The sequence below is a fragment of the Kitasatospora sp. NBC_01539 genome (genome assembly GCF_045040525.1).
Lineage (GTDB): Bacteria > Actinomycetota > Actinomycetes > Streptomycetales > Streptomycetaceae > Kitasatospora.
Genome location: NZ_CP109390.1, coordinates 2,401,749 through 2,457,144, shown reverse-complemented (window position 1 = coordinate 2,457,144; position 55,396 = coordinate 2,401,749). Strand labels below are relative to the sequence as shown.

58 protein-coding genes (2 of these 58 only partly in view) are annotated in these 55,396 nt (G+C 75.2%); 24 read left to right on the top strand and 34 right to left on the bottom strand.

The window, feature by feature from the left end; translation table 11 throughout:
• Positions 1-52: the 3' end of a hypothetical protein gene (locus OG335_RS10560; RefSeq protein WP_405010809.1), read on the top strand. The gene continues 554 nt to the left of window position 1, outside the view; the window shows 52 of its 606 coding nt (coding positions 555-606); its start codon lies beyond the left edge, outside the window; the stop codon is at positions 50-52.
• A 46-nt stretch (positions 53-98) separates the two neighbouring features.
• On the opposite strand, the gene fahA is transcribed toward OG335_RS10560, so the two are convergent.
• The 7 genes from fahA to OG335_RS10525 form a co-directional block, all read right to left on the bottom strand.
• On the bottom strand, positions 99-1,307 hold the full coding sequence (gene fahA / locus OG335_RS10555; RefSeq protein ID WP_405010808.1) for a fumarylacetoacetase: 1,209 nt from the start codon (positions 1,305-1,307) through the stop codon (positions 99-101).
• Entirely contained in the window at positions 1,304-2,113 is an 810-nt protein-coding gene (locus tag OG335_RS10550) for a hypothetical protein (protein WP_405010807.1), read from the bottom strand. Before OG335_RS10550 ends, fahA begins: the two co-directional genes overlap by 4 nt.
• On the bottom strand, positions 2,110-3,309 hold the full coding sequence (locus OG335_RS10545) for a homogentisate 1,2-dioxygenase (RefSeq protein WP_405010806.1): 1,200 nt from the start codon (positions 3,307-3,309) through the stop codon (positions 2,110-2,112). Before OG335_RS10545 ends, OG335_RS10550 begins: the two co-directional genes overlap by 4 nt.
• A gap of 33 nt (positions 3,310-3,342) precedes the next feature.
• Positions 3,343-4,551 (bottom strand): 4-hydroxyphenylpyruvate dioxygenase, encoded by a 1,209-nt coding sequence (gene hppD, locus OG335_RS10540; RefSeq protein ID WP_405010805.1) that lies wholly within the window; start codon positions 4,549-4,551, stop codon positions 3,343-3,345.
• A 152-nt stretch (positions 4,552-4,703) separates the two neighbouring features.
• On the bottom strand, positions 4,704-6,002 hold the full coding sequence (locus OG335_RS10535) for a phosphoribosyltransferase family protein (protein ID WP_405010804.1): 1,299 nt from the start codon (positions 6,000-6,002) through the stop codon (positions 4,704-4,706).
• Between the two features lie 62 nt (positions 6,003-6,064).
• Positions 6,065-6,364, bottom strand: a complete 300-nt coding sequence (locus OG335_RS10530; protein WP_405010803.1) for a putative quinol monooxygenase — start codon at positions 6,362-6,364, stop codon at positions 6,065-6,067.
• Positions 6,365-6,405: 41 nt separating this feature from the next.
• Complete coding sequence (locus OG335_RS10525) at positions 6,406-7,305, bottom strand: hypothetical protein (RefSeq protein ID WP_405010802.1); 900 nt, start codon at positions 7,303-7,305, stop codon at positions 6,406-6,408.
• A 276-nt stretch (positions 7,306-7,581) separates the two neighbouring features.
• Between OG335_RS10525 and OG335_RS10520 the strand changes: the two genes are divergently transcribed.
• A complete protein-coding gene (locus tag OG335_RS10520; protein ID WP_405010801.1) occupies positions 7,582-8,925 on the top strand; it encodes a M28 family peptidase in 1,344 nt (447 codons plus the stop codon).
• 59 nt (positions 8,926-8,984) lie between these two features.
• Here the strand turns inward: OG335_RS10520 and OG335_RS10515 are convergent, their stop codons facing one another.
• Positions 8,985-10,703 carry an acyl-CoA dehydrogenase family protein gene (locus OG335_RS10515; protein WP_405010800.1) on the bottom strand — a complete coding sequence of 573 codons (1,719 nt, stop codon included), beginning with the start codon at positions 10,701-10,703 and terminating at the stop codon, positions 8,985-8,987.
• Positions 10,703-11,275 (bottom strand): PadR family transcriptional regulator, encoded by a 573-nt coding sequence (locus OG335_RS10510; RefSeq protein WP_405010799.1) that lies wholly within the window; start codon positions 11,273-11,275, stop codon positions 10,703-10,705. Before OG335_RS10510 ends, OG335_RS10515 begins: the two co-directional genes overlap by 1 nt.
• A 96-nt stretch (positions 11,276-11,371) precedes the next feature.
• Between OG335_RS10510 and OG335_RS10505 the strand changes: the two genes are divergently transcribed.
• Positions 11,372-12,439 carry a DNA glycosylase AlkZ-like family protein gene (locus OG335_RS10505; protein ID WP_405010798.1) on the top strand — a complete coding sequence of 356 codons (1,068 nt, stop codon included), beginning with the start codon at positions 11,372-11,374 and terminating at the stop codon, positions 12,437-12,439.
• A gap of 115 nt (positions 12,440-12,554) precedes the next feature.
• A complete protein-coding gene (locus OG335_RS10500) occupies positions 12,555-13,001 on the top strand; it encodes an SPW repeat protein (protein ID WP_405010797.1) in 447 nt (148 codons plus the stop codon).
• A gap of 73 nt (positions 13,002-13,074) precedes the next feature.
• Here OG335_RS10500 and OG335_RS10495 read toward each other — a convergent pair whose 3' ends face one another.
• Both OG335_RS10495 and OG335_RS10490 read right to left on the bottom strand, forming a co-directional pair.
• Positions 13,075-14,469, bottom strand: coding sequence for a class II fumarate hydratase (locus tag OG335_RS10495; RefSeq protein WP_405010796.1), 1,395 nt, complete (start codon positions 14,467-14,469; stop codon positions 13,075-13,077).
• Positions 14,470-14,573: 104 nt separating this feature from the next.
• Positions 14,574-15,431: a carbon-nitrogen hydrolase family protein gene (locus OG335_RS10490; protein ID WP_405010795.1), complete on the bottom strand. Its 858-nt coding sequence runs from the start codon at positions 15,429-15,431 to the stop codon at positions 14,574-14,576.
• Between the two features lie 109 nt (positions 15,432-15,540).
• On the opposite strand from OG335_RS10490, the gene OG335_RS10485 reads away from it, so the two are divergent.
• From OG335_RS10485 to OG335_RS10470, 4 genes are all read left to right on the top strand, one after another.
• Complete coding sequence (locus OG335_RS10485) at positions 15,541-15,909, top strand: hypothetical protein (protein WP_405010794.1); 369 nt, start codon at positions 15,541-15,543, stop codon at positions 15,907-15,909.
• A gap of 85 nt (positions 15,910-15,994) precedes the next feature.
• Positions 15,995-17,173, top strand: a complete 1,179-nt coding sequence (locus OG335_RS10480) for an acyl-CoA dehydrogenase family protein (RefSeq protein WP_405010793.1) — start codon at positions 15,995-15,997, stop codon at positions 17,171-17,173.
• Between the two features lie 87 nt (positions 17,174-17,260).
• Complete coding sequence (locus OG335_RS10475; RefSeq protein ID WP_405010792.1) at positions 17,261-17,629, top strand: hypothetical protein; 369 nt, start codon at positions 17,261-17,263, stop codon at positions 17,627-17,629.
• Positions 17,630-17,659: 30 nt separating this feature from the next.
• Entirely contained in the window at positions 17,660-18,937 is a 1,278-nt protein-coding gene (locus OG335_RS10470; RefSeq protein ID WP_405010791.1) for a multidrug effflux MFS transporter, read from the top strand.
• A gap of 97 nt (positions 18,938-19,034) precedes the next feature.
• On the opposite strand, the gene OG335_RS10465 is transcribed toward OG335_RS10470, so the two are convergent.
• The 12 genes from OG335_RS10465 to OG335_RS10410 all read right to left on the bottom strand — a co-directional run bounded on the left by OG335_RS10465 (position 19,035) and on the right by OG335_RS10410 (position 29,647).
• Positions 19,035-20,783, bottom strand: a complete 1,749-nt coding sequence (locus tag OG335_RS10465; RefSeq protein WP_405010790.1) for a glycosyl hydrolase family 18 protein — start codon at positions 20,781-20,783, stop codon at positions 19,035-19,037.
• Between the two features lie 274 nt (positions 20,784-21,057).
• The gene (locus OG335_RS10460; RefSeq protein WP_405010789.1) at positions 21,058-21,987 is read right to left on the bottom strand and encodes an ABC transporter substrate-binding protein; all 930 of its coding nucleotides are present in this window, start codon (positions 21,985-21,987) and stop codon (positions 21,058-21,060) included.
• Positions 21,984-22,679, bottom strand: a complete 696-nt coding sequence (locus tag OG335_RS10455; RefSeq protein WP_405010788.1) for an ABC transporter permease — start codon at positions 22,677-22,679, stop codon at positions 21,984-21,986. Before OG335_RS10455 ends, OG335_RS10460 begins: the two co-directional genes overlap by 4 nt.
• Positions 22,676-23,335, bottom strand: coding sequence for an ABC transporter permease (locus OG335_RS10450; protein ID WP_405010787.1), 660 nt, complete (start codon positions 23,333-23,335; stop codon positions 22,676-22,678). The genes OG335_RS10455 and OG335_RS10450 overlap by 4 nt, the downstream gene beginning before the upstream one ends.
• Positions 23,325-24,392, bottom strand: a complete 1,068-nt coding sequence (locus OG335_RS10445) for an ABC transporter ATP-binding protein (protein ID WP_405010786.1) — start codon at positions 24,390-24,392, stop codon at positions 23,325-23,327. Before OG335_RS10445 ends, OG335_RS10450 begins: the two co-directional genes overlap by 11 nt.
• Positions 24,393-24,483: 91 nt before the next feature.
• Positions 24,484-24,885, bottom strand: a complete 402-nt coding sequence (locus tag OG335_RS10440) for a rhodanese-like domain-containing protein (protein WP_405010785.1) — start codon at positions 24,883-24,885, stop codon at positions 24,484-24,486.
• Complete coding sequence (locus OG335_RS10435) at positions 24,879-25,409, bottom strand: cysteine dioxygenase (protein WP_405010784.1); 531 nt, start codon at positions 25,407-25,409, stop codon at positions 24,879-24,881. Before OG335_RS10435 ends, OG335_RS10440 begins: the two co-directional genes overlap by 7 nt.
• Before the next feature lie 381 nt (positions 25,410-25,790).
• Positions 25,791-26,015, bottom strand: a complete 225-nt coding sequence (locus OG335_RS10430) for a hypothetical protein (protein WP_405010783.1) — start codon at positions 26,013-26,015, stop codon at positions 25,791-25,793.
• Positions 26,012-26,404, bottom strand: coding sequence for a hypothetical protein (locus OG335_RS10425; protein ID WP_405010782.1), 393 nt, complete (start codon positions 26,402-26,404; stop codon positions 26,012-26,014). The genes OG335_RS10430 and OG335_RS10425 overlap by 4 nt, the downstream gene beginning before the upstream one ends.
• A gap of 178 nt (positions 26,405-26,582) precedes the next feature.
• Positions 26,583-28,025, bottom strand: coding sequence for a sensor histidine kinase (locus tag OG335_RS10420; RefSeq protein ID WP_405010781.1), 1,443 nt, complete (start codon positions 28,023-28,025; stop codon positions 26,583-26,585).
• Positions 28,022-28,738, bottom strand: coding sequence for a response regulator transcription factor (locus tag OG335_RS10415; RefSeq protein WP_405010780.1), 717 nt, complete (start codon positions 28,736-28,738; stop codon positions 28,022-28,024). Before OG335_RS10415 ends, OG335_RS10420 begins: the two co-directional genes overlap by 4 nt.
• Positions 28,739-28,831: 93 nt before the next feature.
• Positions 28,832-29,647: an SAM-dependent methyltransferase gene (locus OG335_RS10410; protein ID WP_405015351.1), complete on the bottom strand. Its 816-nt coding sequence runs from the start codon at positions 29,645-29,647 to the stop codon at positions 28,832-28,834.
• Between the two features lie 311 nt (positions 29,648-29,958).
• On the opposite strand from OG335_RS10410, the gene OG335_RS10405 reads away from it, so the two are divergent.
• Both OG335_RS10405 and OG335_RS10400 read left to right on the top strand, forming a co-directional pair.
• Positions 29,959-30,225, top strand: a complete 267-nt coding sequence (locus tag OG335_RS10405; RefSeq protein WP_405010779.1) for a GlsB/YeaQ/YmgE family stress response membrane protein — start codon at positions 29,959-29,961, stop codon at positions 30,223-30,225.
• Positions 30,226-30,493: 268 nt separating this feature from the next.
• The gene (locus OG335_RS10400) at positions 30,494-31,990 is read left to right on the top strand and encodes a glycoside hydrolase family 6 protein (protein ID WP_405010778.1); all 1,497 of its coding nucleotides are present in this window, start codon (positions 30,494-30,496) and stop codon (positions 31,988-31,990) included.
• 122 nt (positions 31,991-32,112) lie between these two features.
• Here OG335_RS10400 and OG335_RS10395 read toward each other — a convergent pair whose 3' ends face one another.
• The 3 genes from OG335_RS10395 to OG335_RS10385 all read right to left on the bottom strand — a co-directional run bounded on the left by OG335_RS10395 (position 32,113) and on the right by OG335_RS10385 (position 34,028).
• Complete coding sequence (locus tag OG335_RS10395; protein WP_405010777.1) at positions 32,113-32,238, bottom strand: hypothetical protein; 126 nt, start codon at positions 32,236-32,238, stop codon at positions 32,113-32,115.
• 157 nt (positions 32,239-32,395) lie between these two features.
• Positions 32,396-32,983, bottom strand: coding sequence for a TetR family transcriptional regulator (locus OG335_RS10390; RefSeq protein ID WP_405010776.1), 588 nt, complete (start codon positions 32,981-32,983; stop codon positions 32,396-32,398).
• A 37-nt stretch (positions 32,984-33,020) separates the two neighbouring features.
• Positions 33,021-34,028 (bottom strand): aldo/keto reductase, encoded by a 1,008-nt coding sequence (locus tag OG335_RS10385; protein ID WP_405010775.1) that lies wholly within the window; start codon positions 34,026-34,028, stop codon positions 33,021-33,023.
• Positions 34,029-34,675: 647 nt separating this feature from the next.
• On the opposite strand from OG335_RS10385, the gene OG335_RS10380 reads away from it, so the two are divergent.
• The 6 genes from OG335_RS10380 to paaE all read left to right on the top strand — a co-directional run bounded on the left by OG335_RS10380 (position 34,676) and on the right by paaE (position 39,910).
• A complete protein-coding gene (locus OG335_RS10380) occupies positions 34,676-36,085 on the top strand; it encodes a M20 family metallopeptidase (RefSeq protein ID WP_405010774.1) in 1,410 nt (469 codons plus the stop codon).
• Positions 36,086-36,227: 142 nt separating this feature from the next.
• A complete protein-coding gene (paaA, locus tag OG335_RS10375) occupies positions 36,228-37,175 on the top strand; it encodes a 1,2-phenylacetyl-CoA epoxidase subunit PaaA (RefSeq protein ID WP_405010773.1) in 948 nt (315 codons plus the stop codon).
• A complete protein-coding gene (gene paaB, locus OG335_RS10370; protein WP_405010772.1) occupies positions 37,172-37,465 on the top strand; it encodes a 1,2-phenylacetyl-CoA epoxidase subunit PaaB in 294 nt (97 codons plus the stop codon). The genes paaA and paaB overlap by 4 nt, the downstream gene beginning before the upstream one ends.
• Positions 37,466-37,484: 19 nt before the next feature.
• A complete protein-coding gene (gene paaC / locus OG335_RS10365) occupies positions 37,485-38,366 on the top strand; it encodes a 1,2-phenylacetyl-CoA epoxidase subunit PaaC (protein ID WP_405010771.1) in 882 nt (293 codons plus the stop codon).
• On the top strand, positions 38,360-38,842 hold the full coding sequence (gene paaD / locus OG335_RS10360; RefSeq protein ID WP_405010770.1) for a 1,2-phenylacetyl-CoA epoxidase subunit PaaD: 483 nt from the start codon (positions 38,360-38,362) through the stop codon (positions 38,840-38,842). The genes paaC and paaD overlap by 7 nt, the downstream gene beginning before the upstream one ends.
• The gene (gene paaE, locus OG335_RS10355) at positions 38,843-39,910 is read left to right on the top strand and encodes a 1,2-phenylacetyl-CoA epoxidase subunit PaaE (RefSeq protein ID WP_405010769.1); all 1,068 of its coding nucleotides are present in this window, start codon (positions 38,843-38,845) and stop codon (positions 39,908-39,910) included.
• Here the strand turns inward: paaE and OG335_RS10350 are convergent.
• Together OG335_RS10350 and OG335_RS10345 are read right to left on the bottom strand one after the other, a co-directional pair.
• Positions 39,898-40,989 (bottom strand): FAD-dependent oxidoreductase, encoded by a 1,092-nt coding sequence (locus tag OG335_RS10350; RefSeq protein WP_405010768.1) that lies wholly within the window; start codon positions 40,987-40,989, stop codon positions 39,898-39,900. The genes paaE and OG335_RS10350 overlap by 13 nt on opposite strands.
• A gap of 42 nt (positions 40,990-41,031) precedes the next feature.
• Positions 41,032-41,403, bottom strand: coding sequence for a YbjQ family protein (locus OG335_RS10345; protein ID WP_405010767.1), 372 nt, complete (start codon positions 41,401-41,403; stop codon positions 41,032-41,034).
• Positions 41,404-41,647: 244 nt separating this feature from the next.
• Between OG335_RS10345 and OG335_RS10340 the strand changes: the two genes are divergently transcribed.
• Both OG335_RS10340 and OG335_RS10335 read left to right on the top strand, forming a co-directional pair.
• Positions 41,648-42,568 carry a hypothetical protein gene (locus OG335_RS10340; RefSeq protein WP_405010766.1) on the top strand — a complete coding sequence of 307 codons (921 nt, stop codon included), beginning with the start codon at positions 41,648-41,650 and terminating at the stop codon, positions 42,566-42,568.
• 30 nt (positions 42,569-42,598) lie between these two features.
• The gene (locus OG335_RS10335) at positions 42,599-43,309 is read left to right on the top strand and encodes an aminoacyl-tRNA hydrolase (RefSeq protein ID WP_405010765.1); all 711 of its coding nucleotides are present in this window, start codon (positions 42,599-42,601) and stop codon (positions 43,307-43,309) included.
• 42 nt (positions 43,310-43,351) lie between these two features.
• On the opposite strand, the gene OG335_RS10330 is transcribed toward OG335_RS10335, so the two are convergent.
• The 3 genes from OG335_RS10330 to OG335_RS10320 all read right to left on the bottom strand — a co-directional run bounded on the left by OG335_RS10330 (position 43,352) and on the right by OG335_RS10320 (position 46,135).
• Positions 43,352-44,293, bottom strand: coding sequence for a DMT family transporter (locus OG335_RS10330; RefSeq protein WP_405010764.1), 942 nt, complete (start codon positions 44,291-44,293; stop codon positions 43,352-43,354).
• 193 nt (positions 44,294-44,486) lie between these two features.
• On the bottom strand, positions 44,487-45,224 hold the full coding sequence (locus tag OG335_RS10325) for an ABC transporter permease (RefSeq protein WP_405010763.1): 738 nt from the start codon (positions 45,222-45,224) through the stop codon (positions 44,487-44,489).
• Complete coding sequence (locus tag OG335_RS10320; RefSeq protein ID WP_405010762.1) at positions 45,221-46,135, bottom strand: ABC transporter ATP-binding protein; 915 nt, start codon at positions 46,133-46,135, stop codon at positions 45,221-45,223. The genes OG335_RS10325 and OG335_RS10320 overlap by 4 nt, the downstream gene beginning before the upstream one ends.
• 129 nt (positions 46,136-46,264) lie before the next feature.
• On the opposite strand from OG335_RS10320, the gene OG335_RS10315 reads away from it, so the two are divergent.
• From OG335_RS10315 to OG335_RS10305, 3 genes are all read left to right on the top strand, one after another.
• Complete coding sequence (locus OG335_RS10315) at positions 46,265-47,425, top strand: sensor histidine kinase (protein WP_405010761.1); 1,161 nt, start codon at positions 46,265-46,267, stop codon at positions 47,423-47,425.
• Positions 47,422-48,069, top strand: a complete 648-nt coding sequence (locus tag OG335_RS10310; protein ID WP_405010760.1) for a response regulator — start codon at positions 47,422-47,424, stop codon at positions 48,067-48,069. The genes OG335_RS10315 and OG335_RS10310 overlap by 4 nt, the downstream gene beginning before the upstream one ends.
• Positions 48,070-48,227: 158 nt before the next feature.
• Positions 48,228-49,046, top strand: a complete 819-nt coding sequence (locus OG335_RS10305) for a hypothetical protein (RefSeq protein WP_405010759.1) — start codon at positions 48,228-48,230, stop codon at positions 49,044-49,046.
• A gap of 42 nt (positions 49,047-49,088) precedes the next feature.
• On the opposite strand, the gene OG335_RS10300 is transcribed toward OG335_RS10305, so the two are convergent.
• Genes OG335_RS10300 through modA form a run of 3 tightly spaced genes read right to left on the bottom strand, consistent with a single transcriptional unit; the run spans position 49,089 to position 51,837 of the window.
• Positions 49,089-50,168 (bottom strand): ABC transporter ATP-binding protein, encoded by a 1,080-nt coding sequence (locus tag OG335_RS10300; protein WP_405010758.1) that lies wholly within the window; start codon positions 50,166-50,168, stop codon positions 49,089-49,091.
• Positions 50,165-51,022: an ABC transporter permease gene (locus tag OG335_RS10295; protein WP_405010757.1), complete on the bottom strand. Its 858-nt coding sequence runs from the start codon at positions 51,020-51,022 to the stop codon at positions 50,165-50,167. The genes OG335_RS10300 and OG335_RS10295 overlap by 4 nt, the downstream gene beginning before the upstream one ends.
• Positions 51,019-51,837, bottom strand: coding sequence for a molybdate ABC transporter substrate-binding protein (gene modA / locus OG335_RS10290; RefSeq protein WP_405010756.1), 819 nt, complete (start codon positions 51,835-51,837; stop codon positions 51,019-51,021). The genes OG335_RS10295 and modA overlap by 4 nt, the downstream gene beginning before the upstream one ends.
• A 231-nt stretch (positions 51,838-52,068) precedes the next feature.
• On the opposite strand from modA, the gene OG335_RS10285 reads away from it, so the two are divergent.
• From OG335_RS10285 to OG335_RS10275, 3 genes are all read left to right on the top strand, one after another.
• Positions 52,069-53,136, top strand: coding sequence for an RNA ligase (ATP) (locus OG335_RS10285; protein ID WP_405010755.1), 1,068 nt, complete (start codon positions 52,069-52,071; stop codon positions 53,134-53,136).
• An 85-nt stretch (positions 53,137-53,221) separates the two neighbouring features.
• Positions 53,222-54,583, top strand: a complete 1,362-nt coding sequence (locus tag OG335_RS10280) for a cytochrome P450 (RefSeq protein ID WP_405010754.1) — start codon at positions 53,222-53,224, stop codon at positions 54,581-54,583.
• Between the two features lie 155 nt (positions 54,584-54,738).
• Positions 54,739-55,396, top strand: partial view of a hypothetical protein gene (locus tag OG335_RS10275; protein ID WP_405010753.1) — the 5' portion only. It continues 344 nt past the right edge of the window; only the first 658 of its 1,002 coding nucleotides appear in the window; it begins with the start codon at positions 54,739-54,741; its stop codon lies off the right edge, out of view.

Genomic DNA, 55,396 nt, shown 5'->3' with positions numbered 1-55,396 from the left:
GCAGGGCTCGCCGAAGCCGTTCCGCACGGCGGGCTGCCCGGTCCACGGCTGAACCGGGCGGCCCACCGGCGGGGAAGGGGCACGGGCCGTGGCGCGGGTCAGGGCAGGATCCGCCCGGTGACCTCGCCGAAGCCGATCCGGGTGCCGTCGGGACCGGGGGCGGTGGCGGTGATGGTGACCTCGTCGCCGTTCTCCAGGAAGGTGCGGGTGGTGCCGTCGGCGAGCTTGACGGGGTGCTCGCCGTTCCAGGTGAGCTCGATGAGGGCGCCGCGGCCCTCCGGCTCGGGGCCGCTGACGGTGCCGGAGGCGTAGAGGTCGCCGGTGCGCAGGGAGGCGCCGTTGGCGGTGAGGTGGGCGAGCTGCTGCGCGGCCGTCCAGTACATCGCGGCGAACGGCGGCCGGCTGACGACGTGGCCGTTGAGGGCGACCTCCAGGGCGATGTCGAGGCCCCACGGCTCGCCCTCGCGGTCGTCGAGGTAGTCGAGCGGGTCGACGTCGCGGTGGGGCGGGACGACGCGGGCCTGCTCCAGGGCGTCCAGCGGCACCACCCACGGCGAGACGGAGGTGGCGAACGACTTGCCGAGGAACGGGCCGAGCGGCACGTACTCCCACGCCTGGATGTCGCGCGCGGACCAGTCGTTGAGCAGGCACACGCCGAAGACGTGCTCGCGGAAGCCGCTGAGCGGCACCCGGCTGCCGAGCTCGCTGGGCGTGCCGACGACGAAGCCGATCTCGGCCTCGATGTCGAGGCGGCGGGTCGGCCCGAACGACGGCAGCGGGTCGGCGGGGGCCTTCCGCTGGCCGTGCGGCCGGACGATCGGCGTGCCGGAGACGACCACCGTGCCCGCGCGGCCGTGGTAACCGATCGGCAGGTGCTTCCAGTTGGCGGTCAGCGCGTCCTGGCCGGGGCGGAAGATCCGGCCCAGGTTGGTGGCGTGGTGCTCGGAGGCGTAGAAGTCGACGTAGTCCGCGACCTCGAACGGCAGGTGCAGGTCCACGGCGTGCAGCGGCAGCAGGCACGGGGCGACGGCCGGCCGGTGCGCCTCGTCGGTCAGCCACGCGGTCAGCGCCCCGCGGACCTCCCGCCAGGTGCGGTGCCCGGCCGCCATCAGCGGGTTGAGCGAGTCGGCGTCGAGCAGGACGGACGGCGCGCCGACCGCGCGCGCGGCGGCGCCCGCGTCCAGCACGCGGTCGCCGATGCGGACGCCGATCCGGCGGCTGCCGGGCCGGTCGTCGGCGGTGAAGACGCCGTACGGCAGGGCGTGCACGCCGTACAGGGAGTCCTGCGGGATGGCGAGCCAGGTCAACGGTCCTCCAGCGGTGGTGGGCGGAGCAGGCCGAGGTCGGCCAGGTCGGCGAGCGGTTCGTCGATGCTGCAGGTGCCGAACGACGTGAACGCGCCGCGCACGGAGCGCACCTGCGTGTCCGTCAGCTCGGTGGCCGCCTTCGCGAGGAGGGGTCCGGAGCGCTCGGCGAGCGCCTCCGCCGCGGCCGCCCGGTCGTCTCCGGCGGCCGCGGCGAGCAGCACGTTGAGGAAGCCGTGATGGACGGAGCCGGTCACCGGGTCGGTGTGCCGCACCGCGTGGTGCAGGCCGGCCGTGCACTTGAAGGGGAGGCCGCGCTCGGCGCATCCCGCCAGGAACCCGGCCAGCTCCGCGACGGAGGGGAAGGCGTCGGCGGTGAGCCCGCCGGTGCGGTACTTCGCCCGGTACGGCGTGCCGGTGAGGGCGTCGAGCGAGGCCTCGGTCCGTCCGTCGCGGGGGAGTTCGACGGCGGCGCCGATGCCGGGCGGCAGTTCGGCGCCGAGCTGCGCCACGGTGGCGGCCACGTCGGTGGTGGCGATCTCCAGGCCCGTCACGTCGAGCCCGGCGGCCTCCGCGAGTGCCGCGGCCGGGCCCGTACTGCCCCCCGGCAGTACCAGCCCGACCGGCAGCCCGCGGCCCGACCGCACCAGGGCGGGCAGCAGGGCGGGCCCGCAGAGCAGGGGGCCGACCGTGTCCGCGTACCAGGCGGTGCGGTGCCGCCGGTGGGCGGGCACGGCCTCGTCGAGGGGCAGGTCGCCGGGCGGGAAGACCGCGGCGTCGTCGAAGAGTCCGCGGAAGAGGGGGGTCACCGGCCCGGCCCCCGCCCGCCGGACCACGACCAGGGGTAGCCCGGGTCCTCGGTCGCGGTGCCGCCCTCGCCGAGCTCCAGCGGGCGGAACGTGTCGACCATGACGGCGAGTTCGTCGAAGAACTCGGCGCCGATGGATCGCTCGTAGGCGCCCGGCTGCGGGCCGTGGGTGTGCCCGCCGGGGTGCAGCGAGATCGAGCCCTGGCCGATGCCGGAGCCCTTGCGGGCCTCGTAGTCTCCGCCGCAGTAGAACATCACCTCGTCGCTGTCGACGTTGGCGTGGTAGTACGGCACCGGGATCGACAGCGGGTGGTAGTCGACCTTGCGCGGCACGAAGTTGCAGATCACGAAGTTGGTGCCCTCGAAGACCTGGTGGGCCGGCGGCGGCTGGTGGATCCGCCCGGTGATCGGTTCGAAGTCGGCGATGTTGAAGGCGTACGGATAGAGGCAGCCGTCCCAGCCGACCACGTCGAAGGGGTGGTGCGGCACGGTGTAGCGGGTGCCGACGACGCCGTGCGGCCCGCGGTGCTTGACCAGCACGTCGACGTCCGCGCCGTCCACCAGCAGCGGCCCGGCCGGCCCGCGCAGGTCGCGCTCGCAGTAGGGCGCGTGCTCCAGCAGCTGCCCGAACCGCGAGAGGTAGCGCTTGGGCGGGGTGATGTGGCTGTTGGCCTCGATGCAGTACGCGCGCAGCGGGCCGTCGCCGGTGGGCACCCAGCGGTGCGTGGTGGCCCGCGGGATGATCACGTAGTCGCCCGGGCCCACCTCCAGGATGCCGAAGACGGTCTCCACGGAGGCGCTGCCGGACTCCACGTACACGCACTCGTCGCCGAGCCCGTTGCGGTAGAGCTCGCTCGGGGCGCCGGCGACGGCGTACGAGATGCGCACGTCGGCGTTGCCGAGCACGAGGCGGCGGCCGGCCACCACGTCGGTGCCCTTCCACTCCTCGCCGAAGAGCCGGTGCAGCTTCAGGTGGCGGGGGAGCAGGGGGTGGTTCGGCGTGGTGGCCTGGTCCGGCAGCTCCCACGGGCGGGCGTCGACGACCGCCGAGGGGATGCCCCGGTGGTAGAGCAGGGAGGAGTCCGAGGTGAAACCCTCCTCGCCCATCAACTCCTCGTAGTACAGCCCGCCTTCGGGTGTGCGGTGCTGGGTGTGCCGCTTGCGCGGGATGTCGCCGAGCTGCCGGTAGTGCGCCATCGTGGGATCTCCTCGGGGCTCAGGGGTCGTGGCTCAGAGGTTGCCGCGCTTGTCCTGCTCGCGCTCGATCGCCTCGAAGAGCGCCTTGAAGTTGCCCTTGCCGAAGCCGAGCGAGCCGTGCCGTTCGATGAACTCGTAGAAGACGGTGGGCCGGTCGCCGATCGGCTTGGTGAAGATCTGCAGCAGGTAGCCGTCCTCGTCGCGGTCGACGAGGATGCCGCGGCTCTTCAGCTCCCCGATCGGCACGCGGACCTTGCCGATCCGCTCCCGCAGCTCCGGGTCGTCGTAGTACGAGTCCGGGGTGTTGAGGAACTCGACGCCGCGCGAGCGCAGCACGTCGACGGTGGTGAGGATGTCGTTGGTGGCGAGGGCCATGTGCTGGCAGCCGGCGCCGGTGTAGAACTCCAGGTACTCGTCGATCTGCGACTTCTTCTTCGCGATCGCGGGCTCGTTCAGCGGGAACTTCACCCGGTGGTTGCCGCTCGCGACGACCTTCGACATGAGGGCGGAGTAGTCGGTGGCGATGTCGTCGCCGACGAACTCGGCCATGTTCACGAAGCCCATCACCCGGTTGTAGAACGAGACCCACTCGTTCATCCGGCCGAGCTCCACGTTGCCGACCGCGTGGTCGAGCGCCTGGAAGAGCCGCCGCGGCGCGCCCTCCGGCCGCTGCACCCGGGACTCGGCGACGACGTAGCCGGGCAGGTACGGCCCCCGGTAGCGGGAGCGGTCGATCAGGGTGTGCCGGGTCTCGCCGTAGGTGGCGACGGCGGCGCGGCGCACGGTGCCGTTGGCGTCGGAGACGTCGTTCGGCTCCTCCAGGATCACGGCGCCCTGGGCGCGGGCGTGCGCGATGCACTTGTCGACGTCCGGCACCTCCAGCGCGAGGTCGACGACGCCGTCGCCGTGGCGGCGGTGGTGGTCGAGCAGCGGACTGTCGGGGGAGACCCCGCCCTTGATCACGAAACGGCAGGAGCCGGAGCGCAGCACGAACGCCTTGCGGTCGCGGCGGCCGGTCTCGGGGCCGGAGTAGGCGACCAGCTCCATGCCGAACACGGCCTGGTAGAACTGCGCCGTCTGGGTGGCGTTGCCGACGACGAACACCACCGCGTCCTGCGCGGTGACCGGGAAGGGATCGCCCGCGGGGTCGTGCTCGACCAGCCCGACGAGGGTGCGCAGCTGCTCGGCGTCGAGCCCGGCCTCCAGCTCCTCGGGGGTGAGTTCCACGGCGTTGGCGGTCATCGGTGCTCCTCCACGTTGAGGTTCTCCGCACCGCGGGGGGTGGGGCGGTTGCGGTTGCGCTGAGAATGCCCGCGGTCGGGGGGTTGGGCAACAGCGGCGGTCCGCACTGATCAATGTGTACAGAATGAGCAGGTCGCCGGGGTCAGGGCTGGTCAGGTTGTCCAGTCGGTGACGGCCGTGGCGAGACACCTGTCGAACCACTGTGCGGCCAGCCCGGAGACGGCCGCCAGCGCACCCGGCTCCTCGAAGAGGTGCGTGGCCCCCGGGACGACGGCCAGCTCGTGCTCGCACCGCAGCGCGTCCGCGGCCCGCCGGTTGAGCTCCAGCACGGCGGTGTCCGCGCCGCCGACGATCAGCAGGGTGGCGGCGGTGACCTCGGGCAGCCGGTCGCCCGCGAGGTCGGGCCGCCCGCCGCGGGAGACCACCGCGGCCACCGGCAGGCCGGGTTCGGCGGCCGCCCACAGGGCCGCCGCCGCGCCGGTGCTGGCCCCGAAGTAGCCGACGGGCAGCCCGGTGCAGTCCGGCCGTGCGGTGACCAGCCGGGTCACGGCGGCGAGCCGGCCGCCGAGCAGGACGGGGTCGAAGACCTTCGCCCGGTCGGGCTCCTCCTCCGGTGTCAGCAGGTCGAGCAGCAGGGTGCCGAGACCGGCCCGGCGGAGCTCGCCGGCCACGTGGCGGTTGCGCGGACTGTGCCGGCCGCTGCCGCTGCCGTGCGCGAACAGCACCAGCCCGACGGCGTCCGGGGGCACCGCGAGGGTGCCGCGCAGGTCGGCGCCGCCGGCGTCCAGGGTGATCTCCGTGCCGTCGGCCGGACGGGCGGTCGCGGCCTCGTGCAGCAGCCGTTCCACCTCGGCGTCGGAGGTCTGGGTGAAGTCCCGGTAGAACTCGCCGATCGCCCGGAACCGGGCGGGCGTGTGGGGGCACACCAGCGCGTCGGCGTCGGGGCCGAGCCGCCGCGCCCAGTCCGCGGGGGCGACCGGTACGGCCAGCACCACGCGGGCCGCCCCGCGGGCCCGGACGATCCGGCAGGCCGCGAGCGCCGTCGAGCCGGTCGCCACGCCGTCGTCGACGACGATGACGGTGCGCCCGCGTACGGCGACCGGGGCCCGGCCGCGGCGGTAGCGGGTGGCCCGGCGCTCCAGCTCGGCGCGCTCGCGGCGCTCGACCTCGGCGAACTGCCCGGCGGTCACCCGGGCGCCGTGCACCACCGCCTCGTTGACGACCCGGGTGCCGCCCTCGCCGATGGCGCCCATGCCCAGCTCCGGCTGGGCGGGCACCCCGAGTTTGCGGATCACGCAGATGTCGAGCGGCGCGCCCAGCGCCCGGGCCACCGGCGCGGCGACGGGCACGCCGCCGCGCGGCAGGGCCACCACGACCGGGTCGGCGTCACGCCAGCGCTCCACTTCGGCCGCCAGTCGACGGCCCGCTTCCTCGCGGTCGGTGTAGTACATGGCTGACCTCTCCATGTCCACCGTACGTCCGGGGGCGGGCCCGGCGGCCGGCTCCGCCGCGCCTACGGCAGGGCGGCGGCCAGCAGGTCGAGCCGGCGGATGTCGGGCGGTGCGGCGAGCAGCCGCGGGGCGGCCTCCATGAGCGCCGCGGCGATCGGGCCCTGCAGGTGCGCCTGCCGGCCCTGCTCGTCGTCGAAGGTGTCAAAGATGCCGAACACCGTCGTGCTCTCCCGGAACGCGTACCAGGTGCGGGTCTCCACCTCCTGCTGGGCGAGCGGCAGCGCGCCGAGCAGCAGCTCGGCGACGGCCTCGGCGTGTTCGGGCTTCGCCTCGATGCGGGCGAGCAGGGCGACGGGGGGCATGGCGGACCTCCTGGAGGGTGGACGGGTGCTGTCGGGGGTGCTCAGGCGTGCCGGGCGAAGTCCGTCAGCGACACGGTGTACTCGCCGGTGTCCCGGGCGTGGCGCACGCAGTAGGCCTGCGGGTACCAGCCGGGCACCTGCCAGGCCTGCGGCTGCTTGACCGGGCGGCAGGCGGTGTCCGGGTCGGCGTCCTCGGCGGCCCGGAGGTCGGCGAGGGCGATCATCGGCTCCAGGAAGGTGATCCGGGCGTCGTAGGCGCCGTAGACGAACGTCCGGGTGAAGCCGTGCCCGTGCCACTCCTCGCCGGTGGGGTCGGTGAGGTGGTTGCCCATGGCGACCTGGGCGAGGCCCTTGTCGGCGTAGTCGCGCGGGAGGTACTCCGGGGCGAGCGGCCGGGTGGCGGTGGCGTAGTCGGCGCAGTCGACGAGGATGCCGCAGGGGCCGGGACGGATGGCCTGCCGTTCGCCGTCGGGCCGCAGGTAGAAGTGCACGTCGAGGTGGGGGTGGTCGTAGACGTGCGGGGGGCCGTGGCCGGCCGGGTCCCAGTCGAGCAGGGCGAAGGTGAGCGGCATGCCGGGCAGGCCGCGCAGGGCCCGGGGCAGGTCGAGGGGGTACTCGTGGCCGCCGGCGCACTCCTTCGCCGGGTCGGTGCGGCCGTCGCCGTCCCGGTCGAAGCAGTGCCGGCCGTCGTTGGGTGCGGTGGGCAGCCCGTCGAGGGCGTCGCGGGTGAGGGCGACGCCGATCTCGACGGGGGTGTCGCCGCGCAGCCGGGCGTAGGTGTGCGCGGCGCCGTGGCCGAAGGGCACGGGGCGCCCGTAGGCGGTGCGCAGGCGGGGTGCGGCGGCGGCCGGGGCGGCGGGGAGCAGGGCCGCGGCGAGGAGCGCGGCGGCGAGCAGTCGGCGGAGCGGGCGGGTCGGGCGGCGGTGCGGGTGCGGCGGCATGCCGGAGGCCTTTCGTGCGGGGGCACTGTTCGCCACTGTGCCGGGCGCGGCCCGGGGCGGCCCGGGGTGCTGCTCCGTCCGGGGGCGTGGCGGTGACGGCGCGTCAGTCCGTGGCGGGTTCCGGCCGTTGGCGGGAGCCCGTCCGGGCGGACGTCTTGACGGTCCCTTGACCTGGGCCAGATCATCATGACCGCGTCAATGTGTGCCGTCCGCCCACCCCACATGGGCGGCATGCCGTCAGGTCCCGTTCTGCCCCACCGGAATCCGGAGTCCTACGTGTCCGAGCATGCCCACCGGCGTGCGCAGCGGCGATCCCGCCTGCGCAGTTCCGCCGCGATCCTCGCCGCTGCCGCCGCCGCGGCCGCAACCCTCCTCGCGCCGAGCGCCTCGGCGCGCCCGGCCCCCGCGCCGGCCGCCCTCGCCGCCGCGCCCGACATCCCCGTCGCCAACGTCAAGGCGCACCTGGCCCAGCTGCAGTCCATAGCCACCGCCAACGGCGGCAACCGGGCGCACGGGAAGACCGGTTACAAGGCGTCGATCGACTACGTGAAGGCCAAGCTGGACGCGGCGGGCTACACCACGACGCTCCAGACCTTCACCTACAACAGCGCGACCGGCTACAACCTGATCGCCGACTGGCCCGGCGGTGACACCTCGCACGTCGTCATGGCCGGTGCCCACCTGGACTCCGTCACCGGCGGGCCGGGCATCAACGACAACGGCTCCGGCTCCGCCGGCATCCTGGAGACCGCCCTGGCCGTCTCGCGGGCCGGCCTGGCGCCCACCAAGCACCTGCGGTTCGGCTGGTGGGGCGCCGAGGAGTACGGCATGATCGGCTCCACGAAGTACGTCAACGGCCTTGCCGCGGCCGACCGTTCGAAGATCGAGGCGTACCTCAACTTCGACATGATCGGCTCGCCGAACCCGGGCTACTTCGTCTACGACGACAACACCAAGCTCGACACCCTCTTCAAGACCTACTTCTCCGGGCTCGGTGTCGCCACCGAGCCCGAGACGGAGGGCGACGGGCGGTCCGACCACGCGCCGTTCAAGAACGCGGGCATCGCGGTCGGCGGTCTCTTCAGCGGTGCGGACTACATCAAGACCAGTGCCCAGGCGACCAAGTGGGGCGGCACCTCGGGTGTGGCGTTCGACCGCTGCTACCACTCCTCCTGCGACACCTCGGCGAACATCAACGACACCGCGCTCGACCGGATGACCGACGCCGTCGCGTACGCGATCTGGACGCTCGGCACCGAGACCGCCCCGCCGCCCGGCACGGTCTTCGAGAACACCACCGACGTGGCCATCCCGGACGCGGGCGCCGCCGTGACCTCCTCGGTCACCGTCAGCGGGATCACCGGCAACGCGCCCGCCGCGCTCCCGGTCGGCGTCGTCATCAAGCACCCGTACCGCGGCGACCTGGTGATCGACCTGGTGGCCCCGGACGGCAGCACCTACCGGCTGAAGAGCTCCAGCAGCGACTCCGGCGACGACGTCAACACCACCTACACCGTCAACGCCTCCTCGGAGGTCGCCAACGGCGTCTGGAAGCTGAAGGTGCAGGACGTCGGCGCGCAGGACGTCGGCAACATCGACAGCTGGAAGCTGACCTTCTGACGGAGCGCCGGCCGAAGGGGGAGGGGGCGCCGGGATCCGGCACCCCCTCCCGCCGCGTGCTACGGCCGCATCTCGTAGGCGCCCGACAGCGTCTCGACCTGCGCCCACATCCGCTCGGCGCGGTCGGCGTCCGCGACCGGGCGGCGCACGTGCGCCAGCGCCCAGGCGGCCTGCTCCTCCGTGGTGGAGGCCTTGCCGTGCAGCTCGGTGGCGTGCGCGGAGAAGTCCCGCACCAGGGCGTCGAAGATCTGGTCCAGCACGTCCCGGCCGTCGACGGACGCGGTCAGGCCGGTCAGCTCGGCCTGCTCCAGCACCAGCTGGCCGTAGACGACGAGCGCGAAGAGCTGGCCGATCTCCAGCAGGAAGTCGAGGTCCTGCTGCTGGTCGGCGCTCGGGGCGTGGGTGAGCAGCAGGGTGCACAGGCCGTCGGCCTGCTCGCGGAACCGGGCGACGTTCGGCACGGAGGCGTGCGCGTCGTAGGCGGTGCGCCAGTCGTGGAAGCGGATCGCGCCCAGGCCGCGTGCCGGGCCCTGCGCGAAGAGGAAGGTGTCGTCCGCGGCGTCGACCCGGGTCGGCACCGGCGCGAACTCCGCCGGGGCGAAGAGGTAGTTGCCCATGAACTTGAGGATCAGCGCGAGGTTGACGTGGACGGTGCCCTCCAGCTTCGGCAGGCCGCGGATGTCCTTGGCGGCCTTGTCGAAGTAGGTGTCCGCCTCGAAGCCCTTGGCCGCGATGACGTCCCACATCAGGTCGATGACCTTCTCGCCCTCCGTGGTGACCTTCATCTTGGTCATCGGGTTGAAGAGCAGGTAGCGGCGGTCGTCCGCCGTCGCGGTGCGGAAGTAGTCCACGGCCCGCGCGCTGAACATCTTCATCGCCGCCAGGCGGGCGTACGCGTCGGTCAACTCCCGCTTGACGTGCGGGAAGGCGGTGACCGGCCGGCCGTACAGCACCCGGTTGTGCGCGTGCGTGACGGCCTCGTACATCGCGTGCTCGCAGATGCCGATCGAGGCGGTGCAGAGGTTGAACTTGCCGACGTTGACGGTGTTGAGTGCCGCGTCGAAGGCGGCCCCGCCGGTGTGCAGCACGTCCTCCGCGCGCACCGGGTACTCCTCCAGGCGGAACTCGCTGACGTACATCTGCGCGTTCACGACGTTCTTCACCAGGTGGTACGCGTCGTGCCGGCTGTCGGCGGCGAAGAACACGTACCCCTCGGGGCCGTCCACGTCGGAGCGGCGGCCGAAGACGGAGACCAGGCCGGCGACGTTGCCGTTGCCGATGTAGTACTTGGAGCCGGTGGCGGTGAAGCCGCCCTCGCCGTCCGGGGTGAGGATCATGTCGGTGGAGTAGATGTCGGCGCCGTGGCTGCGCTCGGAGAGGCCGAACGCCATCACGTGGCCCTCGGTCAGCAGCTTCGCGGCGCGGGCCCGCACGGCCTCGTTCCCGCTCTGCCAGACCGGGCCGAGGCCGAGGACGGTGACCTGCCAGGTGTACCAGTAGCCGAGGCCGTAGAAGCCGAGGATCTCGTTGAGCTCGGCGATCCGGGCGGTGTCCCAGCGCTTCGCCGGATCGGCCGAGGACGGCGTCAGGAACTCCGCGAACAGCCCCTCCTTCGCGGCGAACTCCAGGAAGTCCCCGTACCAGGACCGGTCGACGTACGTGTCGATCAGGGCCTTCTTGCCGCGCGACTCGAACCAGTCGACGGTCGCGCGCAGCAGCCGGCGGGTGGTGTCGTCGAACTGCGCGGGGTCGTAGGTGCGCGGGTTGAACAGCATCATCAGGTCCCAGGGGTCGAGGGTGTCGAGGGCGGGGTGCCGAGGCGGTGCAGGGTGGCGAGCACGTCGTCCAGCCAGGCGAGGATCATCCGCTCGTACTCGATGCCGCCGCGCAGCACCACGTGCTGGAGGCGCTGTGCGTCGTCGAGGGCGTCCGGGTCGGGGAAGTCGCGCTGCTCGCCGGTGAGGTAGCGGGCGAGGAGGGCGGCGTGGTCGGCGCGGTGCCGTTCGACCTCGGGCACGAGCGCCGCCGGGTCGTCGAACGCCGCGGCCCGGATCTTCACGGCGAGCTCGTGCCGGACGGTCTCCGGTTCGACGGGCTCGCGCAGCCAGCCGACCAGGACGCCGCGCCCGGCGGCGGTGGCCGAGTAGACCTTCTTGTCCGGCCGGGTGTCCTGGGCGACCGCCTCGACGGCGACCCAGCCGTCCGTCTCCATCCGCCGCAGCACCCGGTAGATCTGCTGGTGGGTGGCGGTCCAGAAGCGCCCGATGGAACGGTCGAACCGGCGTGCCAGCTCGTAGCCCGAGCCGGGCTGCTCCAGGAGGGAGACGAGGATCGCGTGCTCCAGTGCCATGACGGCATCCTGCTATGCACCAAGTTGCATATGCAACGGGGTGCACAGGCCCTGAGACGCACCTCACGTGTCGGCGCGGCGCGCCAGAATGGGCCGATGGACGACGAGGAACTGCTCGCCCGGCGGATGCACGCGCAGTTCGGCCGGCCCGACCCGGCGCCGGCCGAGGTCGCGAGGACCTCCGGCGGCGTCCAGGCGCAGGACGGCCCGGCGGCCCGGCTGGCCCTGCGGGCCCGCGGCGTCGCCGACCCGGCCGCGCCCGCCCGGGCCGCCGCCGCCGGAGAGGTGGTCACCCTCGCGCTGATGCGCGGCACCCTGCACCTGGTGCCGGCCGCGGACGCCCGCTGGCTGCTCGGCCTCTTCGCCGCACGCAACCTCGCGGCCGGCGCCCGCCGCCGCCGCGAACTCGGCCTGACCGACGAGGTCTGCGCCCGCGCGCTCGACCTCCTCCCCGCCCTGCTGGACGTACCCCGCAGCCGGGCCGCGCTGATCGGCCTGCTCGTCGCCCGGGGCGTCGGCGTCGACCCGAAGGGCCAGGCGCCCGCCCACCTGATCGGCTACGCCTCCGCGCACGGTGTGCTCTGCCGGGGCGCGGACCTCGACGCCCGCGAGCCCGGGTACGTGCCGCTGCCGGCGGGCGGTCCGGCCCCGGCGGACCCGGCCGCCGAGCTGGCCCGGCGCTACCTCGCGGCCTTCGGGCCCGCCGGGCCGGGCGACTTCGCCGCCTGGGCGGGCCTGCCGGTGACCGAGGCGCGCCGCGCGGTGCAGGCGGCCGCCCCGGAGGAGGTCGCGCCGGGGCTGTTCGCCGCGGCCGGTTCCCCGGCGCCGCCGGCGGGCGGCCCGGCGGTGCGCCTGCTCGGTGCGTACGACGGCTACCTGCTGGGCTACCGGAGCCGGGAGACGATGCTGGCGGAGCCGTACGCGCGGCGGGTCAACGCCGGGGGCGGGGTGATCCGCCCGGCGGTCGTGGCGGACGGCCGGGTCGTCGGCACGTGGCGGCGGGAGGGCGGGGAGCCGGTGGTGGAGCCGTTCGGCGTACTGCCCCGCGGGGTGCGGGCCGGGCTGGCGGAGGAGGTGGCGGCGGTGGCGGCGTACCTCGCGGGCGCGGGCGCGGTCCCGGCCGGGGCGCCGTCGCAGGGCCGCCGGGCTGCCGGAAAGGGGTGAATGGGTGATAATCACGCATAAAGGTTGGATAAGGGACGTGGCGGGTACGGGCCCTACGGCTGCCTGTATCCCCGAGTAGGAGGTGGTCACGGTGTCGACCCAGCTTCCGGTGGGTATGGAACACCATCCCGACATTCTCGAACTGCGTGAACACTACGAGCGCGTCACCTCGACGCCGCTCATGCAGGGCATCGAGGCCATGGCCGTCTGCTGCGGCCTGTTCCTGGCGATCTCGCCCTGGGTGGTCGGGTTCGCGGCCTTCCCCGCTGCGGGCGGATTCGCCGGCGTGACCCTCAGCAACCTGATCCTCGGCCTGGCCTTCGCCATGCTGATGGGCGGGTACGGCTCCGGGTTCGAGCGCACGCACGCCCGTGCCTACGCGGGCGTGGCCATCGGCGTCTGGACGATGCTCGCCCCGTGGTGGACCACCGGCGACCAGGCCGTCACCCGGACCATCTGGACGAACCTGGTCACGGGCGGCCTGATGACCTGCCTCTGCCTCGGCGCGATCGGCCTGACCCTCACCGGCGCCGCGGCGATGAGGGGCCGGGGGCGCGGATGACGGCAAGCGACCGGGACGGCGAGAGAACGGGTGCGGCCCCCGCCGGGGGCCGCACCCTCGCGTCGCGGCGGCCTCAGGGCCGGGTCATCCGCAGCACGTCCAGCGCCTCGTCGAGCTGTCGCTCCGTCAGCAGGCCCCGCTCGACGTAGCCGCGCTCCAGCACCACCTGGCGGATCGTCTTCCGCTCCGCCAGCGACTGCTTCGCGACCTTCGCCGCCTCCTCGTAGCCGATCCAGCGGTTGAGCGGCGTGACCACGGACGGCGAGGACTCGGCGTACTCGCGGGCCCGTTCGGCGTTGGCCGTCACCCCGTCGACCGTCCGGTCGGCCAGCAGCCGGGCGCTGGTGGCCAGCAGCCGCACCGACTCCAGGACGTTCCGGGCGATCACCGGCAGCATGACGTTCAGCTCGAAGTTGCCGCTCGCGCCGGCCACCGTCACCGTGGTGTCGTTGCCGACGACCTGCGCGGCGACCATCAGCACCACCTCCGGCAGCACCGGGTTGACCTTACCGGGCATGATCGACGAACCGGGCTGCAGGTCGGGCAGGTTGATCTCGCCGAGGCCGGTGCGCGGGCCCGAGCCCATCCAGCGCAGGTCGTTCGCGATCTTCGTGAAGCCCACCGCGATCGTCTTCAACTGCCCGCTCAGCTCGACCAGTCCGTCGCGGGCGCCCTGCGCCTCGAAGTGGTCCCGGGCCTCCGTCAGGGGCAGGCCGGTGGCCCGGGCGAGTGCCGCGACCACCGCCGCCGGGAAACCCGGCGGGGTGTTGATCCCGGTGCCCACCGCCGTACCGCCGAGCGGGAGTTCGGCGACCCGGGGGAGTGTCGCCCGCAGCCGCTCCACGCCGTACCGGACCTGCGCCGCGTAGCCGCCGAACTCCTGGCCGAGGGTGACCGGCGTGGCGTCCATCAGGTGCGTACGACCGGACTTGACCACCTCGGCGAACTCCACGGCCTTCCGCTCCAGCGCCGCCGCGAGGTGTTCCAGCGCCGGCACCAGCTCGCCGGTCACCGCCGCCGTCGCCGCGATGTGGATGGACGACGGGAACACGTCGTTGGACGACTGGCTCGCGTTGACATGGTCGTTCGGGTGCACCGGACGGCCGAGCCGCTCGGCGGCGAGGGTGGCGATGACCTCGTTGGCGTTCATGTTGGACGAGGTGCCGGAGCCGGTCTGGAAGACGTCCACCGGGAACTGGTCGTCCCAGCGGCCCGCCGCCACCTCCTCCGCCGCCAGCCGGATCGCCTCCGCGGTGTCGGCCTCCAGCACGCCGAGCTCCGCGTTGACCTGCGCGGCGGCCGCCTTGATCCGCGCGAGCGCGGCGATGTGGGCGCGCTCCAGCGGCCGGCCGGACACCGGGAAGTTCTCCACCGCCCGCTGCGTCTGCGCCTGCCACCTGGCCGTCGCCGGCACCCGGACCTCGCCCATCGAGTCGTGCTCGACCCGGAACTCTTCCTCGTCGCCCATGGGGCCACCTCCTGGACAGCACAGCCGTGCCGGGGGCCGCGGTATTTCCGCGCCCTGCCCGGCCTCGGACCAATCCTGCCCCGCCGGCCCCGGCCGGCCCCGGCTCAGCCGAGCCGCGCCGTGCTCCGGACGGTCGCGGCGGTGAGGCCCGGCTCGACGAGCACCGGGTCGTCGGCCCGCGCCCCGGCCAGCACCGCCGGGTCGAGCGCGACGGTCAGCAGGCCGGGCGCGTCCTCCGCGGCCTCCGCCAGCAGGTGCCCGTCCGGGCCCCACACCGCGCTGCCGCCGCACCCGGTGTACGGGCCGGCGGGCCCGACGTGGTTGGCGAGCAGCACGTAGAGGGTGTTGTCGAGGGCGCGGGCGGGGAACACCGTCCGCCGCTGGTGGGCGCCGGGGCCGGTGCCGAAGAGCGCGCCGACCAGGTAGGCGTGCGCGCCGTCGAGGGCCGCGGCGCGGGCGTGCTCGGGGAAGCCGCTGTCCCAGCAGACGCCGAGGCCCAGCCGCCAGCCGTCCAGCTCCACGGTGCTGCCGCCCGCGCCGCGGGAGAACCCGGCGGCCCGTTCGTTCGGCGTGGTGAACTCCTTGCGGTAGACCGCGGCGAGCCGGCCGGCGCCGTCCAGCACGAGGGCGGCGATGTGCAGCGCGCCGGTGCCGGCGGCGCGGACGGGGGCGCCGACCACCACCGCCGTACCCGTCTCCGCGCAGGCCGCGGCCAGCGGGGCGAGCCGGGGGTCGCCGGGGGCGAGGGTGAGGGTGTCCGGGTCGGCGGCGATCGCGGCCGGCTCGTAGCCGGTGAGGAACAGCTCGGACAGCAGGAGCAGCCGGGCCCCCTCGGCCGCGGCCCGGCGCACCAGCGCGGCGGCGGTCGCGGTGTTCGCGGCGACGTCCAGCGGGACGAGCGGGGCCTGGGCGACGGCGACGCGCAGCGGCGACGCGGGAAGCCCGTGTACAGGAGTGCTCACGGGTGCCAATCCTTACATGTGCCGGGCGGCGGCTCAAGGTCCGGGCCCCGGCGGTGCACCGCCCGCGTGGCGCGGGCCCGGCCTCCGGGCCGCGATGCACCATGGCGCCATGACGGACCGACCCGACCCGGCCGCGTGCTACGCGGAGATCGCCGAGGGCCTGCTGCCGCACGGCGCCGCCCCGGCACGGCTGTACGGCATGCCCTGCCTCCGGGACGCCCTCGGCGAGGCCTTCGCGGGCCTGTACGGCGGCGAGCTCGTCTGCCGGCTCGGGCGGGACAGCCCCGCCCTCGCCGAGGCCCTGCGGGTGCCCGGCGCCCACCTCTTCCACCCCGCGGGCGGGGCCGTCCCGCTGGAGGACTGGGTCTGCATCCCGCCGGTCGCCGCCGCGCACTGGGCGAACTTCGCCGAAGCCGCGCTGCGCGCCCCGCGTCCGGAACCCGCGAGGCCCGGCCCGGGGACGCCTACCGGCGGGTAGCCCCGGTGCGCGATACTCGTCGCCGCGGCCCGCCGCGGCCGCCGCACGCCGTTCGCGCCGCCCCGCCCGGAGGAGAGACCGCAGCATGGCCACCACCCCCCGCCTCGACCCCGCCGACCTGCTCGCCGTCGGCGAACTCCTCACCGACGAGGAGCGCCTCATCCGCGACACCGTGCGGAAGTTCACCGACGACCGGATCCGCCCGCACATCGCCGACTGGTTCGAGCGGGGCGTCTTCCCCGTCCGCGAACTCGCCCCCGAACTCGGCCGGCTCGGCGTCCTCGGCATGCACCTCGACGGCTACGGCTGCACCGGCTCCACCGCCGTCGAGTACGGCGTCGCCTGCATGGAGCTGGAGGCCGCCGACTCCGGCCTGCGCAGCTTCGTCTCCGTGCAGGGCTCGCTCGCCATGCGCTCGATCCACGCCTTCGGCTCCGAGGAGCAGAAGCAGCAGTGGCTGCCCGGACTCGCCGCCGGCCGGGCGATCGGCTGCTTCGGCCTCACCGAGCCCGACTTCGGCTCCGACCCGGCCAACATGCGCACCCGGGCCCGCCGCCGCGGCGACGACTGGGTGCTCGACGGCTCCAAGATGTGGATCACCAACGGCTCGGTCGCCGACGTCGCCGTCGTCTGGGCGCAGACCGCCGACGGCGTCCGCGGCTTCCTCGTGCCCCGCGGCACCCCCGGCTTCACCGCCACCGACATCCACGGCAAGCTCTCGCTGCGGGCCTCCGTCACCAGCGAGCTCGCCCTCGACGGCGTCGTGCTCCCCGCCGACGCCGTCCTCCCCGGCGCCCGCGGCCTGCGCGCCCCGCTCTCCTCCCTCGGCGAGGCCCGGTACGGCATCCTGTGGGGCACCGTCGGCGCCGCCCGCGACTGCTACACCGCCGCCCTCGACTACGCCAAGAGCCGCATCCAGTTCGACCGGCCCATCGCCGCCTTCCAGCTGACGCAGGAGAAGCTCGTCGAGATGGTCCTGGAGCTGGAGAAGGCCTACCTCGTGGCCCTCCGGATCGGCCGGCTCAAGGACGAGGGCCGCAGCCTGCCCGCCCACATCAGCTTCGGCAAGCTCAACAACGTCCGCACCGCCCTGGAGATCGCCCGCTCGGCCCGCACCGTGCTCGGCGCCAACGGCATCACCACCGCGTACCCGGTGCTGCGGCACGCCAACAACCTGGAGTCGGTGCTCACCTACGAGGGCACGAGCGAGATCCACACGCTCGTCCTCGGCGAGGCGGTGACCGGCGAGTCCGCGTACCGCTGACGCGCCGCCGGGCCCATCGCGGCCCCGCAGCGGCCCCGCCGAAAAGGGTTCGCGGCGGGGCCGCGGCGGTCCGTACGGTGGGGCGCCATGGAGACCACCACGCTCTGGCGCCCCACCGGCCCGACCGAGCTCGCGCTCGTCGAGGCCGCCGGGTGGCGCGCCTGGCCGCCGCGGCTGCCCGAGCAGCCGATCTTCTACCCGGTGCTGAACGAGGACTACGCCGTCCGGATCGCCCGGGACTGGAACGTGCCCGCCTCCGGCGCCGGATTCGTCACGCGCTTCGAGGTGGAGAGCGCCTACCTCGCCCGCTTCCCCGTCCGGCAGGTCGGCGGCGAGACCGTCCTGGAGCTGTGGGTCCCGGCCGAGGAGCTGGCGGAGTTCAACCGGCACATCGTCGGCACCATCGACGTCGTCCGGGAGTTCCGCGCCGAGCCCGTCCCGGACGCCGCGGGTTAGGGTACGAATCCCGACCACCCGAGGAGCTCCATGGCAGGCCCGACCGTAGACGCCGGGGGCGGCCGCTCCCTCTCGGCGCCCCCCGCGACGGCGGGCGCCGGGAAGCCGGGCCGGGCCACCGTCGCCGTGCTCGGCAGCCTCGTCGCGCTCGGGCCGCTCACCACCGACCTCTACCTGCCGGCCCTCCCCGCGCTCACCGACGACCTGGGCTCGACCGCGCCCGCCGTCCAGCTCACGCTCACCGGATCCCTCCTGGGCATGGCCGCCGGGCAGCTGCTCTTCGGCCCGATGAGCGACCGCCTCGGCCGCCGCCGCCCGCTGCTGGCCGGCATGGGCCTCTACGCGCTCGCCACCGTCGTCTGCGCGCTGGCCCCGAGCGTGCCGGTGCTGATCGTGGCCCGGTTCGTGCAGGGCGCGGCGGGTGCGGCCGGGCTCGTCATCTCCCGCGCGGTCGCCCGCGACCGGTACGAGGGCGTCGCCATGATCCGCTTCATGGCCTCGCTGGCGATGATCTCCGGCCTCGCCCCGATCGTCGCCCCCGTGCTGGGCGCGCAGCTGCTCCACGTCACCTCCTGGCGGGGGAGCTTCGCGGTGCTCGCGGCCTTCGGCGTGCTGCTGACCGTGGTGGCCGCCCTCTGGCTGCGCGAGTCGCTGCCGCCCGAACGGCGCCACGGCGGCGGCCTGTCGACCACCGTCCGGGCGATCGGCGGGCTGCTGCGCAACCGCCGGTTCGTCGGGTTCACCGCCACCACGACGTTCTCCTTCGGCGCCCTGTTCGGGTACGTCGCCGGGTCGTCCACGGTGCTGCAGGAGGTCTACCACGTCTCGCCGCAGGCCTACAGCCTGCTCTTCGCCGTCAACTCCGTGGCCCTGATGGCCACCACCCAGCTCAACGGCCGGGTGCTCGTCACCCGGCTGCGGCCGGCGTCGCTGATGCTCACCGGGCTGGGCGGGGCCGTCCTCGCCGGGCTCGTGCTGACGCTGGCCACCGGCGTGTGGGATGCCGGGCTGGTCGCCGTCTGCCCGGCGATGTGCCTGCTGATGGCCTCGATGGGCATCGTCGGCCCGAACTCCTCGGCGCAGGCCCTCACCCTCGCCCCGCACGCGGCCGGCTCGGCCTCCGCCCTCCTCGGCCTGTCCACCTTCCTGTGCGGCGCCGTCGTCGCGCCGCTGAGCAGCGTGGCCGGCCACCCCTCCGCCCTCGCGCTCGGCCTCGTGGTGCTCGTCTCGGCGCTGCTGTCGCTGACGGCCTTCCTGGTGCTGTGCCGGCCCTGGCGGCCGGCCGCCACCGGGCCCGCGGCGGACTGAGCCCGCGGGCCGGACGGCCCGGGGCCCGTACGGTCGCCGCCGACGCGAGGGGGCCCGCCCGGAGTACCGGGCGGGCCCCTCGGGCATGCGGTGCGGGTCAGACGATGGAGAAGTCGTCGCCGTAGACGCTGCCCTGGCCGAACCAGCCGTGCAGGTAGACGGAGACGGTGCCGTTCGCGCCGGTGGTGAAGGGCACGGTGAGCTTGGTCCAGCCGGTCGAGGACGTCCAGGTGGAGGCGGTGGCGCCGCCGCTCACGCCGGCGAAGGCGTAGCCGCCCTGCACCCACGCGGTCAGCGTGTAGGCGTGGTTGGGGGCCAGCGTCACGCTCTGGGCGCACTCGCCGGTCTGGCCGGAGGTCGCCGCGGCGAGCAGGGCGTGGCCGCCCGTACGGGCCGGGGCGGTGACCACGGCGCCGCCGCTCTGGCAGGTCCAGGGGGCGAGCGAGCCGCCCTCCAGGCCGCCGTTGACGACGGATCCGGTGCCGCCGCCGGTGCCCTGCACGGTCAGCGTGTAGGTGGTGCCGTGGCTGCCGGTGGCCGCGGTGCCGGTGACCGTGAGCGGGTAGGTGCCGGGGGCGGTGGCCGCGGTGGTGGCAACGGTCAGGGTGGTGGACGCGCCGGCGGTCACCGAGGACGCGCCGAGGGTGGCGGTGACCCCGGCCGGGGCGCCGGTCACCGTGAGGGCGACCGTCTGCGCCGCGCCCGCGGTGACGGCGGTGTTCACCGTGGCGGTGGTGCCCGCACCCGCGGTCACGCTGCCCGCGGCGGGGCTGAGCGCGACCGAGAAGTCGTTGGTGACGGGGCCGCTGCCGGAGGTGAAGGGTGCGAAGACGTGGCTGAAGTCCCAGGTGTTCTGGGCGATGCCGGAGCAGCCGTCGGCGGCGGCGCCGCCCGCGCAGCTGCCGTTGTCGCGCTGGAGCGCCCAGAACGACAGCTCGTTGATGCCCTTGGAGACGGCCCAGTTGTAGACCGTCGTGGCGTTGGCCAGGGTGAAGGTCTCGGCCGGGCCGAAGTCGTCGACGCCGATCATCTCGGTGATGCCGATCGAGGCCCACAGCTGCGCCGCGGTCCTGGTGGGGTAGAGCTTGGCGAGCTGGTTGTACAGGCCGGTGGCGGCGGTCTGGGTGTCGGTCGCCATGTTGTGCGCGGCGTTGTCGTAGTAGTCGAACGTCATGAGGTTGACGACGTCGATCCGGGCGTTGTTCTGCACGGCGTTCTTCAGCACGGCGAGGCCGCTCGCGGCGAGCCCGCTCGTGGTCGTCGGCAGGGTGTAGGAGAACTGGACGGAGCGGCCGTTGGCGGCGGCCCAGTCCTGGGTCAGCTTGATCGCCTTGTTGCGGCGGTCGATGCCCGCGGTGTTGTCGAGCGAGTCGACCTCGATGTCGAGGTCGATCCGGCTGATCTCGTAGGTGGTGATCAGGTGCTCGTAGGCGGCGGCGATCTGGTTGACGTCGGTGCAGCTGTCGGCGAGCTCGGTGCCGGTGGTGTCGGCGGTGTAGCCGCCGAGCGACGGGATGACGTCGCCGCCGGCGGCGCGGATCGCCGCGATGTCGCTGCCGAAGGAGGACGCGGCGATCGGCATGCCGGTGTCGCCGTTCCAGTACGGGGTGCAGGAGCCCGCCACGGCGGTCTGGATGAACGCCATCGTCAGGTGCTTGGCGCCCGACTGCTGGGCGAGCGCGGCGGGGCTCTCGCCCGTCCAGGCCTCGAAGTAGGGGGCGAAGACGTGCTGGGGCAGCGGGGTCGCGGCCTGGGCCGCGCCGCCGCCGGTGACGGCGATCCCGGCGGCGGCGAGCAGGGTGGCGCAGCTGGTGAGGACGGCCTTGAGCGGCCGGTGCAGACGCATGGGTACTCCACGGGGACGGTGAGTGCGGTGGGTGGTGCGGCGGTGCAGGGAAGGCACAGCCGGCCGGCGGTCACACCCCCACGATGCGGTCCCGGTCGGAGGAACGGGCACCATCTTTGGTCTGGACCAGTCGTCTGTCAAGAGTCCTAACTGTTCGTCAGCGCCCGACCTCCCCGGGCACGGTGGGCGCGGGTGGGCGCGGTGGCCGTCGTGGGCGGACGGCGCGGCCCCGCCCCGCGGCGGTCGCGGGACGGGGCCGGGTGGCGCGGTGGGGTCAGCTCAGGCCGTTGGTCTTCAGCCAGTCCGCGGCGACGGCGGACGGGTCCTCCTTGTCGACGGAGACGCGGGTCATGAGGGCGGTCAGCCCGGCGGTGTCGAGCTTGGCGGAGACGGCGTTGAGGGCGGCCGTGGCGGTGGCGTCGATCCCGGCCCTGTTGACCAGCGGGACGATGTTCTGCACGCTGAAGACGTTCTTCGGGTCGTCCAGCGCGACCAGCTTGAGCTGCACGAGCCGCGGGTCGGTGGTGAAGACGTTGCCGACCTGCACGGCGTTGTCCTTGAGGGCGTTCGCGGTGGTCTCGCCGGTGGGCTTCCACTCCTTGAAGGTCAGCCCGTAGACGTCCTTGAACTGCGCCTCGCGGCGCGACTTGAACTCCGGCGGGCCGCCGATGACGAGGTCGGCGGCCTTGCCGTTCAGGTCGGCGATCGACTTCAGGCCGAGCTTGGCGGCGCTCTCCTGGGTGACCGTCAGCGAGTCCTTGTCCTCGGCGGCGGCCGGGTCGAGGATGGTCAGCCCGGCCGGCAGCTTCTGCAGCAGCGCGGCGTCGACCGCCTGGGTGCCGGCCGCGGTGGTCTTGGGGTCGAGGTAGCCGAGCAGGGCGCCGTTGTACTCCGGGAGCACCGTCAGGTTGCCGCTCTGCAACTGGCCGTAGAGCACCTCGCGGCTGCCGATGTTGAACTTCTCCTGGACGCTGACGCCCTTGGCCTTCAGCGCCTGCGAGTAGATCGAGGCGAGCAGGACGTTCTCCGGGAAGTTCGCGGAGCCGACCACGACGGTCTTCCCGCTGCCGCCGCCGGAGGCGGGCCCGGGGCCGGAGGCGGACGTCGTCGGGGCGGCGAGCGGGTCGCCGCCGGAGGAGGAGCACGCGGCCGCACCGAGCAGGAGGGCTGCGGCGGCGAGGACACGGACCGGACGGGTGGTCATGTGGATTCCTTGGGTGTGCGAGAGGACCGACGTGCGCGGGCGCCCGGCGGGAGTGAGAGGCGGATCAGGACGGCGAACAGCAGTTGGGTGGCGACCGCGAGCAGCACCACGAGCAGCGCCCCGCCGGCGGTGGCCGGGTAGTCGCGGGTGGCGAGCCCGTCGATGACGTACCGCCCGAGGCCGCCGAGGCCGACGTACGAGGCGACGGTGGCGGTCGCGATGGTCTGGACGGTCGCGGTGCGCAGCCCGGCCAGCAGGGTCGGCAGGGCGGCGGGCAGGCAGACCTGGCGCAGCACCTGGGGGTGGGTCAGGCCGATGCCGAGCGCGGCGTCGCGGACCTCGGGGTCGGTGCCGCGGACCCCTTCGGCGGCGGCCACCAGGAGGGGCGGTGCGGAGAGGGCGATCAGCGGGACGAGGACGGCGGTGTCGCCGACGCCGACGAGCAGCACGGCCAGGGTGACGAGTCCGAGCGTGGGCAGCGCCCGGGCGACGCCGGTCAGCGCGGTGACCACGACGGTGCCGCGCCCCGTGTAGCCGATGAGCAGGCCGAGCGGCACGGCCAGCACCACGGACCAGAGGAGCGCCACGCCGCAGAGGGCCAGGTGCTCGGCGATCCGGTGGCCGACGGCGTCCGGCCCGGACTGCCGGGCCGGTGCGGTGAAGAAGGTGTGCAGCCAGCCGGTCCAGTTCACCGGGTGCCTCCCGAGGCCCAGGGCGCGAGCAGGCGGCGGGCCAGCACCAGCAGCAGGTCGGTGACGAGGGCGAGCAGCGCGACGAGCGCGATGCCGGCCACGATCGGGGTGGGGAAGGTCCGCTGGAACCCGTCGATGAAGAGGTAGCCGAGACCGCCCCGGCCGACCAGCGCTCCCACCGCGGCGAGCGAGATGGACGAGACCGCGGCGACCCGCACCCCGGCCACCAGGAACGGTACGGCCGCGGGCAGTTCCACGGCCGTCAGCCGGTGCCACGGCCCGTAGCCCATGGCGGTGGCGGCCTGCCGGACGGCGTCCGGGGTGGCGCGCAGCCCGTCGACGGTGGTCGGCAGCAGCACGGCCAGCGCGTAGAAGGTGAGCGGCACCATGACGGTCGCCCGGGTCGCGAGCCCGGTGTACGGGATCAGCACCACGAAGACGGCGAGCGACGGCAGCGCGTACACGACGTTGAAGACGGCGGCGAGCGGCTGGTAGAGGCGCGGCCAGCGCGCGCAGGCGAGGCCGAGCGGCACCGCGGCCGCCAGCGCGATCAGCACCGGCACGAGCGAGATGACGGCGTGGTCGAGGGTCAGGTCGCGCAGGTACGCGAGGTGGTCGCCGATCCAGTGCCAGCGGACGATCGGCTCACCGTCCACCGTCGTCCTCCCCGCCGGTGCCGCCGGTCTCCGGGGTCTCCGCCTCGGGTCCGAGGGCGGTGAGGACGGCCGCGCGGGTGGCGAGGCCGGTGGCCCGGCCGTCGGCGCCGACGGCGACCGCGGCGCCGCTGGGGGACAGCACGGCGGCGTCCAGCGCGACCCGCAGCGAGTCGGCGGCCGGGGCGAAACGCGGGGCGGGCCGGCGGTCGCCGTCCTGCTCCCAGGCGTCGGGCCGGCCGTCGGCGTCCAGCAGGAGCCGCCAGCCGCCGAGCACGGTGCCGGCCGGCAGCAGCCCGACCGCCGAGGCGGGGCGCAGGCCGAGGCCGCGCAGCCCGCGGTCGCGGCCGAGGAAGGCGGCGACGCCGTCGTCCGCCGGGGCGGTGAGCAGGGTGTGCGGGTCGGCCCGCTGGGCGATCCGGCCGTGGTCGCGGAGCACCACCACGTGGTCGCCGAGCCGCACGGCCTCCTCGATGTCGTGGGTCACGAACAGCACGGTCTTGTGCAGCTCGGACTGCAGGCGCAGCAGCTCCTCCTGGAGCCCGGCGCGCACCAGCGGGTCGACCGCGCTGAACGGCTCGTCCATCAGCAGGACGGGCGGGTCGGCGGCCAGGGCGCGGGCCACACCGACGCGCTGCTGCTGCCCGCCGGAGAGCTGGTACGGGTAGCGGCGGGCGGTCTCCGGTGCCAGCCCGACGAGTTCGAGCAGTTCGGCGGCCCGGGCCCGGGCCCGCCTGCGGTCGTGGCCGAGGAGGTACGGCACCGTCGCGACGTTGTCGATCACCCGCCGGTGCGGGAAGAGGCCGGCCTGCTGGATGACGTACCCGATGCCGCGGCGCAGTCCGGCGGGCTTCAGCCCGGCGACGTCCGCGCCGTCGAGGAGCACCCTCCCGGAGGTCGGCTCGACCATCCGGTTGACCATGCGGAGGATCGTCGTCTTGCCGCAGCCGGACGGCCCGACCAGCACGGTTATTCGGCCGGCCGGGACGTCGAGGTCCAGGCCCTCGACGGCGACGGTGCCGTCCGGGTGGCGCTTGCCGGCGCCTTCGAAGGTGATCACAGGTGGTTCCCAGCGGCCTGACGTCGGGTGACATGGGTACGGACGGGACGGAAGTGGTGGGCGAACACCTGATCGGCTCCCCAGGCCGGGGTCACGCCAAACCCCCGCCGTCCGATCGGGCGGTGGGCAGGCCGGCCGCCGCCCAGGCGACGAAGCCGCCGTCCAGGTCGGTCGCCCGGTGCAGGCCCAGCTCGCGCAGGCTCGCCGCCGCCAGGCTGGAGGCGTACCCCTCGGAGCACACCACGATCCAGGCGACCCCGTGGCCGGTGGCCTCCGGGATGCGATGGCTGCCGGACGGGTCGAGCCGCCACTCCAGCACGTTGCGCTCGACGACCAGGGCGCCGGGGATCTCCCCCTCCCGGGCGCGCTGCGCCGCCGGGCGGATGTCCACCAGCCGCGCTCCGGCCGCCACCGCGGCCTGCGCCTCCAGCGGCCCGGGCCGGTGCACCCCCTCCCGCGAACGGGCCACCAGGTCGTCGATCGTCGTCACCACTGCTCCGGTCCTTCCTGTGCGGTGCGGACGAGTCCGCCGGCCCGCAGGTCGTAGCGTGACATCCCGCCGAGCGGCGGCGAGTACGCGTGGATCGTCACGGCCGGTGCGGCCGAGGTGTTGCGGACGTCGTGCAGGTAGTCCGGGCCGAACGCCCGGGTGTCGCCCGACGCCACCCGGCGCACCGTCAGGCCGCCGTCCGGGCCGCCGAGCGACAGCTCCTCCAGCTCGCCGAGCGCCACCGTGAAGGCGCCGCGCGAGCCGCCGTGGTCGTGGAATCCGGTCGACTGGCCGGGCATCCAGCTGATCAGCCACACCTCGTGATCGTCCGTCAGGGAGATCCGCTCGTACCACCGGTCGTCACCGGCCAGCCTGACCCGGTGGATCCACCGGTCGGGCTGCGCGGCGAGCTCCCGGACGACGGCGCGCAGCGCGTCCGGGGAGAGCGGGCGGGAGGTGTCGTCGGGGGCGCCCGTCGCGGGTGCGGCGGTGGCGTCCGGTGCGGGGACGGCGAAGTCCAGGCTCATGGCGGGTCCTCGGGGGTGCCGGAGGGCGGCGGGCGTGCGCACGTGCGGCGGCACACCGGCCGGGGAGGGGTGAGCTTCAGGAGCGGACGGTCCGGGCCCCGGAGAACGGCACGGGGAGGAGGTGGACCGTCAGCAGGCACACATGTCGCTCGCCTGGCGTCGCAGATCGACGTGCAGGCGGCAGACCAGGGTGGTGCCGGGCTTCATGGGGCGATCGTTTCACGCCGGGGGCGGGGTGCGTCAAGCCGCGTCCGGCGGGCGGGCGGCGCGGTGCCCCGTTCGGCGGCGGCATCCGGCCCGGTCCGGCGGGCACCGGCGCGGGCGGCGCACGGCGCGGCGGCCCGCCCCGGGGGAGGGGCGGGCCGCCGGGGACGCCGGGTGTCAGCCGTTCTGCGCGGCGTCCGTGTCGGCCGCGGCGGCGGCGCTCTCCGCGGCGTCGAGCCTCTGCCGCATCTGCGGGCCCTGCCCGTCGTCCTGCCGCACCTGCCCGTCGTCCTGCCGTACCTGCCCGGCCCGGTCGGGGCCGGCCGCCTGCGGGCCGCAGCCGGTGAGCAGCAGCACGGCCGCGGCGGCGAGCACGGCGGCCGCGCCGGACCGGCGGGTCACTTGGACGCCGCCGGGGACGAGCCCTGCTTCGCGCACCAGTCGGCGACGGCCTTCAGGTCGCCCCGGCGGGCCTCCAGCGTGGGCAGCAGGCTCCTGCGGAAGGTCAGCCGATTGTCGAGGTACGTGTACACCTCGGTGTGCCCGGCGGCCTTGGCCTCGGCCACCCGCTTCTCCAGCCGGGCCACCGATCCGGCCACCGTGGCGTCGCCGCCGAGCCGCTTCACGGCCTTGGCGAGGCGCGCCTGCGTCACCGGCAGGCGCTTGCAGATCGCCTTCGAGCCGTCACCGGTCGGCGTCTCCGCCGCCCCGGCGGGAGCTGCGGCGGTGGCGAGCAGGGCGCCCGCCAGGGCGATCGCGCCGACGGCGGCGGTCGTGCGGTTCCTGGACATCGCGGTCTCTCCTCCGATTACCACGGGCATCTTCTGACGCGGGGAGCGTAGGAGGCCTTCTTGTGGAAACCCTGTGATCCGGCGCGGGGCCCGTCGGTGCACGCCGGCCGCCGGTACGACGCCGCGCGTCCGGCCGTCCGCCGGGTGCCGTCCGCCCCGGTGCGCCCCGGCTCGGGCGTCAGGCGCCCGCGAGCCAGTCGCGGCGGGGCGGCAGGACGAGCGTCGGCGCCTCCGGCCGCAGCAGCGGCAGCCGCACCTCGAAGCGGCAGCCGGTGCCGCCCGGGCCCTCCGCGACGGTCACCGTGCCGCGGTGCAGGGCCGCCTGCTGGGCGACCAGGGTCAGCCCGAGCCCGGAGCCGGGGCTGTCCGGGCTCCGGTGGAAGCGCCGGAACACCGCGGCCCGTTCGGCCGGTGCGACGCCGGGACCCTCGTCGTCGACGGTGAGCACGGCCGAACCGCTGCGCCCCGCCCGCAGGCGTACGGTCACGCGGGCCGGACCGGGGCCCGACCGGCCGTGCACGGCGGCGTTGCCGATCAGGTTGGCCAGCAGGATGCGCAGGCCGGCGTCCCAGCCGAACACCGTGACGCCGGGGGCCGTTGCCGTTCCGACGCGGATCTCCGGGTGCCGCCGGCCGGCCTCGGCGGCGGCCGCCTCCACGAGGTCGCCCAGGTCGAGCGGGCCGAAGGCCGAGACCTCGACCAGGTCGCCGAGGGCGAGGGTGCGCAGGGCCGTCACCAGATCCTCCAACCGGCCGTGGTCCTCGGCGAGTTCGCCGACGATCTCGGTGCGCTCGGCGACCGGCAGACCGGGATGCGCGCCGAGCACGTCGAGGTTGGTGCGGATGGCGGTCAGCGGGGTGCGCAGCTCGTGCGCGGCCGCGGACGAGAACGACCGGGCGGTGTCCAGGGCCTGCGCGGTGCGGGCCGCCTGCTCGTCGTAGCGGGTGAGCAACAGGCCCAGAGCGGAGGCGAGTTCGTCGACCTCGGCGACGCCGCTCGGGCGGTGCGCCAGCGCGGCGGCCCCGGCCCGCGGGTCGAGGGCCGCCGCCCGCCGGCTGAGCCGCCGCAGCGAGGCCGTCGCCCGCCCCGCCAGCGCGAACGCGAGCAGCCCCGAGACCGGTGCGGCGAGCAGCGCCACCAGGACGACCCGCCGCCGCACCGCCCTGACCTGCGGGTCGACGGCGGTGGACGGCTCCACCAGCCAGAGCGTGCCCGGCGCGGCGCCGTCCACCGGCACGGTGAGCACCCGCCACGCGGTGCCGCCGTCCCGCACGGTGACCGGTCCGCCGGCCGCCACCGGGAGCACCACGGAGTCGGCGGGCTGCGGGCCCACCGAGAGCCGTACGGCGCCGTCCGCGCCCGCCAGCCGGACCCCGGAGTCGAGCGCGCCGTCGACGACCCTCCGCTGCTGGTTCTGCTCGGCCCGGGGCCGGTTGCGGGCGTCGGCGGCCAGCAGGGTGCGGGCGCCGGGCAGCACGGCGGAGGCCCGCGACCGCAGCAGCGCGTCCTGCTGGGTCAGCAGGTCGCGGCGCACGAGACCGAGCAGCAGGAGCCCCGCCGCCAGCACCAGCAGCGGCACGAGCACGGTCACCGACAGGGCGATCCGGGTGGAGAGCCTCACCGGGCACCGCCGTCCCCCGGCACGCGGAGCACGAAGCCGACCCCGCGCACGGTGTGGATCAGCCGGGGCCGTCCGTCGGCCTCCAGCTTGCGGCGCAGGTAGCTGACGAAGGTGTCGACGGCGTCGCTGCGCACCTCGAAGTCGTAACCCCAGACGCGGTCGAGCAGCTGATCGCGGGTGAGCACCAGACCGGTGTTCCGCACGAACTGCGTGAGCAGCTCGAACTCGCGCCTGGTCAGCTGGAGTTCGGTGTCGCCGTGATGGGCCTGCCGGGTGTCCGGGCGGACGCGCAGCGGCCCGGCGCGCAGCACCCCGCAGGCCGCGGGGGCCGGTCGGCGGCGGAGCAGCGCGTGCAGCCGCAGCACCAGCTCCTCCAGCGCGAACGGCTTCACCAGGTAGTCGTCGGCGCCCGCCTGGAGACCGGCGACCCGGTCGGCGAGCTCGTCGAGCGCGGAGAGCATGAGCACCGGCGTGTCGTCGCCGCGGGCGCGCAGTGCCCGGCAGACCTCGGCGCCGCCCAGGCCCGGCATCGAGACGTCGAGCACGAGGACGTCGGGCGGCTCGGCGGCGGCGCTCTCCAGGGCGGCGGTGCCGTCCGCGGCGAGCCGGACGGCGAAGCCGCTCAGCCGCAGCCCGCGCTCCAGCGAACGCCGGATCGCGGCGTCGTCGTCCACCACCAGCACCTGCCCGGCGGGCACGCTCCCGCTGGTCATCGGCGCCTCCTCGGTCCGGCCGCACGCCTGCCGGCCGTACGGCCGGGGGCGCCGACTCTCCCACACCGCCGGCCGGCCCCGGCCCCCCGGGGGTCAGGGCTTGCGGGCCACCGCGCCGTACATGCTGACCCGGTCGGCGCCCTCGGCGGGCTCGCCCTCGGGCCGCCAGAGCGGCACGGTCACCACGCCGGGCTCCAGGATCTCCAGGCCGTCGAGGAAGCCCTCGACCTCCGCGCGGCTGCGGCCGACCAGCGGGGCGGTGGCCTTGCTGTACACGCCGGTGACGCGGTCGCGGACCTCGGCCGGGATGAAGTCGGCGGTGCCGTGCGAGAGGATCAGGTGACTGCCGGGCGCGAGCGCGTCGAGCAGCGTGCGCAGCACCCCGGCGGGGTCGTCCTCGTCGCGCAGGAAGTGCATCACCGCGGCGAGCACGAGCGCGACCGGCCGGTCGGGATCGAGCAGTTCCCCGACCTCGGGGGCGGCGAGGATGGCGGCCGGGTCGCGCAGGTCGGCCCGCAGGACGGTAGTGCGGCCGTGCCCCATGCCGGCCATCAGGGCACGGGCGTGGGTGAGGACGATCGGGTCGTTGTCGACGTAGACGACGCGGACCGAGGGGTCGACGGACTGCGCGGTCTCGTGGGTGTTGCCGGCGGTGGGTATGCCGGTGCCGATGTCGAGGAACTGGTCGATGCCCAGCCCGGCCACGTGCCGGACCGCGCGCTGCAGGAAGCCGCGGTTGGCGCGGGCGGTCGACCGGAACTCGGGGTTGGCGGCGAGCGCGCGTTCGGCGGCCTCGCGGTCGGCGGGGAAGTTGTCCTTGCCGCCGAGGTAGTAGTCGTACATCCGGGCCGGGTGCGGGATCTCGGGACGGAGTGCGGCGGAGGGCTTGCCGCCCGGCTCCCAGCTGATGTCCTCGCCCACCGCAACCTCCAAAGATGATCTGACGATCCGACGGATGTCAGCCTAGGCGGTCGTGATCACCACCCGTCGACGGGTGGCCTGATCACGCCACCCTCCGGGCGCCGGACGGGCCGGTTCCGGCCAATCGGCGAGCGGGGGCGGGGGTGTCCGGTGCGGGGCCGGGGCGCGGGGCGGGGGTTTCGGCGCGGGGCCGGGGCGCGGGGGGCGGTGCCGTTCCGTGCGGAACCGGCGATCGGGGCCGGGGCGTCCACCAGGGCGTGGCGGTTCGGACCGGGGCGCCGGAGGGCAAGGAGACGGACATGGGTTTCATCAGCTGGATCATCCTCGGCCTGCTCGCCGGGGCCATCGCCAAGTTCCTGCTGCCCGGGCGCGACCCGGGCGGCATCGTCGTCACCACCCTGATCGGCATCGCCGGTTCGTTCGTCGGCGGGTGGATCTCCTCGCGGGTGCTGGACAGGCCGGTGACCACGGAGTTCTTCGACCTGGCCACCTGGGTCTCGGCGATCGGCGGCGCCCTGGTGCTGCTGATCGCGTACCGCATCGTCTTCGGCAACTCCCGCGACTGAACCGGCCGGTGGCGGCCCCGACATCGGGGCCGCCACCACCGCCGTCATGCCGTCACTCGCGGGAGCGCTCCCACCACGCTCCGCAGAACGGTGTCGAATACCGTCGAAACTTCCTTGCGCACAAGGGATTACGGGAATCCGCCCGCCCGGCTACGATCGGCCCCGGCTGTGCGGGAGCGCTCCCACGATCGCCCCCTCGACTCCTCTCCCGCGCACCGCTGACCCACCCCAGCCCCTCTCCCACCCGAGAGCACCGCGGAGGACCCCAGTGCGCACCCCCGACGGCATCCGTCGTGCCGCCCCGGCACCCGGCAGCCCCACCCCCCGTACCGCAGGCCGCGGCCGGGCCGCCGCCCTGGCCCTGGCGGCCGGCGCGGCCGCCACCGCCCTGCTCGTCGCCACCCAGACCGGCGCCGACGCGGCCGTCCAGGGCAGCCTTGCCGCGGACACGCAGTTCTACAAGGACCCGGCCTCCCAGGTCGTCAAGTGGGTCGCGGCCAACCCCAACGACTCCCGCACGCCGGTGATCTCCAAGCGGGTCGCCTCCCAGCCCCAGGGCATCTGGTTCTCGAACTACCGCCCCGACACCGTCACCTCCGACGTCCGCACCGTCACCTCCGCCGCCGCCGCGGCCGGCCAGGTGCCCGTGCTCGTCGTGTACGAGATCCCCAACCGCGACTGCGGGGGCGCCTCCGCGGGCGGCGCCCCCGACCTGGCCGCCTACGACGCCTGGGTCACGAAGTTCGCCGCCGGGCTCGGCAGCGGCCGCTCGATCGTCGTCCTGGAGCCCGACTCGATCGCGCTCACCACCTGCCTCAACTCCTCCGAGCTGGCGAACCGCTACGCCTCGCTCTCCCGGGCCGGCGCCGCGATCCACGCCGCCAACCCCAACGCCAAGGTGTACTACGACGCCGGCCACTCCGCCTGGAACAGCGCCTCCGAGCAGGCCAACCGGCTGCGCAGCGCCGGCGTCCTGACCAACGGCGACGGCTTCTACAGCAACGTCTCCAACTTCAACACCACGGCCAACGAGGTCAACTTCGCGAAGTCGGTGCTGTCGGCCCTCGGCAACCCGTCGAACCTGCACGCCGTCATCGACACCAGCCGCAACGGCAACGGCCCGTCGGGCAGCCAGTGGTGCGACCCCTCCGGCCGCAAGATCGGCAACTACCCGACGGCCGCCACCAACGACGCCGCGATCGACGCGTTCCTCTGGATCAAGCCGCCGGGCGAGGCGGACGGCTGCGCGGCCTCGGCCGGCCAGTTCGTGCCGGACATCGCCTACCAGCTCGCCCTGAACGCCTCCGACCCGACCACCCCGACCAACCCGCCGACCTCGCAGCCCCCGACGTCTCAGCCGCCCACGTCGCAGCCGCCGACCTCGCAGCCCCCGACGTCCCAGCCGCCCACGTCGCAGCCCCCGACGTCGCAGCCGCCGACCGGGACGGCCGCCTGCTCGGTCGCCTACCGCGCCAACTCCTGGACGGGCGGCTTCACCGCCGACGTGACGGTCAAGAACACCGGCACCTCCACGATCAGCGGCTGGAAGCTGACCTGGACGTACCCCGGCGACCAGAAGGTCACCAGCGCCTGGAACGCCAAGGTCACGCAGTCCGGCGCCGCCGTCACCGCGACCGACCTCGGCTACAACGGCACCCTCGCCGCCGGCGCCTCCACCGGCTTCGGCTTCCAGGGCACCTACGGCTCCAACAACACCACCCCGACCGCCTTCACCCTGAACGGCTCGGCCTGCACCACCGCCTGACGCCTGACGCCTGACGCGCCGCAGTGCGGCAACACGGCGGGCCTTCACCCGGAGCATCCCTCCGGGTGAAGGCCCGCCGTGGCGCGTCGGGCACCGGTCCGCAGCAGTCGGGCGGTGCGGGTTCAGCCGAACGCCGCACTCCCGGGCAGGGGCAGGCGCTCGCGGGCGGCGAGCCAGCGGTCACCGAAGGCGTCGCCCAGGGCGAGGCCTTCCAGGCTGTCCGGCGCGGCGGTCGGTGGGCGGTGCACGTCATCCTCCAGGTGAGAAGAACCGGAGGTGTCAGTGTCGGGTCGGACGGCCGCCCGCCGCGAGCGGTTTTCGCCGGGCCGCCGCCCTGACCCCGGGTCGCCGCCTTGACCCCGGTCGCCGCCCGGTTGCCGCGGTCACCCGGCCTCCTCCGGCCGGTCAGTGCCCGCGGAGTCCGTTCAGCAGCAGTGACCAGAGCGCCTCGAAGTCGGCGTCGGCCTGCTCGTGCGCCCACTCTGCGGCGTGGGCCGGGTCGTGGAAGTGGGCGGTGGCCTGGAAGACGGCGCGGGCGGCCTGCTCGGCGGGGGTGTCGCGGAACTCGCCCCGCCGGATGCCGTCCTCGACGATCGAGGCGATCTGGGCGACGAGCGTGGCCACGTGCGCCTCGACGGCGCTGCTGAGCTCGCCGACGAGGGCCATGTAGGTGGCGAACATCTCCGGGTCCTGGTGCGCCTTGAGGCGCTTGGCGGCGAAGAGCGTCGCCAGCCAGCGGTGCAGCCGTTCGGGCGCGGGGCCGGGGGCGACGGCGACGGCGGCGAGGTCGTCGTGGGCCCGGTCGAGCCACCGCCGGGTGACGGCCTCGCGCAGCGCCGCCTTGCTCGGGAAGTGCCGGTAGACGCTGCCGTGGCTGACACCGAGGGCCCGGGCGACGTCGACCACGGTGGCCTTCGCCGGGCCGAACCGCCGCAGGACGTCCTCCGCCGCGCCCAGGATCTGCTCGGGGGTGAGTGCGTTCTCGGTGGCCACGGGGAGGTCGTCCTTCGGTCGTACGGCTGCCGGCGGCTCAGTGCTCGCTGTCGAGGTGGGCCATCTGTGCGGCAGCGTACCTGTCGCCCGCGGCCGAGCCCTCGGGGACGGCGGCCTCGACGGCGGCGAGGTCCTCCGGGGTGAGGTGCACGTCGAGCGAGCCGAGCGCCTCGGTGAGGCGGTCGCGGCGGCGGGCGCCGACGAGCGGCACGATGTCGTCGCCGCGGGAGGCGACCCAGGCGATGGCGACCTGGGCGACGGTGGCGCCCTTCGCCGTGGCGACGTCGCGGAGCGCCTCGACGAGCCGCAGGTTGTGGCTGAGGTTGTCGCCCTGGAAGCGCGGGCCGAAGCCGCGGAAGTCGGTCGCGGGGATCTCGCGGTCGCCCGTCCAGTGGCCGCTCAGCAGGCCGCGGGAGAGTACGCCGTAGGCGGTGACGCCGATGCCCAGCTCGCGGGCGGCGGGCAGCACCTCGGCCTCCAGCGAGCGGGAGAGCAGGGAGTACTCGATCTGCAGGTCGCTGATCGGGTGCACGGCGGAGGCCCGGCGGAGGGTCTCGGCGCCGACCTCGGAGAGGCCGATGTGGCGGACGTAGCCGGCCTTGACCAGCTCGGCGATGGCGCCGACGGTCTCCTCGATCGGCACGTTCGGGTCGAGGCGGGCGGGGCGGTAGACGTCGACGTAGTCGGTGCGCAGACGGCGGAGCGAGTAGGCGAGGGCGGTCCTGGTGGCGGCCGGGCTCGCGTCGTAGCCGAGCCAGGAGCCGTCCGGGCCGCGCTGGGCACCGAACTTGACGCTGATCTCGACGCTCGCCCGGTCGCGGCCGCGCAGCGCCTCGTGCAGGAGCAGTTCGTTGTGGCCCATGCCGTAGAAGTCGCCGGTGTCGAGCAGGGTGACGCCGGCGTCGAGGGCGGCGTGCACGGTGGCGACGGACTCGGCCTCGTCGGCCGGGCCGTACAGGTCGGACATGCCCATCAGGCCGAGGCCGAGGGCGGAGGTCGTCGGGCCGGTGGTGCCGAGGGTGGTGCGGGCGGGGGTGGTGGGCATCGCGTGCTCCCTGCGGGCGGGGGTGGGCGGCTGGTGTCTTCTGACTATGGCACTCGGGATGACAGATTTCAATATCTGTCATCCCTTACGCCTCCGGGCGTGTCGGCCGGGCGCGTCGGGCCGGGCTGGTCCGGGCGCGTCAGGCGTGTCGGGCCCGTACGGGCGGGTCCAGCCGGGTCCGGGAAGCCTCCGCCGGCCGGGGAAGGCGACCGATTCCGAACACTGATCCGACGTCATCCGTCGGACGGAGGTCCGCCGTTCGCAGGCGCTCCGCCCTGCCGAAGCGTTCCCGCAGGTCCATCGTGGGAGGTGGGACGCGTGCACCCGCCCGTGGGCGGGCCGCGGAGCACCAGGCCACCTCGCACGGAACCGAACGGGTCTTCTAGGCTCACCTCCTGTGCCCGCCGGGTCGCCGGTGCCCGGCCGTACCGCGCGCCGGGGGCGCCGTCCACGGGCCCCGGGCCGACCGGGGCCGCCGGAACGAGCGAGGAGGACGCAGTGTCGCCCAGTCCGAGGTTGCACCAGCAGGCGTTTGCCGTCCGGGTCGCAGGCCCGCACCGGGCCTGCCGCCCACGACCGCCGCACCCGCCGCGCCACCGTCCGGCCGCGCCGGCCGTCCGGCCCGCCGGCGGTCGCGGAGGTGCGAGGTGAGCCCGCATACCGTGATCCCGGCCGAGCCGGGCGCGACCGGGGCCGATCCCGCCGCCCCCTCCACGGCCGACCGGGCCGCCGAGGGCGGCGATCCCGCGAATACCGCGGCGGCCGCCCGTCCGGTGGCGGCCGCAGCGCCCGTCCCCGCCGAACACCCCGACCGCCCCTCCCGCCCCGACCCCGGGGCCGCCGGGCTCCCGGAGGCGCCCGCCGCGGCCCGCGCCCTGTCCGCGCCGCCGGCCCTGCCGGGCCTCCCGCAGGCCCTGAGCGCCCGGGCCCGCACGATGGCCGGTGCCGTACGGCGCCGCTGCGCCGCCCTCGCCGCGATGGAGTCGCCCAGCGGCGACGCCCTCCGCCTCGACGCGCTGGCCGAGGAGCTCTCGGCCGGGTTCCGTGCCACCGGTGCCGCCGTGCGGCGCGAGGCCGGGCCCGCCGGCGACCACCTGCTGGCGGAGTGGCCCGGACAGGACGACTCCCTCCGCCACGTGCTGGTCGTGGCCCACCACGACACCGTCTGGCCGGCGGGCACCCTCGCCGACTGGCCGGTCGAGGACCGAGACGGGCGGCTCAGCGGCCCCGGTGTCCTCGACATGAAGGGCGGGCTGGCCCTGCTGGAGGGGGCGTTCGCCCTGCTGGCCGACCTCGGTCAGCGGCCGCACCGTCCCGTGCGGCTGGTGGTGGTCTCCGACGAGGAGGTCGGCAGCCCGGACGGGCGTCGCCTCGTCGAGCGCCAACTGCCCGGCGCCGCGGCCGTCCTGGGCCTGGAGCCGCCGCACCCCGACGGCCGGCTGAAGACCGCCCGGCGGGGTTCCACCCGGGTGCGGCTGAGCGTCACCGGCAAGGAGGCGCACGCCGGCCTCGCCGCCGCCGAGGGCGTCTCCGCGGTCGACGAGCTCGTCGACCAGCTCGTCGCCGTACGGAGCCTGGCCCGGCAGCCCGGCACGGAGCTCAACACCGGCCGGATCACCGGCGGCACCCGCGCCAACGTGATCGCCGGCCGGGCCGAGGCGGAGCTCGGCCTGCGGTTCGCCACGGCGGAGGCGCAGCGCCGCGCCCTCGACACCCTCGCGCACCTGACCGCGCTGCGGCCGGGCGCCAAGGTGCGGTCCGAGGTGCTCTCCAGCCGTCCGGCCTGGCCGGAGCGGGCGGCCAACCCGCTGCTGCGGCACGTGCGGTCGCTGGCCGCGGCGCTCGGCCAGCAGCTCGACGGCGCCCCGGCGGGCGGGGCGGGCGACACCAACCTCGCGGGTGCGCGGGGCCTGCCCACCCTGGACGGCCTCGGCGCGGTCGGCGCGGGGCCGCACGCCCGCCACGAGCACGTGCTCGTCGACCAGTTCGCCCCGCGGATCGCGCTGCTGGCGGCGCTCCTCGCCGTACCGCTGCCGCGGCTGCGCGAGCACGCCTGAGGGCCGTCCGGGCCGGGGCGCGGCTGCCCCGGCCCGGGCGCGGTGGCGCCGCGGAACGGCCGTCCGGCCGCATGCCTTGTCATCGCCGGTCCGGCGTGTGCAGAATTGACCCGACCGAACGGTCAGTCGGGAGGCAGGTGCAATGACGGCAGCGGAGCTGGACGAGGCGGCCCTGGAGGCGCGCTTCGACGCGGTGGTGGCCGCCGAGCAGCGGATCGAGCCGCGCGACTGGATGCCGGACGCCTACCGGGCGACCCTGGTGCGCCAGATCGCGCAGCACGCGCACTCGGAGATCATCGGCATGCAGCCCGAGGGCAACTGGCTCACCCGGGCCCCCTCGCTGCGCCGCAAGGCGATCCTGCTCGCCAAGGCCCAGGACGAGGCCGGCCACGGCCTGTACCTGTACGCCGCGGCCGAGACCCTCGGGGTCGACCGGGCGGAGCTCACCGAGAAGCTGGTCGACGGTCGGCAGAAGTACTCGTCGATCTTCAACTACCCCACGCTGACCTTCGCCGACGTCGGCGTGATCGGCTGGCTGGTGGACGGCGCCGCGATCTGCAACCAGGTGCCGCTGTGCCGCTGCTCCTACGGGCCGTACGCCCGCGCGATGGTGCGGGTCTGCAAGGAGGAGTCCTTCCACCAGCGGCAGGGCTACGAGCTGCTGACGACCCTCGTGCGCGGCACCGAGGGCCAGCGCCGCATGGTGCAGGACGCGGTCGACCGCTGGTGGTGGCCGTCGCTGATGATGTTCGGCCCGCCCGACGACGACTCGCCCAACAGCGCCCGGTCCATGGCCTGGCGGATCAAGCGGCACTCCAACGACGAGCTGCGGCAGCGCTTCGTCGACATGACCGTGCCGCAGGCCGAGCACCTCGGCGTGACCCTGCCCGACCCGGCCCTGCAGTGGAACGCGGACCGCGGCAGCTGGGACTTCGGCGAGCCCGACTGGTCGGAGCTCAAGCAGGTGATCAAGGGGCAGGGCCCGTGCAACGCGCAGCGCGTCGAGCGCCGCCGGGCCGCCCACGAGGACGGCGCCTGGGTCCGCGAGTCGGCCCTGGCGTACGCGGAGAAGAAGCGGAGCGCGACATGACCGGGACCAGGGCCGACTGGCCGCTCTACGAGGTGTTCGTCCGCCCCCGCCGCGGCCTGAACCACGTGCACGTGGGCTCGCTGCACGCCTCCGACGACCGGATGGCGCTGCTCGCCGCCCGCGACCTCTACACCCGCCGCAACGAGGGCGTCAGCCTCTGGGTGGTGCCCTCCGCGGCGATCACCGCCTCCACCCCGGACGAGCTCGACCCGTTCTTCGCCCCCAGCGGCGACAAGGTCTACCGCCACCCGACCTTCTACGACATCCCCGAGGATGTCCCGCACATCTGAGACGGGGAGCCCGCACGCGATGACCGACGACCACGTCTACCTGAGCCTCACCGACGCCGAGCCCGGGCCCGAGGGCGAGGCCCGCTGGGCGTACGGCACCGGCTTCGCCGACCCGCTGCTCGGCGTCGACACCGCCCTGCCCGCCGGCGTGGACGGCGCCGACCTCGCCGCCTACTGCCTGATGCTCGGCGACGACGCGCTCGTGCTCGCCCAGCGCCTCGTCGAGTGGTGCACCCGCGCGCCCGAGCTGGAGGAGGAGGTCGCCCTCGCCAACCTCGGCCTCGACCTGCTCGGCCAGGCCCGCCGCCTGCTCACCCGGGCCGGGCAGGCCGACGGCAGCGGCCGCACCGAGGACGACCTCGCCTACTGGCGCGAGGACCACGAGTTCCGCAACGTCCGGCTGGTGGAGGTCGCCAACGGCGACTTCGCGCACACCGTCGCCCGGCTGCTGTGCTTCGCCACCGCCCGGCACGCGCTGTACGCACGGCTCGCCCACCACGCCGACCCGGTGCTGGCCTCGGTGGCCGCCGCCGGCGTCAAGGAGCTCGCCTACCACCGCGAGTGGGCCCTGGAGTGGCTGCTGCGCCTCGGCGACGGCACGCCGTACGCGCACGGCCGGATGCAGGCCGGGGTCGACGCCGTGTGGCCGCTGCTCGACGAGCTGTTCACCCCGCACCCGGTGGAGCTGCGGCTCGGCACCGACCCGGCCGCGCTGCGGGAGCCGGTGCTCGCCCTGCTCGCCGACGACCTCCGCGAGGCCACCCTCACGGTGCCGGACGCCGCGCCGCTGGCCTCCGTCGGCGGCCGCGCCGGACGCGACGGCGTGCACACCGAGGCCCTCGGCCCGCTCCTCGCCGAACTGCAGGTCGTGGCCCGGGCCCACCCGGGGGCGACGTGGTGACCGCCGCGACCCGTGCCTGGGAGCTGGCCGCCACCGTGCCCGACCCGGAGCTGCCCATGCTGACCCTCGCCGACCTCGGCATCCTCGCCGGCGTCGACGAGGACCACGGCACGGTCACCGCCTGGCTCACCCCCACCTACTCCGGCTGCCCGGCCGTCGCCGAGATGGCCGCCGACGTCGACACCCGGCTGCGCGCCGCCGGCTACACCGACGTACGGGTGCGGCTGCGCCTCGACCCGCCCTGGTCGAGCGACCTGATCACCGCCGACGGCCGCCGCAAGCTCGCCGAGGCCGGCATCGCCCCGCCCGCCGCGGCCGGCCTGCTGCAGCTCGGCCCGACCCGGCAGGCCGTGCACTGCCCGCAGTGCGGCAGCGCCGACACCGAGGAGCTCTCCCGCTTCGGCTCCACCGCCTGCAAGGCGCTGTGGCGCTGCCGCGGCTGCCGCGAGCCCTTCGACCGGATCAAGGAGATCTAGATGGCCGTCCGCCGCCCGACCTTCCACGAGCTGCGCATCGCGGCCCTGGAGCCGCTGTGCGAGGACGCCGTCGCGGTCACCTTCGACGTGCCGGACGCCCTCGCCGGGCAGTACGCGTTCCTCCCCGGCCAGACCCTCACGCTGCGCCGCGTCGTCGACGGCTCCGACGAGCGCCGCTCGTACTCGCTGTGCTCGCCGGCCGGCGGGCCGCTGCGGATCGCCGTGCGCGAGGTGCCCGGCGGGCTGTTCTCCCGGCGCCTGGTCCGGGAGGCGCAGGTGGGGGAGACCATGGAGGTGCTGCCGCCGTCCGGGCTGTTCACGCCCCCGCTCGGCGAGGCCGCCGAGCACGTGCTGATCGCCGCCGGCTCCGGCATCACCCCGATGCTCTCCATCGCCGGCTCGGTGCTCGACGGGCACCCCGGCTCCCGGGTGACCCTGCTCTACGGCAACCGCCGCAGCGACACCGTGATGTTCGCCGACGAGCTCGCCGACCTGAAGGACCGCCACCTCGGACGCTTCCAGCTGGTGCACGTGCTCTCCCGGGAGACCCGCGACGCCGAACTGCTCACCGGACGGCTCGACGCCGAGCGGGTGACGGCCCTGGTCGGCGCCCTGGTCGACGTGCCCGCCGTCGACCACTGGTGGCTGTGCGGCCCGTACGGCATGGTGACCGGCGCGAAGGAGCTGCTGACCGGGCTCGGCGTACCCGCCGACCGGGTGCACCAGGAGCTGTTCCACGCCGAGGACGGCCCCGGCCCCGAACGGGCCGCGGAGCCGGTCGCCGACGGCGCCCTCAGCGAGGTCACCGTCGTGCTCGACGGCCGCTCCAGCGTGCTCGCCCTCCCGCGGGACCGCTCGGTGCTGGACGGCGCCCAGCGCTCCCGCCCCGACCTGCCGTTCGCCTGCAAGGGCGGGGTGTGCGGCACCTGCCGGGCGCTGGTGTGCGAGGGCGAGGTGGAGATGCGGCGCAACTTCGCCCTGGAGGAGAAGGAGGTCGCGGCGGGCTACGTGCTGACCTGCCAGGCCCGTCCGGTCTCCGACCGGGTCACCGTCGACTACGACCGCTGAGCGGGCACGGCCGCCCGCGGGTCGCCGAGCAGCCGCACCAGGCCCGCGGCGGCGGCCCGCCCGGCCCGGTTGGCGCCCACGGTGCTCGCCGACGGCCCGTAGCCGACCAGGTGGACCCGCGGGTCGTCGGCGGCCTGCGTGCCCGCCATGCGGATGCCGCCGCCGGGACCTCGCAGGCCCAGCGGCGCGAGATGGGTGACCTCCGGGCGGAACCCCGTCGCCCAGACGATCACGTCGGCGGGCTCCTCGGTGCCGCCCCAGGCGACGCCGTGCTCCGTCAGCCGGTCGAACATCGGCCGGCGCCGCAGCACGCCCAGCTCCTCGGCCCGCCGGTACGCCACCGACGGGCCGAGCCCCGTCACGCTCACCACGCTGCGCACCGGCAGGCCCTGCCGCACCCGCTCCTCGACGAGGGCGACCGCGGCCCGCCCGGACTCCTCGGTGAACGGCCCGTCCCGGTACACCGGCGGACGCCGGGTCACCCACACCGTCTCCGCGACCGCGCCGACCTCCGACAGCACCTGCACGGCCGAGGCGCCGCCGCCGACCACCACCACCCGCAGCCCGGCGAACTCCTCCGGCCCGCGGTAGGCGGCGTAGTGCAGCTGCCGGCCGGCGAAGTGCCCGGGGTAGTGCGGCAGGAACGGCCGCGTCCAGGTGCCGGTGGCGTTGACCAGCGCGCGCGCCGTCCGGTCGCCGCGGTCGGTCTCCACCCGCAGCCGCCCGTCCGGCAGCGACCGCACGGCCCGCACCCGCACCGGGCGCTCCACCGGCAGCGCGTGCCGTGCCTCGTACGCGGCGAAGTAGCCCGGCACGACCTCACGGGCGGGGGCGGCGGGATCCGGCGCGGGCAGCTCGAAGTCGGGCAGGTCGTGGAAGCCGTGCACGGTGGCCATCCGCAGCGAGGGCGCGCGGTGCGCCCAGGCGCCGCCGGGCGCGTCGGCGGCGTCCAGCACGACGAAGCCGGTGTACGGCGCGAAGCCGCGGCGCCGCAGGTGGTAGGCGGCGGACAGGCCGGCCTGGCCGGCGCCGATCACCACGACGTCGACCTCACGGATGGTTGCACCGTAAACAGTCACGCCGGTGAAACATCGGCCGGGCCGGACCTGTTCCCCGCGGGGTCACACGGCGGGCGAGAGCACTGCGGCCGTCCCGTACGCGCACACCTCCGTGCCGACGTCCGCCGCCTCCGACACGTCGAAACGCATCATCAGCACCGCGTTGCCGCCCCGCGCCCTGGTCTGCTCGACCAGCCGCTCCATCGCCTGGTTGCGGCTCTCCACCAGGGTCTTCGTCAGACCCTTCAGCTCACCGCCGACCAGTGACTTCAGGCCGGCGCCGATCTGCGAGCCGACGTGCCGGCTGCGCACCGTCAGCCCGAACACCTCCCCGATGATCCGCTCCACCCGGTGGCCCGGCACGTCGTTGGTGGTGACCACCAGCACATCGGCACCCGGGCGCTGCCCGCCGCCGTACTCGTCGATATTCGCCATGCCCCCCACGATGCGTGACGGTCCGTGGGACGGCCCGACCGGCTCGCCGGAACCCCGGAGGATCACCCTCCGGCGGGGCCGCCGCCCGCGGCGTCACCGGTCGTCCCGTGCACGGGGGCCCCGGGGGCCGGACCGGCGGCGGCTCCGTCACGCCGTGCCCGGCCCCGGCGTGCGCCGCGCGCCGTGCGGAAGAAGACGGCAGGCACCGGTGATTCCGGGCCCGTGGTGGCCTTACTGTAGGCGCATGGGCGAGCGAAGCGATCATCCACAGGGGCCGGGCGCGGCGGAGGACTCCGGCGCGCAGGAGATCGAGGCGACAGTGGTGCTCGGCATCCGCATCACCGACTGGCCGCGGCTGCGGGCCGCCGCACTGGCGGCCGTCGACGAACTGGAATTCGACGGGGCCGACCCCGTCGGGCAGCGCACCGACCTGCTCCGCGAGGTCGCCGACGACCCCAACGCGGCCCTCGGCGTGCTCCTCCACCCCGACCGGCTGGTCGCCGCCGTGCCCGGCATCGAGGCCCTCGGCGGCACCCTGGAGATCAGCGTCACCGACGACTTCGCCCCCGACTTCGCCGAGCTCTTCCCGCTCGACGGCGAGGACGGCGACGCCGGCGACTGGACCCTCACCCCCCGTACGGCCTGCCTGCTGCACACCCAGCTGATCGCCCTCGCCGACGCCGCCTACGACGACCTCGACGAGCACGAGGACGACCCCGTCACCGACGGCGACGAACCCGACTGGGCGGTCTTCTTCCGGCTGCCCCGGCGCACCTGGACCCTGCACCGTGCCTGGCGCCGCACCTTCGCCCGCGCCCTCGACGACCTCGCCGAGGACCTCGCCCTCGGCGAGTGGCCCCTGCCGCGCTGCCTCGCCGAGGACGTCGCGCTGCGCCTCGCCCTCGCCGACGCCCGCAGCCTGCTCGGCGCCCAGCCCGAGTCCGTCGCCGACATGATGGGCGACCTGCCCGCCGACCTGTACGACTACGACTGGGACGGCTGCGCCGACGAACTCTTCGGCGTCTACGGCCCCGAGGACGGTGACCCCGACCTGGAGACCGCCGACCGCACCGACGACATGCTCGCCGCCACCCACCCCGAAGGCTGGTTCCTGGCCTACGAGGACTCCGAGGAGCGCGACCCCCAGCGCGGGTACCGCCGCTGACCCCGCGGGGCCTGCTGGCATCCTGGTGGGGTGAGCTCACCCTTCACCGACCCCGGCACCCCCGACCGCCCCGACGACCGCGACGAGCGGCGGCAGTACGTGCTGCCGCTCGTCGTCCGGATCGAACGCACCGACCCGCCCGCCCGCACCGACGCCCTGGAGACCTCCGCCCGGGCGGTGCTGACCCTGCTCGCCGACCCGCGGGTCACCGACGGCGGGGGCGAGTGGGCGGAACGCGTCGCCGCCTGGGAGGACGCCCGCATCCGCAAGGTCGTCCGGCGGGCCCGCGGCGGCGAGTGGCGCAAGGCGGGCGAACTGCCCGGCATCACCGTGACCGGCGCCACCGCCGAGGTCCAGGTCTTCCCGCCGGTGCCGCTCGACGGCTGGCCCAAGGAGCTCGCCAAGCTCCAGGTCTCCGGCACCGACCTCGACGACCCGGCCGACCCCGCGCCCGCCGCCGACGGCCTGCCCGTGCTCTGGCTCAACCCCGAGCTGGAGATGAGCGCCGGCAAGACCATGGCCCAGACCGGCCACGCCGCCCAGCTCGCCTGGTGGCGGCTGGACGACACCCGCCGCAAGGAGTGGGCCGAGGCCGGGTTCGCCCTCGCCGTCCGCACCGCCGCACCGGACGCCTGGGCGGCGCTCACGGTGAGCGGCCTCCCGGTCGTCCGCGACGCGGGCTTCACCGAGATCGCCCCCGGCAGCTGCACCGTCGTCGCCGACCACCCGGGGCTGCGGTAGCGCCCGCGCCCGGGCCGGTCGGCCCGGGCGCGGGCGGGCCGGTCAGGCGGGTCGGGCCTGCACGGCCAGCCGGGCCTCCGCCAGGGCCAGCCCCGTGACGGAGGCCAGCAGCACCACCGTGCCCGCCACCGTGGCCCGGGTCAGGTGCTCGCCGAGCAGCAGCACCGCGATCGCCGTCGCACTGACCGGCTCGATGAGGGCGATGACCGAGGCGGTCGTCGCCCGCACCACCGCGGCGCCCGCGAAGTACAGGCCGTACGCCAGCGCGGTCGGCACCGAGGCCAGGTAGACCAGCAGCAGCACCGTCCGGCCCAGGCCGTCCGGCTGCGGCCACACGCCCTCCGCCGCCGCGAACGGCAGCAGGCAGACCGCGCAGACCGCGAAGGACCACAGCGTCGTCGAGGACGGGCTCTCCGTCTCCCCGCGGCGGCCCAGGTGCCGGGTCCACACCGTGATGCAGCCGTACCCGGCCGCCGAGAGCAGCGCCCACAGCACCCCGACGGGCCGCACCTCGCCGCTGCCGCCGTCGCCGACCACCAGCACGGCCAGCCCCGCCAGCGCCCCGCCCACCGCGACCGCGCCGGACCCGCCCAGCCGCTCGCCCATCGTCAGCCGGGCGCCGACCGCGATCATCACCGGCGCCGAACCGAGGGTGACCACCGTGGCCACCGCGAGACCGGTCTGCTGCACCGCGACGAAGTACGCGGCCTGGAAGAGCGTCAGCCCGGCGCCGTTGACGAGGATCCGGGGCCACCGGCGGCGCCACGGCGCGGCCGGCCGCACCTCACCGCCGGTGAACGCCCGCACGACGAGCAGCAGCGCCACCCCGCCGGCCGAGCGCCAGAACGTGAGGGCCAGCGGCCCCAGACCGCTGCCGCCGAACAGCAGCGCGGCGGCGGCGCCGGCCGTGCCCCAGGCGGTGGCGGAGAAGGTGATGTAGAGCAGACCCCGCCCGACGGGCAGGGTGGTTCGTGCAGTGGACACGGGTGTTCTCCCACAGAGGTGTCGGTCGCATGGCCGCGTCTGCGGGCAGCACCGACGGGCCCGGGGGCTACGCCCCGGACTCCTGGTGGCCGTGCCGCCCGCTCAGGCGGCCGGCGGCGGAAGAACGGTCAGATGCACGGCGCCCACCCTAGCCGACCCGCGGCCGGCCCCGGCCGCGGGTCGTCGCCGCACGTCAGGCGTCGTGCCGGCGGATCGAGCGCAGCCCGCCGTACGCGGCCGCGGCCGCCCACGCCGCCATGATCAGCAGGCCGGTCCAGTGGCCGTAGGGCACGTCCGGGTCGGCGTGGTACGTCGTCGCGTACAGGCCGGCCCGGTCCGGGAGGAACCGCGCGACCTCCCGGGCACCCGGTACCCCGCCCAGCACCGTCGTGCCGAGGAAGACCGTGGGGGTCAGCAGCCCCATCGCCGCCGTCAGGTTGCGCAGCATCGTCGCCGCGCCCAGGCAGATCACCAGCAGCAGCGGGTGGTAGAGCACCCCCGCGGCGATGCTGCGGGCGGCGCCCGGCTCGGAGAGGTCGAGGCCCACCGTCGCCGCGGTGGCGGCGTGCGCGCCGCCCACCGACAGCAGCCCGACCGCCAGCCCCACCCCGGTGCCGAGCAGCAGCTTGGCGCCGTACAGCCGGCCGCGCCGCGGCACCGCGGCGAGCGAGGCACGGATCGTGCCGGAGGCGAACTCCTGCCCGATCAGCAGCACGCCCGTGCAGACCACGGCGGTCTGCCCGAAGAGCAGGCCGTAGTAGATGCCGACACCCGGGTCCTCGTACAGCGAGGCGTCGACGTCGCCGTACGCGGCCTGCACGGCCGCGGTGACGCCGGCGGTCAGCAGCACGGCGAGCAGCGGGGTGACCCACTGCGAGCGCAGCGTGGTGAACTTCGTCCACTCGGCGCGCAGGGCGAGCGCGGCCGTCATGCCGCCACCGCCCGGTACTCCACGGCGTCCGCGGTCATCCGCATGAAAGCCTCCTCCAACGAGTCCTGCCGGACGGACAGTTCGTACAGCGCCACGCCCTCCCGGGCGGCCAGGGCGCCGATCTCCTCCGGGGCCGCGCCCGCCACCTCCCAGGCGCCCTCCCCGTCCGGGGACGGCTCGGCGGTGAGGCCGGCGGAGCGCAGCAGCACGGCGAGGCGGGCCGGGTCGACGGCGCGCACCCGCACCCGGCTGCGGCCGTGCCGCTCCAGGAACTCGGCGGTCGACGAGTCGGCCAGCAGCCGCCCGCGGCCGATCACCACCAGGTGGTCGGCGGTCAGCGCCATCTCCGTCATCAGATGGGAGGAGACCAGCACCGCCCGGCCCTCGGCGGCGAGCCCGCGCAGCAGGGTGCGGATCCAGCGGATGCCCTCCGGGTCGAGGCCGTTCACCGGCTCGTCCAGCAGCAGCACCGGCGGGTCGCCGAGCAGCGCCGCCGCCACCCCGAGCCGCTGCCGCATGCCGAGCGAGAAGCCCTTGATCCGGCGCCGGGCCGCGTCGGCGAGGCCGACCTGCGCCAGCACCTCGTCGACCCGGCGCCCGGGGATGCCGTTGCTCGCCGCGAGCCAGCGCAGGTGCCCGTGGGCGGTGCGCCCGCCGTGCACCGCCTGCGCGTCCAGCAGCGCGCCGACCTGCCGCAGCGGGGAGTCGAGTTCGGCGTACGGCCGGCCGTGCACGAGGGCGGTGCCGGCGGTCGGCCGGTCCAGGCCGAGGAGCATCCGCAGGGTGGTGGACTTCCCGGCGCCGTTCGGGCCGAGGAACCCGGTGACCCGGCCCGGATCCACCCGGAAGCTGAGGTCGGACACCGCGGCGGTGTCGCCGTACGACTTGCTGAGGGATCGGATCTCGATCACCGGCTGCCTCCCCTGGTCGGCTGCCTCCAGTCAAGCGGCGCGGCGGCCCGCCGCCCTCCCGCCAGGGGGTGGACCGTCTCCCTCCCGGGAGGGAGGCCCCCGCCCGGCGCGGTCCGGCAGGATGGCGGGGTGTCCACGATCCTCGCGCCCCTCGTCAGGGCCGCCACCTACGCGCGCTGGCTGCACCTGCTCGTCGGTGCGGTCTTCGCCTGCGTGGTGCTGCTCGTCTACCCGGGCACCGAGGGGCCGCTCGGCTGGCCCGCCGTCCTCGCGGTGAGCGCGCTGCTCGACGGCACGCTGCTGTGCCTGGCCGCCCTGATCCCGGCGACCCGCCGGGCCGAGGGCGTGCAGGCCGCGCTGCTGCTGATGCCCGCGCGCGAGGACGCCATCGGCACGGCGTCCTCGGCGAGCTGGGCGGACCGCGGCCGCACGGCGCTCTGGCTGGTCGCCCGGGTCGCCCTGGGCGTGTGCGTGGCGCTGCTGACCGTGCACGGCCTGATCGCCGCGGTCGACCTGGTGCGGGCGGGCGGCGTCCTGCTGCTGTGCGCGCCGCTGCTCCTCGTCGCCGTGGTGTACGTCGCGGCCCTCGCGGGACGGCTTCAACTGGCCGTGGCCGTCCGCCTGCTGGGGCCGTCCGCGGGTGAGCGGCTGGCCGAGGCCGAGGCGCGGGCGGAGCGCCTGCTGGAGCGCAACCGGCTCGCCCGCGAACTCCACGACTCGATCGGGCACGCCCTCACCGTGTCGGTGCTGCAGGCTGGCGCCGCCCGGGAGGTGGCCGACCCGGTGTTCCGCGAGAAGGCGCTGGAGGCGATCGAGACGACCGGCCGCCGGGCCATGGAGGACCTGGAACGGATGCTCGTCCTGCTCCGCGACCACCCGGACGGGCCCGCCGTCGAACACCCCGGGCTCGACCGCGTGGAGGTGCTGTTCGAGACGGCGCGCGCGGCCGGCAGCCCGGTCGAGGCGCGGATCGAGGTGGCCGGCTCCCGCCTGCCCGGCGTGCTGTCCCGCGAGGCGTACCGGATCGTCCAGGAGGGCGTGACCAACGCGCTCAAGCACGTGCCGGGCACGCCCGTCCGGGTGCACGCCGGCACGGCCGACGGGCTGCTGCACCTCAGCTGCGCCACCGCGCTGCCGGCCGCCCCGCAGGCCGGGGCCCGGCGCTCCGGCGGCAAGGGGCTGCGCGGCATCCGCGAGCGGGCGGCGCTGCTCGGCGGCGAGGCCGTCGCGGGCCCGGTGGACGGCGACTGGGTGGTGCGCGTCCGGCTGCCGCTACGGTTGGGCTCATGATCGACATCGTGCTGGTCGACGACGAGGAGCTCGTCCGGGCGGGCCTGCGGGCCGTGCTGGAGGCCCAGGGCGACCTGCGGGTCGTGGGGGAGGCCGCGGACGGCGCCGAGGCGCTGGCCGTCGTCCGTGCCACGCGTCCCCGGGTGGTGCTGATGGACGTCCGCATGCCCGACGTCGACGGACTCACCGCGACCCGCGCCATCCTGCGCGGCACCGACCGCCCGCCCCGCATCCTCGTCGTCACGACCTTCGAGAACGACGACTACGTCTACGAGGCCCTGCGGGCCGGCGCGGACGGCTTCCTGCTCAAGCGCGCCCGCCCCGCCGAGATCGCCCACGCGGTCCGCCTCGTCGCGGCCGGCGAGTCGCTGCTCTTCCCCGCCGCCATCCGCCGCCTCGCCGCGGCCCGCACCGACCGCGCCGCCGCCGACACCATGGCCCGCGCCGCCCTCACCGACCGGGAGGCCGAGGTGCTGCGGCTGATGGCCCGCGGCCTCTCCAACTCCGAGATCGCCGCCGAACTGGTCGTGGGCGTACAGACCGTCAAGACGCACGTCAGCAGCGTGCTCGGGAAACTCGGCGCCCGGGACCGCACCCAGGCCGTCATCGCCGCGTACGAGTCGGGCTTCGTGAAGCCCGCCTGACCGGAGGTCACCCCGCCCGGCCCGGAGTGTCCGGAAGCGCCGGGCGGTATCGGTTTCGGCACGACCTCGTCACGCAGGGCCTTTCCGTGGACGGGCTGTCACCGGCCGCCTGCATACTCGTGCCCGGTCCACGTTCACCGAAATAGGGAAAACCCTTCATGCTCTCCAAGCGCCTCGTCCCGACCGCCGTCGTCTGCGTGCTGCTGGCCACCGGTGCCACCGCCTGCAGCTCCGGCACCACCGGGGCGTCCGCCGCCCCGCCCGCGACGCCGTCCGCGGCGCCGTCCGCGAGCCCCGTCCAGACGCTGGCGGTCGACACCCTCTCCGCCAAGGAGATCTCCGGTCAGGCGCACGCGGCGATGAAGACCGTCACCGCGATGAAGGCCAGCGGCACGTTCAGCTCCGAGGGCAGCGTGACGACGGTGGACCTCGCCGCCGACAAGCAGGGCAACTGCGCGGGCACGATCGGCCACCCCGGCCAGGGCACGGCCGAGGTGCTGAGCACCGGCACCACGACGTGGCTGAAGCCGGACGAGGCGTTCTGGAAGAACATCGGCAAGAGCCTGGGCGGCAGCGAGAAGCAGATCGCCGTCGTCACCCAGCTGTTCGGGGGCCGCTACCTCACCGGCGAGGGGAGCGACCAGAGCCTGACCGAGGCGGCCTTCATGTGCGGCATGGTCAAGGCCATCACCGGGGACGACGGTACCGACGAGGTGACCTCGGAGAAGGGCACCGCCGGCACCACCGGCGGCGTGAAGACCTTCAGCATCGTCGTCGCCGACGCGGAGGGCACGAAGACCACCCTCCACATCGCCACCGAGGGCAAGCCCTACCTCGTCGCGATGGAGCAGAAGGAGGGCGACAGCCCCGCCGAGCTGACCTTCTCCGACTTCGACAAGCCCGTCACCGTGCAGCAGCCCCCGGCCGACCAGGTCATCGACCTGGCGGCGTTCACGCAGCAGCTCAAGAAGGGCTGACCCCGCCCCGCCCGTCCGCGTACCCGGCCCGGCCTTCCCGGCTCAGGCCGGGTACGCGTGCGTCTGGCCGGCCTTGACGGACGCCCAGACCTCGCGGCCGGGCGAGAGGTCGAGCTCGGCGGCGGCGCCCGGGGTGAGGTCGGCGGCGAGCGGCAGCGGGCCCGCGAGGTCGACCCGGATGCGGTCGCCGTGCAGGTCGAGGCCGACGACGGTCATCGGCCAGACGTTGCGCGCGCTGGACTCCGGACGCCCGCGGTGCAGCGTGACGGCGTCCGGCGGGAACGCCACGAACGCCGCGCCGGACAGCTCCTCCGTCGTGTGCAGCACCGTGCCGCCGGGCAGTGTGACGAGGTGTCCGTCCGCGGTGCCGCGGTAGAGGTTCAGGCCGACCAGGCGGGCGATGTAGTCCGTCCGCGGGTGCCGGGCGATGTCGGCGGGCGTGCCCGACTGCACCTCGTGGCCGTCCTCGACGACGACCAGCCGGTCCGCGAGCACCATGGCGTCCAGCGGGTCGTGGGTGACGAGCACCGCCACCGCCTCGAACTCCGCCAGGTGCCGCCGCAGCTGGGCCCGGACGTCGAGCCGGGTGCGCGCGTCCAGCGCGGCCAGCGGCTCGTCCAGCAGCAGCAGCCGGGGCCGGACGGCGAGCGCCCGCGCCAGCGCCACGCGCTGCGCCTGGCCGCCCGACAGCGTGCCCGGGCGGCTCGCCGCGTGGTCCGCCAGGCCCATGCGCTCCAGCCACGGCAGTGCGGCGGCCCGGGCGGCCGCCTTCCGCAGGCCCTGGCAGCGCAGGCCGAAGGCGACGTTGTCGAGCGCCCCGAGGTGGGGGAAGAGCAGGTAGTCCTGGAAGACCACGCCGACGGGCCGCTCCTCGGCGGGGGTGTGCAGGCCGAGGGCCGGGTCCTCCAGCAGCGTGCCGTCGAGGGTGAGGCTGCCGCCGGTGAGCGGGAGCAGGCCGGCCAGGGCGCGCAGGGCGGTGGACTTGCCGGCGCCGTTCGGGCCGAGCAGTGCCACCACCTCGCCGGGAGCGGCGGCGAGCGCGAGGTCGAGGCGGAAGGCGGCGCGTTCGACGAGCAGGCGGGCGTCGAGGGCGGGCGTCGCGGGCTCCGGGGGAGGGGTCACGGGGCCGACATCCAGCGCTCGCGCAACCCGGCCAGGACGGCGACGGACACCGCGAGCAGCACCAGGCTCAGCGCGATCGCCGCCTCCGGTTCGGACTCCATCGCCAGGTAGACGGCGAGCGGCATCGTCTGGGTGCGGCCGGGGAAGTTGCCGGCGAAGGTGATGGTCGCGCCGAACTCGCCGAGCGCCCGGGCCCAGGCCAGCACCGCGCCCGCGCCGATGCCGGGCGCGATCAGCGGCAGCGTGACCCGGCGGAAGGCGGTGAGCCGGGACGCGCCGAGCGTCGCCGCCGCCTCCTCGTACCGCGGGTCGGCGGCGCGCAGCGCGCCCTCGACGCTGATCACCAGGAACGGCATGGCGACGAACGCCTCGGCGACCACCACGCCCGTGGTGGTGAACGGCAGCGTGAAGCCGAACGCCGAGTCGAGCCACCGGCCGACGATGCCGTTGCGGCCGAGCACGAGCAGCAGGGCGACGCCGCCGACCACCGGCGGCAGCACCAGCGGCAGCGTCACCAGGGCCCGCACCATCCGCCGCCCCGGCAGTTCGGTGCGGGCCAGCACCCAGGCCAGCGGCACCCCGAGCACCAGCGACACCCCCGTGGCCGCCGTCGCGCAGATCAGGGAGAGCCGCAGGGCCTGCCAGACCTCCGGGCTGGACAGCTGCTCCGGCATGGCGCTCCACGGCGCCCGGACGAGCAGGCCGACCAGCGGCAGCACGAGGAACGCCAGCCCGAGCAGGGCGGGCAGCAGCAGGGCGTACGGCACCCCCCGCCCGCGCCGGGAGCGCGGGCGGGGGGCCGTCCCGGGGGTGCCGCCGGGGCGTCGGCCGCCGGCGGTGGTGCGGGCGGTCACGGTGCCTGGAAGCCCGCCGCGGTCAGGGTCCGCGCGGCCTCGGCGGACTCGATGTACGCGACGAAGGCCGCGGCGGCCGCGGCGTTGGGCGCCTTGGCGAGCGCGGCGATCGGGTAGTCGTTGACGGCCTTGGCGGCCTCGGGGAACTCCACGCCGTCGATCTTCGCAGCATCGGCCTGCACATCGGTCCGGTACACGAGGGAGGCGTCGACCTCGCCGAGCTCGACCTTGGTGAGGGCGCCCTTGACGTCCTGCTCCAGGGTCACGGGGGTGAGGTTCACCCCGGCCGCCTGGAGGGCCTTGGCGGCGGCGGCGCCGCACGGCACCTCCTTGGCACAGAGTGCCACCTTCACGCCGGTGAGGTCCTTCAGGCCGGTGATGTGCCTGGGGTTGCCCTCGGGGACGGCGATCTCCAGGGTGTTCTTCACGAACACCTGCGGGGTGCCCGTGGCGGCCTTGGCGTCGGTGACGGTCTTCATGGTGGCCGGGCTCGCGGCCGCGAAGACGTCGGCGGGCGCGCCGGAGACGATGCTCTGCGCCAGGGCCGAGCTGCCGCCGAAGTTGAAGGTGACCTTCACCCCGGGGTTCGCGGCCTCGAACTTCTTGCCGAGCGCGGTGAAGGTCTCCTTCAGCGAGGCCGCGGCGAAGACCGTGACCGCGCCCGTGACCGTGTCGGTCGCCGCGGAGGCGGACGCCCCGGCGGGGGCGGACGCCGCCGGGGCCGGGTCGCCGCTGCTGCCGCAGGCGGTCGACCCGGCGGCGAGGAGCAGGGCGGTGGCGGTGGCGACGGCGGTACGGCGTCCGACGGTGTTCATGTGGTTCCTGTTCCCCTCGGCCGTGCCCGGCAGGGGGCACGCAGGTGCGATCACGACGCCGATCATACTGTCGCATCTGCAAGGGGTGAGTCGCCTGTTTCATCGCACAGGCCAGCATGTGGACATGCGCGGACTCGCATGTGCGATGGTCCGGCGTGAAAATCGCTGGCCCCCGGGCCGGGCGGGCCGGGACAGTGATCGGCGTCACCGGAACGGGGAGGGACGACACCGATGTCCACACTGAAGGTCACCGCCGAGCGCCTGACCATCCTGGAGCACCCGAACGCCGACGCGCTGGAGCTCGCGCAGGTCGGCCTCTACCGCGCGGTCGTCGCCAGGGGCGCCTACCGGACGGGCGAGACGGCCGTCTACATCCCCGAGCAGGCGGTGCTGCCGGCCGGGCTGATCGAGGAACTCGGGCTGACCGGCCGGCTGGCCGGCGGCGACGCGAACCGGGTCAGGGCCGTACGGCTGCGCGGCGAGCTGTCGCAGGGCATCGTGTGCCGGCCGGGTGCGCTCGCGGGCGTCGACCTCGCCGAGGCCGCCGGCGCCGGGACGGACTTCGCCGGGGCCCTCGGCATCACCAAGTGGCAGCCTCCGATCCCCACCGCCATGAACGGCGAGGTGGAGCGGGCGCCCGACCTGCTGCCCTGGGTCGACATCGAGAACCTCAAGCGCTTCCCGGACGTGTTCGAGCCGGGCGAGCCCGTCGTCGTGACCGAGAAGCTGCACGGCACCTGCTGCCTGGTCACCTACCACGCCGGGTCCGGCGAGGTGCAGGTCTCGTCCAAGGGCGTCGGCGCGCAGGGGCTGGCGCTGCGCGAGGACGGCGTGAACCTCTACTGGCGGGCCGTACGGGCGCACGGCGTCGCCGAGGTGGCCGCCGGCCTCGCCGAACGCCTCGGCGCCGACCGGGTGGGCATCTTCGGCGAGGTCTTCGGCACCGGCGTGCAGGACCTGACGTACGGGCGGTCGGGCCGGAGCGAACTGCCCGGCTACGCGGTCTTCGACGTGTCGGCGGTCGTCGACGGGCAGCTGTGCTGGCTGGACGCCGCCGGGCTGCTCGCCGGTGCGCTGCCGGTGGTGCCCGAGCTGTGGCGCGGGCCGTTCGACCCGGCGGTGGTGCTGGAGCTGGCCGAGGGCCGGGAGACGCTGTCGGGCCGGTCGCTGCACATCAGGGAGGGGGTCGTCGTGCGCCCGCTGACCGAGCGGTACAGCCCGGTGACCGGCGGCCGGGCCATCGCCAAGGCCGTCGGCGGCGCCTACCTCACGCGCAAGGGCGGCACCGAGTACGAGTGACCCGGGCGGCCCGCGCGGTCTACTGCCCTGACGGAACGTCGGTTAGCGTGGCTGGTGACCGTACACCGTCATCAGGGGGAGACACGTGCAGGCCACCACCCGGACACCCGGCCCCGCCGGGCTGCCGATCATCGGGTCGATGCTCGACCTGACCCGCGACCCGCTCGCCGCCTACCTCGCCGCCCACCGCGACCACGGCGACGTCGTGCGCTTCGGTGCGGGCCCGCCGGGCCTGCGGGCCGAGTTCTACATGGTGTTCTCGCCGGACGGCGTGCAGCAGGTGCTCGCCACCCGCGCGGCGGACTTCCGCAAGGACAACACCATGTACGAGGAGCTCAGGGCCAGCCTCGGCAACGGCCTGCTGACCGCGCAGGACGCCGACTACCAGCGCCAGCGGCGGCTCGTCCAGCCGCTCTTCACCCGCCGCCGGGTCGACACGTACGCCGCGGCGGTCGCCCTGGAGTCGGCGGCCCTCGTGGAGCGCTGGGCGGCCGTGCCCGGCGGTGTCGTCGACACGGCCGAGGAGATGTCCCGCTTCGCGCTGCGAGCGGTCGCCCGGATCCTCTTCGGCACCGACGTGGAGGAGGCGATCGGCGCCGTCCGCCACTCCTTCCCGGTGCTCGGCGCGTACGTGCGCGACCGCGGCTTCGCGCCGGTGCGCATCCCGCGGCAGTGGCCGACCCCCGGCAACCGCGAGGCCCGGGCCGCCGAGCAGGCGCTGTACGCGGTGTGCGACGCGATCATCGCCCGGCGCGCCGGCGGCGAGGCGGACGACCTGCTCGGCCTGCTCGCCGCCGCCCGCGGCGAGGACGGCGAACAGCTCGACGCCGCCGAACTCCGCGACCAGGTGCTGATCTTCCTGCTCGCCGGCCACGAGACCACCGCGACCTCGCTCGCCTTCGCCCTGCACCTGCTGGGCAAGCACCCGGAGGAGCAGGAGCGGGCCCGCGAGGAGGCCCGCGCGGTGCTCGGCGACCGCGCACCGACCGCCGACGACCTCGCGGCCCTGCCCTACACCACCGCCGTGCTGAAGGAGGCCATGCGGCTCTACCCGGCCGCCGCCGTCATCGGGCGCCGGGCGGTGGCCGACTGCGAGATCGGCGGGGTGCGGATACCGGCGGGCGCCGACGTGCTCGTCGCCCCGTACGTGACGCACCGGCACCCCGGCCACTGGGACGAGCCGGAGCGCTTCGACCCCGACCGCTTCACCCCCGAGCGGGAGGCCGCGCGGCATCGCTACGCCTGGTTCCCCTTCGGCGGCGGCCCGCGGGCCTGCATCGGACAGCACTTCTCGATGCTGGAGTCGGTGCTCGCGCTCGCCGCGCTGCTGCGGGAGTTCGCGGTCGCGGCGGTCGACACGGAGGTCGTGCTCGGCCAGGCGATCACCCTGGAGGCCCGCAGCCCGGTGCGGGTGCGGCTGACCCGCTGCGGGCCGGCGCGGGCCTGATCCCCGGGGCCGGGGTGCGACCCGGCGCGGACGGCGTCGGTGGGTGGCCCTAGAGTACGTCAGCCATCTCGACGTCCTGGCGGGAGCGGGCAGTTCGTCGACGGCCGGTCGGGCGGGCGCCCGCCCCGAGCCGGGCACTGCCCACGGGGAACCCCTTGACCACGCCTCAGCCGCCGTCCCAGCCGTACGCCGCGCCGTCGGCCCCGCCCCCGCCCGCGCCGGTGCCCGGCCAGGCCCCGCCGCCCGCCGGGTACGGGTACCCTGCCCAGCCCTCGCCGTATCCGCAGCCCCCGGCCTACGGCGCGGCGCCGCCCGCGTACGGCGGGCCCGCGCCCTACGGCCAACAGGCGCCCTACGGCCAGCCGGCACCGTACGGCCAGCCCGCGCCGCACGCGCAGCCGCCGACCTACGGCCAGCCCTCGCCGTACGCGCAGCCCCCGGCGCACGGGATGCCGGGGGCCGGGCCGGGCTGCCGGTTCTGCGGCGGCCTCCCGGCCGTGAAGACCACTGTGCGCGCCCACCGGGGCATGATCGTGATCATGCAGTTCCAGCGCCAGGACGGGCCGTTCTGCCGCACCTGCGGCACCGCGGCGGTGCGCGACATGTCGGCCCGCACGATGGTGCAGGGCTGGTGGGGCTACCTGTCGTCGATCATCACGCCGGTGACGCTGATCCGGAACCTCTTCGCCTGGAACAAGATCAAGGCGCTGCCGCCGGCCGTCCCGGTCAGCGGACCGCAGCTCGACCCGGGCAAGCCGCTGACGAAGCGCCCGGCGATGCTCGTGCTGCTGCTCCCCGTGGTGGCCTGGTCGG

Excerpts from the sequence above, each read along its gene's own strand:
- OG335_RS10545 (WP_405010806.1), bottom strand. The coding sequence starts at position 3,309 with ATGGCGCACTACCGGCAGCTCGGCGACATCCCGCGCAAGCGGCACACC.
- hppD (WP_405010805.1), bottom strand. The coding sequence starts at position 4,551 with ATGACCGCCAACGCCGTGGAACTCACCCCCGAGGAGCTGGAGGCCGGG.
- OG335_RS10535 (WP_405010804.1), bottom strand. The coding sequence starts at position 6,002 with ATGTACTACACCGACCGCGAGGAAGCGGGCCGTCGACTGGCGGCCGAA.
- OG335_RS10530 (WP_405010803.1), bottom strand. The coding sequence starts at position 6,364 with ATGCCCCCCGTCGCCCTGCTCGCCCGCATCGAGGCGAAGCCCGAACAC.
- OG335_RS10525 (WP_405010802.1), bottom strand. The coding sequence starts at position 7,305 with ATGCCGCCGCACCCGCACCGCCGCCCGACCCGCCCGCTCCGCCGACTG.
- OG335_RS10515 (WP_405010800.1), bottom strand. The coding sequence starts at position 10,703 with ATGATGCTGTTCAACCCGCGCACCTACGACCCCGCGCAGTTCGACGAC.
- OG335_RS10510 (WP_405010799.1), bottom strand. The coding sequence starts at position 11,275 with ATGGCACTGGAGCACGCGATCCTCGTCTCCCTCCTGGAGCAGCCCGGC.
- OG335_RS10505 (WP_405010798.1), top strand. The coding sequence starts at position 11,372 with ATGGACGACGAGGAACTGCTCGCCCGGCGGATGCACGCGCAGTTCGGC.
- OG335_RS10500 (WP_405010797.1), top strand. The coding sequence starts at position 12,555 with ATGGAACACCATCCCGACATTCTCGAACTGCGTGAACACTACGAGCGC.
- OG335_RS10495 (WP_405010796.1), bottom strand. The coding sequence starts at position 14,469 with ATGGGCGACGAGGAAGAGTTCCGGGTCGAGCACGACTCGATGGGCGAG.
- OG335_RS10485 (WP_405010794.1), top strand. The coding sequence starts at position 15,541 with ATGACGGACCGACCCGACCCGGCCGCGTGCTACGCGGAGATCGCCGAG.
- OG335_RS10480 (WP_405010793.1), top strand. The coding sequence starts at position 15,995 with ATGGCCACCACCCCCCGCCTCGACCCCGCCGACCTGCTCGCCGTCGGC.
- OG335_RS10475 (WP_405010792.1), top strand. The coding sequence starts at position 17,261 with ATGGAGACCACCACGCTCTGGCGCCCCACCGGCCCGACCGAGCTCGCG.
- OG335_RS10470 (WP_405010791.1), top strand. The coding sequence starts at position 17,660 with ATGGCAGGCCCGACCGTAGACGCCGGGGGCGGCCGCTCCCTCTCGGCG.
- OG335_RS10465 (WP_405010790.1), bottom strand. The coding sequence starts at position 20,783 with ATGCGTCTGCACCGGCCGCTCAAGGCCGTCCTCACCAGCTGCGCCACC.
- OG335_RS10460 (WP_405010789.1), bottom strand. The coding sequence starts at position 21,987 with ATGACCACCCGTCCGGTCCGTGTCCTCGCCGCCGCAGCCCTCCTGCTC.
- OG335_RS10435 (WP_405010784.1), bottom strand. The coding sequence starts at position 25,409 with ATGAGCCTGGACTTCGCCGTCCCCGCACCGGACGCCACCGCCGCACCC.
- OG335_RS10425 (WP_405010782.1), bottom strand. The coding sequence starts at position 26,404 with ATGTCCAGGAACCGCACGACCGCCGCCGTCGGCGCGATCGCCCTGGCG.
- OG335_RS10415 (WP_405010780.1), bottom strand. The coding sequence starts at position 28,738 with ATGACCAGCGGGAGCGTGCCCGCCGGGCAGGTGCTGGTGGTGGACGAC.
- OG335_RS10405 (WP_405010779.1), top strand. The coding sequence starts at position 29,959 with ATGGGTTTCATCAGCTGGATCATCCTCGGCCTGCTCGCCGGGGCCATC.
- OG335_RS10385 (WP_405010775.1), bottom strand. The coding sequence starts at position 34,028 with ATGCCCACCACCCCCGCCCGCACCACCCTCGGCACCACCGGCCCGACG.
- paaA (WP_405010773.1), top strand. The coding sequence starts at position 36,228 with ATGACGGCAGCGGAGCTGGACGAGGCGGCCCTGGAGGCGCGCTTCGAC.
- paaB (WP_405010772.1), top strand. The coding sequence starts at position 37,172 with ATGACCGGGACCAGGGCCGACTGGCCGCTCTACGAGGTGTTCGTCCGC.
- paaC (WP_405010771.1), top strand. The coding sequence starts at position 37,485 with ATGACCGACGACCACGTCTACCTGAGCCTCACCGACGCCGAGCCCGGG.
- paaE (WP_405010769.1), top strand. The coding sequence starts at position 38,843 with ATGGCCGTCCGCCGCCCGACCTTCCACGAGCTGCGCATCGCGGCCCTG.
- OG335_RS10345 (WP_405010767.1), bottom strand. The coding sequence starts at position 41,403 with ATGGCGAATATCGACGAGTACGGCGGCGGGCAGCGCCCGGGTGCCGAT.
- OG335_RS10340 (WP_405010766.1), top strand. The coding sequence starts at position 41,648 with ATGGGCGAGCGAAGCGATCATCCACAGGGGCCGGGCGCGGCGGAGGAC.
- OG335_RS10325 (WP_405010763.1), bottom strand. The coding sequence starts at position 45,224 with ATGACGGCCGCGCTCGCCCTGCGCGCCGAGTGGACGAAGTTCACCACG.
- OG335_RS10310 (WP_405010760.1), top strand. The coding sequence starts at position 47,422 with ATGATCGACATCGTGCTGGTCGACGACGAGGAGCTCGTCCGGGCGGGC.
- OG335_RS10305 (WP_405010759.1), top strand. The coding sequence starts at position 48,228 with ATGCTCTCCAAGCGCCTCGTCCCGACCGCCGTCGTCTGCGTGCTGCTG.
- modA (WP_405010756.1), bottom strand. The coding sequence starts at position 51,837 with ATGAACACCGTCGGACGCCGTACCGCCGTCGCCACCGCCACCGCCCTG.
- OG335_RS10285 (WP_405010755.1), top strand. The coding sequence starts at position 52,069 with ATGTCCACACTGAAGGTCACCGCCGAGCGCCTGACCATCCTGGAGCAC.